Source organism: Amycolatopsis sp. lyj-90 (assembly GCF_046549035.1).
Classification (GTDB): Bacteria; Actinomycetota; Actinomycetes; order Mycobacteriales; family Pseudonocardiaceae; genus Amycolatopsis.
Map to the genome: position 1 here is coordinate 685064 of NZ_JAJPWP010000001.1, position 57541 is coordinate 742604.

Below are 57541 nucleotides of genomic sequence, written 5' to 3' on the forward strand. Positions count from 1 at the left end.
GTGCCGGACCTCGGCCTTCAGCGCGGGGACCGCACCGCCGTCCCGCCGTTGAACCGGCGTGACGAAACCGGCGCCGAACTTCTCGAACGCAGCGTCGAACGGCGGGTCCGCGCGACCTTGCGCCGTCTTCCCCCGGACGAGCGGGCTCCCGTCGCCGACCTCGTCGACGACGAACTGGCCCGGGTCGCGGCCGGTTTCGGGCTCGGCCTTCCCGCGCTGGCGGCCTGTTTCGCGCTCGGTGTCGTCCTCGCGCCCGCGCTCCGGCCGCTCGACGGCGCCGCGCCCGCGGGTGTCCCCGAATTCGCGCGGCAGCTCAACGCCCAGGTCGCGCGGGAGGGCTACGTGCTGCACGCCCGCCGCGCCCTGGCCGGGGCCACGCCGCTCACCCCGCGGCCCGACGCCGAACTCCTGCGCGATCTGCGTGAGTTCGCCAAGCAGTTCCTCAGCAGGCTGTGGGTCCGGCTGCACGGGTTCGACGTCCGCGGCGATCTGCCCGCCGACGCCGCCGACGTCCGCGACCTCGTCACCGGCGTGGTCCGGTCGACCTCGCTGGATCTGCGGACGAAGGTGCGCCGCGCGCTCGTGGCCCGCCTGCCGGATCTGGAGGCCGTGTCGTGACGCATCCGGTGCACAGCCCCGTCGTCGCGGCGGATGGCGCCCTGATCCGGTTCGCCCTCGCGGACCTGCTCGGCGGCCGGACGTCCTCGATGCGGATCGAACTCAGCGATGCCGGGGCCGCCGAACCGTGGCTGACCCGGCTCGTGGGCGCGGAAACCAGTCTCACCGTGATCGGCCAGGGTCAGGCGGATCTCCCCGCGAGCCCGGAACTGGGCAGGCTCGCCTTGCTGCTTTGGCTGCGCCGATGGTGGCCGGCCAGTCCTTCGCTCGGAGTCCCGTCGCTCGACCCGGCGTTGCTGGACCTAGAAACGGCGGTCGCGACGGCAGCGGTCGAGGACCTGGCAGAAGGTCTCCTCGACGCTTTCGAAGCTTCCCCCGCCGAGCTGTTCGACACGGCGAGCGCGGACGACGCCCTCCTTGCCGCCGCGCCGCCGGTCGCCGCCGACGTCCGGGGTCTGTGCACCCGCCTCTCGGTCTGGTTCGACGAGCAGGACGACGTCGTGCGCGCCGAAGCCGCGGCGGAAGTGCTGGTGCGTCTGGAAACGGCGGCACCGGGTCAGCGTGCGTACGCGCTGGCCGCGGGCACCGAATCGGGCGTTCCGGGAGAAGGCGTACTGGCGAGCGGACGCGCGAGCGTCGACTGGGCGCGGGTTCCACCCGGGGTCCTGGATGCCGCCGAAGGCACGGTGACCTGGCGGATCGTCACGGCCGCGGCGACCACCCGGCTCGAAGTCGACGTCGCGGGGGCGTTCGCCGACGCGGCGCTCACCGCTGTCGCGACCCATGACGGCGAGCCGTTCGCGGAGGCGCCCCTGGCACTCGGCGCCGGGCGGTTCACCGGGACGGCGGACCTGGACGACGCCGCGTCCCGTCTCGCGGCGGGCGTCCACAGTGGACGTATCGGGCTCGTCGTCGGCGTTGCCGCGGAAGGGGTCGCCGGGACCACGGCGGAGGACCGGGCGGCAGTGGTCGCGCTCGTGCGGGCTCGCCCGCCGGAAGACCGGACACTCGCCGAACGGGCGGCGGCCGCTTCCACCGAAGAGGAGTTCTGACGTGCTCGTCGGCATGCCGCCGCCCCAGACCCCGCCGGACCGCCCGCTCCCGCCCGAACTGAGTCCCGCGACTTCACACGGCTACAACTGTCGTTGTGTCGCAAGGCATTTCGAGCTCGACCCGGCTCCGTACGGCGAGGTGCCCGCGTGCTCGCTGTCCGAACGCCAGTACCGCAAGCTGCTCATGGAGGCCGCCAAGGTCCAGGACCAGGCCAAGCAGCTCGCCGCGCTGCGGAACGTCGCCGGCGCGCACCGGAAGTACGCCCGGATGCGGGAGATCGCGCAGAAGCTCGACCGGACCGACCTCGACCTCGCCGCGGTCAGCGATCTGGCCCATGTCTGCTACTCCGCGGGGGACCTGCGCAACGCGAGGCAATGCGCGGAGGCCGTGCTCCAGGTCTTCAAGGTGAGTGCCGCCGCCATCGTCCACTTCGGACAGTTCGCCGAGGCGCGGATGATCGAAGGCTCCCGGGAGGTCGCCGAGCGCGTGCTCATCTCCCTGGCCACGGAGGCGGGCGACGTCGCCGAGGCGCGTGAGCTGATCGCCGGGCAGCGCCGGCGGGCGGCGTTCCGCAAGGACGCGGGGCCGGACCAGTATCCGCCCGAGTTGCTCGATGTCCACGGTTCCGACGAGATGGAACTGCGGATCTTCGAGGTGCGCGTCCAGATCGCCGCCGGGGATCTGGCGGGTGCGCGGGTCGCGCTCGACGAGATCCTGGTGGCGCTGGACGCGATGGCGGAGGTCGAGGAGATCCGCGAGCGGACCATCCAGCAGCAGGCCATGGCCAGGGCCGAACGTGCCCGGATCCGCCATGCGGGTGGCGAGGACGCGGACGCGCGGGCCGATCTGCTGAGGCTGAGCGCTCAGCACGCGGGTGCCCCGGTGGCCGCGAAGGCCGACATCGGGCTGGCGGAGGCCCGTGCCCTGGCGGGCGATTTCCCCGGCGCGGTCGCCGCGATCGCCGCCGCCCGTGACGAACTCGCGGCGGCGGGCCTGACCGGCGACGTCGCGGAGGCGAGCCACGCGCTGGGCATGTTGCTGCTGTACACGGGCGACGTCGCGCAGGCGAGGGAACAGTTCGAGCACGCGAAGACGATCCGGACGGCCAACGGTGACGCCCAGGGCCTCCGCCTCGTCGACACGGCACTGGCCCGTTGCGCGGCGGCGGAAGGCGACTGGGCGACGGCGGAGGACTACGCGACCCGCGCCAGGGAATCGGCGCGTGAGTCGGGGGAGTGGGCCGACCACCTGCACACGGATTTCGTGGCGGCCACGATCGGGTGCGCCCGCGGGGAAGACCTGCGGGCGGTGCTGGATCTCGTGCTCCCGCTGGCGCTCGCGGCGGCGGAGTACCGGTTCGAGTTCGTCTCGCCGCAGGCGCGCACGGCCTGGGCGCGGGACATCGCGGCTCCGACGATGGGGCTGGCGCTGACGTTGCTGACCCGGCTGAAGGAGCCGAGGCTCGCGGCCGAGCTGATCGAGCGCACCTGCGCGGTCGGCGCGTACACGGGGGTCGAGGGGCCGTCGCTCGACCTGACCGGGACGCTGCCGACCCTCGAAGTCCTCCCGTCCACTGAGGACGATCGCCTTCCCCTGGCGGCACTGGGTTCCGTCACGTCCTCGCTCCCGCTCCGGCTCGCTCCGCCACCCGCCCTGCGCTGGTCGCCGTCCTCGCCCATGGAGCTGGATCGGTGGCACCGCCTCGCCGGCGAGCGGTATCGCCTGCCGGGGCTCGCCGTCGAAACCGTCGAGACCTGGCCCGCCGGGAGGCCCGGGCGTGAGACGTTCCTCCTGCGCTTCGCCGACGCCGGGCACACCTTCCTGACCTGGCGGACCACCGAAGACCTCGACACCGTCCACACCCATCCGATCGAGTTCGCCTTGGTCGGGACGGCTCGCGAGTTCCTGGACGCAGCCTCCCCGACGCCGCACGAGGGCGAGAGTGTGGCCGACGCCGTCCGGCGCTCGCTGGGCGAAGAAGCCTTCGGCAGCCTCGCCGGTGAGCAACGCCTGGCCCGTGTCCTCGCCCTCAATCTCCTGCCCGCCGACCTGGTCGGACGGCTCCGGCGTTCCGCGGCCGAAGGAAACCGCCCGCTCCTGCGGATCCAGCCGTCCCCGAGCCTCGCCGGTGTCCCGTGGGGCCTGCTGGCCCTGCCGGACCGGCGGGCCGACCACGTCCTCGACGTCGGTGAGATCGGAACCTGCTTCGACAGCGACGAACGCGTCCTCGACGTCGCCGACGTCTCGCTGCTCGCCCCGGCCGGGATCCCGCGTCGCCCGCCCGCCGCCGACGGCCCGCCGGTCTACCTGCTCGACCCGCGGATCCCCGGCCAGAGCGCCTTCGGCGAGCTGGGTTCCGTACTCGGCAAGCAGGACGCGACGTCGCCGCTGATCCGCCATCTGGACGCGCGGCTCGCCGACGGCCCGGTCCTTCCCGAGGCCGCACGCGGGCTCGACCTGGTCCGCCGCACCGACACCGACCGCCGTCTGCTCGCCGAACTCCTGTCACGGCCCTGCTCACGGCTGGTGTTCGTGGGCCACGTCAGCCGCGTGCGCGACGAGTACGGCGCGCAGACCGCGCTGCACCTGTCCTGTTCGGCCGACCTGCCCGGCTCGGCCGCGCCGATCGGACCGCACCGGCCGTACACCGCCGCCGATCTGGCACTGTCCGAAGTGGACACCATGCCCGCGCGGGTCGCGCTGATCGGCTGCGCCAGCGCGAGCGATTTCGGCCTGGCCGAACCGTTCGGCGTGCTGCTCGCCGCCGTCGCGGCCGGAGCGGGACTGGTCGCGGCCACGGTCTGGGCCTTGCCGACCTCGGCCGCCGTGCCCGGTTCGGACCCGATGTCCGAACTGGTCATCGCCGTCGACACCGCGCTCGCCGGTGAAGATCCGGTCACCGAGCTGAACGCCTGGCAGCGGTCCCGGCTCGCCCGCTGGCGCGAAGAGCCCGAACCCGCGAACTCTCCGGTCTTCTGGGCGCCCCTGACCTGCCTCGACGCGACTGACGACGGGAAAACCTGGGTTCGGTAGCGGTCCACCCGGCCGAAGCTGTGTTCATCGAGAACGACACAGCGAAAGGCGGGACCCGATGTTCAAGAAGATCCGCGACAAGATCAACGACGCGACGCAGCAGGGCATGGCGCGGGGTGAGCAGGACTTCCAGCGGCACGCGGAGCAGTTCCGGCAGGCCGCCGCCGCGCAGGGGCACGACATCACCCCGCAGCTGCCGACCCCGCAGCTGGCCGCGCAGGCGTTCCGGAACATGAACGCGGACCCGGACATGGCGGCGTTCCTGGCGCTGCCGATGGACGAGCAACTGCGCCAGCAGCAGGAACTCCAGGCCTACGGCACCGAACTGCGGCGGCTCTACGACACCTGCGAACCCGCCACCCTGGTGATCCGCGGGCTGGAGCCGACCGGCCGGAGGATCGCCGGGCAGGCGCAGTACACCGCGACGCTCGAGGTCACCCGCGCCGACGGCACCACGTATCAGACGGTGGCCCAGCTGATCACTCCGCTGGCGACGATCCAGCAGTACGCGCCCGGCACTCGTCACGAAGCCCGCGTCGACCCCGCCGACCCGGCGAAGGTCGCCGTGTTCGGCCCGATCGGTTAGGCGGCTGAGATGTTCGGATCCTTCGAGTTCGGCCTGCCGGGAGACCCCCGGCAGGCCCGCCGTCCCGGCCTGCGCCTGTGGCTGCTCGGCGTGCCCACGACGCTCGCCTGGGCGGTCGCGGGCTGGTCGGGCGCCCTCGGGCTGCTGGACGGCTTCCGGCTGATGTCGCTCAACCGCGTCGACGCGTGGGGGGCCGACGCGGGCCCGGCGGTTTCGCTCGTCCTGCTCTTCAGCATCTCGATCACGGTCGCCTCGTCGCTCGGGTTCGCGATGCTGTGGGGCGGCGGGATGTCACTGCGCGGGATGGGCCTCGGCTTCCGGGCGAGCAGCCTGGCCGCGTCCGTCGGGGTGGCGTTGGGCAGCGGCGCCGCGATTCCCTCGTGGACACCGCCCGAGTCGGTGGGGCAACGGCTGCCGTCCGGCGGCGGCGCGGCCGAACCGTGGACCGACGTCGACTGGGTCGTCTACTACGAGCCGTATCTCGTGCCGGCGGTGGCCGGGGTGACCGCGCTGGTGATGGTCATGGTGCTGGGGCGGGCGTTCGTCACCAAGGCGGAGGCGGACGACCGCGCGCAGGCGCTGGCCCAGTCCGGGGTCCAGGTGATGGGGCAGGTCATCGGCGTCGAGTTCACGAACGTCTGGGTGATGGGGAATCCGAGGTTCACCGTGCAGGTCCGGTTCCCGACCGACGCCGGGGAGCGGACGGTCATTTCGACGATGATCACGCCGCCGTTGCAAGCCCCGTCCCGCGGTTCGACGGTGAAGGTCACCTACGACCCGCGAAATCCGGACTCGGTCCAGGTGGACCCGGACCCGGCCGACCGGGCCGCGGGCGGGAACCTCGGTGCCTTCCTGCCCCCGATGTTTTGACCGCCCTCTACACTCCCGCGGATGGACGAACAGACGGCAGAGGTGTCCACCTCTCAAGCGGTCCGCAAAGCGATGATCCGGCTGGTCCCGTTCCTCGGGCTGCTCTATCTGCTCAACTATCTCGACCGGGTCAACGTCGGGTTCGCGGCGCTCACGATGAACGCCGACCTCGGCATCAGCTCGGCCGCCTACGGGCTCGGCGCCGGCCTGTTCTTCGTCGGGTACTTCTTCTTCGAGGTACCCAGCAACGTCATCCTGCACAAGGTCGGCGCCCGCATCTGGATCGCGCGGATCATGGTCACCTGGGGCATCGTCGCCTCGGCCACCGCGTTCATCCAGGGCGAGGTCAGCTTCTACATCGTCCGGGTGCTGCTCGGTATCGCCGAGGCCGGGTTCTTCCCCGGCATCATCCTGTACCTGACCTACTGGTTCCCGCGTAAGCAACGAGCCAAGATCGTCGCGCTGTTCTTCCTCGCGGTGCCGCTCTCGTCGGTCATCGGCAGCCCGGTTTCCGCCCTGCTCATCCAGAACGGCGAAGGCGTCCTCGGCTTCGACGCGGGCTGGCGCTTCATGTTCTTCGCCGAAGGAGTGCCTTCGATCCTGCTCGGCGTGGCCGTGTTCTTCCTGCTGCCGAACCGGCCGAAGGACGCGAAATGGCTGACTCCGGTGCAGCGCACGTCTTTGCAGTCGGCCATCGACGCGGAGGACACCCGCGAGGTCGGCAAGGAGGTGAGCACGCGATCGGCACTGACCGATCCGCGCGTGCTCGCGCTGAGCGCCGTCTACTTCGGAATCATCTTCGGCCTCTACGTGCTCGCGTTCTTCCTCCCACAGGTGATCAAGGGCTTCCAACAGCAGTTCCAGACCACGTACAGCGTCGTGGAGATCGGGCTCATCACGGCGATTCCCTACGCCGTGGCCGCCGTGGCGATGGTGCTGTGGGCGCGCCATTCCGACCGCACCGGTGAACGGGCGGGGCACGTCGCCATCGCCGCGTTCGTCGGCTCGGTCTCGATCGCCGTCGCGCTGTACCTGGGTTCGCCACTGCTGGTGATGATCGCGGTGACCCTCTGTGCGATCGGCGTGTTCACCGCGATCCCGGTGTTCTGGCAGCTGCCCAACGCCTTCCTCACCGGCGTCGGCGCCGCCGCCGGGATCGGCCTGATCAACTCGTTCGGCAACCTGTCGGGCTTCGTCGGTCCCTATCTCACCGGCTGGCTGCAGGGCCTGACCGGCAGCTTCCGTGCCGGGATGTGGGCCGTCGCGTTCTTCATGGCGATGGCGGGGTTCATCGCGTTGTCCTTCCGCCGCAAGGAGCAGAACGCGATCAAGTGAGGTGGTCGAAGTCGCCGCGGACCCACCGGATGTGGGTCTCGGCGCTTCGGCGCACGACAGCGCGCGCGTCACGGTCGATGGCGTCGCCGCCGAGGGTGTAGAGCCGGTCGTAGGAGAACTCGTCGAGCCGGTCGACGATCCGGCGCACCACGGCGGCGGACATCGGGATGTGCTTGGGGAAGTTCCGCTGGAACGAAACCCAGTCCGGCGCGAGCCCGCCGGTGATCGTGTCGCCGGCCAGGATGCTGCCGTCCGGCGTCCTGGCCACGGAGCTGCCCCGCATATGCCCGCCGAGCCGGACGAGTTCAAGGCCGGGCAAGGGTTCGAGCCGCTCGTCCCAGAACTCGAACGCCGGATCGGGCGCGGGCAGCCACTCGCGATTGCGTTCGTTGACCAGCACCGGGACTCCGCCCAGCGCGCGGCTCCAGCCGAGCTGGGCGCCGAACATGTGCGGGTGGCTGGTGGCGATCGCGGTGACGTCCCCGAGCCCGCGCACGAGGTCGAGCACTTCGGTGTCCAACCAGGACGGCGGGTCCCAGAGCAGAGCGCCCGCCGGGGTCACCGCGACGAACGACCAATGCCCGATGGCGAAATGCGGGTCCCGCTTGATGCTGTGCAGGCCGCGGCCGTGATCACGGTGCAAGGTCCTGTGCGGCGCGGAGACCAGTTCCTCGTGCGTCCACCAGCGTCCGGTGTGCGCGCCGAGGTCACCGGCTTCTTCGATGCCGACCTCTCCACGGTCGAGAACGCACCGGGGCGGCTCCGGGGTGGCGGGATGTTCGATACCGCACCTGTCGCAAATCCACATGACCGACAGCGTGCAATCTCCAGCGCGCTGGAGGTCAAGACGCGTCTTCCCCCGGCTCGGCGAGCCGGGGGAAGACGGGTGATCAGCTGACGGTCGTCTTGCCGAGGACGGCGTCCTGGTCGGGCGGGTCGAGCGCGAGCTGGACGTCGAACTCGCCGAGCGAGCTGTCGGTGACGATGTGCGAGGTCGCCGCGGGGTCCACGCTGCTGGTCGCCTCACCGGCGGGGGTCCCCGCCGGGATGGTGAAGTCGACCTGGCCCGACGCGGTGAACTTCAGCGGTCCTTCGGCGGGCACCTCGGTGTCCGGGATGGGCAGCTCGATGGGGATCGACACCTGCTGCTCGCCGAGCGCGATGTTGACCTTCGAGCTGATCGTGCCGGAGAGCTTCTTGGCCCCGACCAGCCGGAGCCCGTCGCCCGCGGCCTGCCCGGAATCGACGTCGAGGGTGAACGGCACCGAAATCGGCGTTCCGGCCTGGGCGGTCGCCGGGATTTCCGCCTTGACGACCACGGCCACCTGCTGGTCGCCGATGATGGGGAAGCCGCCCTTGTACGTGAGATTCTTTTCGACGGCGGCCGCGGTTCCCGCCGCGGTGAGCATTACGGTTCCGGCGACCGCGGCCGCGATCCCGGCCGCGCAGAACCGGCGAACACCCTTTCGTACGAGGGTTTCCGTCATGTCAGGTCCTTTCGTCGTTGAATGGGCTCGACGCCGAATCTAGGTGGAAAGTCACCAACGAGGAAAGGGAAAGATCGCGTACATTTTCTTTACGTGCCGATCTTGTCACGCGTATGCGGAATGGCCGGAACGTTAATTGTCACGCGAAAGCGCAAAGGGGAAATGGGGCGGCGATTCTTGTCACCCCGGTGACAGGTGCTCCGGTCGGGAGGTGACCGGCTATGGTCATGATCGTGACCGACCGACCCGAGCCATGGCACCTCCGGACCCGCAAGTTCCTGCGGGCGACGGACCAGCGTGGCGAACTGGTGCGCGGCGCGCGGTTCCTCCGCAAGCTCGTCCCGGGGGAAGACGCGCCCGGTGACCCGCTGGCGCCGTCGACCGGCCGTTCGTCGGACAGGCTCGCCCGGCTGCTCACCGAGGCGGGAGCCGATCGCCCCAGCGCCACCCGTGAGCTGGGGCTGGCCGCGGTGCAGGCCTGGCAGGCCGTCCGCCGGTCCGGGAACCAGCCGTTGGCCGCGAACGGCATCACGGTGCTGTTCACCGACCTCGTCGGCTTCTCGACCTGGGCGCTGCACGCCGGCGACGACCGCGTCCTCGAGCTGCTCCGCGCGGTCGCCGATGTCACCGAGTCGATCGTCACCGGGCACCGGGGGAGCGTCGTCAAGGGGCTCGGCGACGGTGTGATGGCCGTGTTCGCCGACCCGGGCGAAGCCGTGAACGCCGCCTACGAGACGTGTTCCGCCGTGAGCGTGATCAAGGCGGAGGGCTACCTGCCGCACCTGCGGGCGGGCCTGCATCGCGGCAACCCGCAGCGGGTCGGCAACGACTACCTCGGCGTCGACGTGAACATCGCCGCCCGGATCATGGCGGCCGCGGACGGCGACGAGGTGCTGGCCAGCGGAAGCGTCGTGGAAGAACTCGACGCGGACGCCGTCATCGTGCGCCCGCGCCGGAACTTCCGTGCCAAGGGGACCCCGAAGGATCTCCAGGTCTACCGCGTCGTACCTCGCTATTCGGCTACTTAGGCATGTCCGACGGCTGCGAATCCAGCCCCGCCCGGGGCTTCGACCAGCCGCCGCGCGTGAAGTCCGGCACCGCGACCGGTTTCCCGCCGCGGGCCAGCGAGACCACGCTCAGCGGTACGGGCGAGCACCAGGCCGCGGAGTCGTAGACGTCGATGTCGGGCACCAGCCCGGCGCGCATCTGCTGCACGATCCGCCACTGCAGCACGTAGTCCATGCCGCCGTGACCGCCGAGGTTCGGGTCGTCCTTGAGCCTCTTCCAGAGCCAGTGGTCGTGGCGGTCGCGGTACGGCCCGAAGTCCTTCCACGCGTGACCGCTGTGGTCGGGCTCCACGTAGATACGCGCGGGATAGTCCTCCACGATGCCGCGGCTGCCCGCGAGACTGTTGATGCGGCTGTACGGACGTGGCGAGCTGACGTCGTGCTCGGCGCGGATGATCCGCCCCTGCTCGGTCTCGATCAAGCAGCTGACCAGGTCGCCGTTGATGTAGGTCTCTTTCCACGACGGGTGACCCGGCGGCATGTGCCGCTTCCGGTAGTCGGCGAGCCCCTTCGGCTCGGTCGCCGTGGCGCGCAGGGTGGCGAACCGGTCGCCGCGGTTGACGTCCATGCAGGCGGCGATGGGAGCGAGACCGTGCATCGGGTAGAAACTCGCGGTGCTGCGGGTGTGCCACTTGCGGCGCCACGCGTCGGTGTAATACGTGTCGGAGAACAACAGCTCGCGCAGGTCGTGCAGGTAGCCGCCGTGCCCGTTGGTGACCTCGCCGAAGACACCCTCGTGCGCCATCTTGAGGATGGCCAGCTCGTTGCGGCCGTAGCTGCAGTTCTCGGCGAGGAACAGGTGCTTGCGGGTCTGCTCGCTGGTGTTGACGAGATCCCACAGCTGGTCGAGCTCGGTGGCGATGGGCAGTTCGATCCCGACGTGCTTGCCGGAGACCAGGGCGGCCTTGCCCTGCGGATAGTGGAACTCCCACGGCGTCGCGATGTAGACGAGGTCTATGTCGGTGCGGGAAAGCATCTTCTTGTAGGCGTCGGCGGAACCGCCGTACTCGGCCGGCCGCGGTCGCCCGTCGGCGGCGAGCTTGTCCGCCGCGGCCTTCGCCCGCTCGGCGCGGATGTCGCAGACCGCGGTGACCACCGCGCCCGGTACGGCGCTCCACCCGCCGATCATGGACATCCCGCGGTTCCCGAGCCCGATGAGCCCGATCCGGACGGTCTGGTGCCGCTCGAACGGCACCCCGATCATGCTGCGCTGACCAGGGCGGCGAGGTGAACTTTCCGCACCGGTGGTCTCTGCGGCGTCGGCGCTCACCGGGATCGCGGCGAGCGCTCCGGCGGCGAGCGCGCCACCGAACAGGGTCCGCCGGGAAACAGAGGGCAGGTCCGCCATGAAGAACACTCCTTCGTGTCGCCTTCGGTGCCCAGACTGTGTCCAATCGCCGCCAGATATGTCAAGAGATGCGTCAAAGTGAGCAGTAAACTGCACTAATGCGCAGTTTGACTGTGTGGAATCGGATGTTTCACGCAACCCGGGTGCGCGTACGCACCCGGGTCACGTGCGAGGTCAGCGGCGGATCAGCACCTGGTCGATCGACTTGCGCACGAGGTTCGGCACCACACAGTCGTCGGCCGGGTAACCGACCGGGATGACGGCGAACGCCTTCTCGTTCTGCGGCCGCTCCAGAAGCTCGCCGAGGAACCGCATCGGCGACGGCGTGTGCGTCAGCGCGGCCAGCCCAGACAGGTGCAACGCCGTGAGCAGCATCCCGACCGCGATGCCCACCGACTCGTCCACGTAGTAATGCTTGTGCTTGGTGCCGTCCTCGTCGAGGAAGTAGCGCTGCTGGAAGACCACGATGAGGTACGGGGCGTCGGTGAGGTGGGTCTTGACGGCATCGGTGCCCAGCGGCCGCAAGGCGGATAGCCACTCCTCGCCGAGCCTGCCCTCGTAGGAGACACGTTCCTCCTCTTCGGCGGCCTCGCGGATCCGCTGTTTGGTCGCGGGATCCTTGATGAGGGCGAAGGTCCACGGCTGCTGATGCGCGCCACTGGGCGCGGTGGAGGCCACTGCGATGGCGTCCACCAGCACCTGCTCGGGCACCGGGTCGGTGGAGAACATCCGCACGGTGCGGCGGGTGTCCATGCGGCGGCGCAGATCGGCGGCGGTGGCCAGCGATTCGTCCGCGGACATGCGGGCGGGGTGGTAGGGCACCGGCTCGAAGGGGTCGCCATAGGTCGGGGTCCACTGTGCTGCGGTCATGATCCCGATTGTGGTGGTGGACGGGGCTTTCCGGAAGCCTTGTCGTGCTCGGTACCGTTTCTTCGGGCGTGGGAACCAGTCGGCGGCGAGCTCGACGGGCTCGTCAGCCAGGTCAGAGCCACCTCAGCCGTTCTCGTCGTCGCCCATCTTCCTGTTCCAAAGACGGAACGTCACATCGATCCTCGCCGCGCGAACGTCGCAGGCGGAATGCCTTGGGGCCACTCATTTTGGTGCTATGTCCCTAAAGTTATGCGGCCATCTGTCTCCGTAGTGGCCGCCGATCGGGCCATACATCGCCCGGCCGGCGTAGACGGCATGGCCCGGATACCTGGACCAAACACCTAACGGTGGCCGAAACGGAAAGATAGGTACCTTCTACGCGACTTTCGGAGGTGTCCGATTTCCTTTGCCGCGTAACAGAATCGGCCGATCCTTCCCTCGGTACGCGGCAGTGCCCCTCGCCGCAGAAATGAGTCGGAACCATGCGACTGCGCTCATTCGCCCTGATCGCCGGCACCGCCTTCGCGGCAATGCTCGGCGTGACCGCCCCCGTGGCGTCCGCCGCGGAACCGTCCTCCGATGTCCAGCCGATGATCATCGGCGGCCAGAACGCGTCGAGCGGCCCCTGGGCAGCCAGACTCTTCGCCAACGGCCGGCAAACGTGTACCTCGACGATCATCGCACCGCAATACATCCTGACCGCGAAGCACTGCGTGGCCAGCGCCGGCACGTTCACCTTCCGGATCGGCAGCCTCGACCAGCAGAGCGGCGGCACCATGGCCACCGGCTCGACCGTGACCCGCCACGCCAGCGCGGACCTCGCGATCGTGAAGCTCACTGCGCCGGTGACGGCCACGTACTCGCCGCTGGGCACCACCGCCAACGTCTCCGTCGGCCAGACCGTGCAGGTCTACGGCTGGGGCGCGACCAGCCAGTGCGGCTCGGAGATCAACTGCCAGTCGCGCTACCTGAAGGTCGCCAACGTCCGGGTCACCTCGGTCGCCTGCCGTGACTACAACGGCGGCATCGCGGTGTGCGCGAGCCGCGGCGACGGCATCACCGCCGGTGGAGACTCGGGTGGCCCGATGTTCGCTTCCGGCCGCCAGGTCGGCGTCGCGTCGACCAGTGACCGCCAGACGACGACCGCGTACACGAACATCACGCGGTACCGGCCCTGGATCCAGCAGATCGCCGGCGTCTGATCCCTTGGTGTGAGCGGAGCCCTTCTCGGTTGTTGCCGGGGAGGGCTCCGTACTGTCGAAGCGGTGATCGGCGGAGGAGTAGGTGCCTGATCTTGCTGGACATCTTCAGGGCACAGCCTGCTCAACCATCTTTTCCACTGGCGTAGCCGGGTACGCGGGCATAGATCTTGGGCAGTTCCTTCTCGATATCGGGTACATCCAACTCCAGTGCAGCCAGTCGGGCGCCTATTTCTTCAGGCGACACCTCGAACCACAGAGCTTGCCGAAGGACATCTTTCATCGTTATGGGTGTGCCGAGCCCGACGCGGCTCAACAAGTCCATGTCCAGGCGGTCGAGGCGTATCGGCATCCGGCCGATCGACGGCACAGCGTATCCGAGCTCTAATACTCTTACCATGGTGCGGTGAAGCGGCGCGCCGGTGCGGTCGGCGGCTCGGGCCATGAAGGCGAGAGGAACCGTGCTCCCGGCTGGCCGCTTCCCCAGCCAGTACTTTTCCGTCGCCAGCAGAGAGTGGTCAAATTCAGTCAGATTCTTGCTCAGGTGAGTGACATCGGGGACTTCGAATCCCATGCGATGGAGACGTTCCGCTACCTCGGTTATGGGTACGGCTGACTCTCGTGCAGCTTCCAAGAGGAATTCGAAGTCGCGGCGATTCTCCCATTCCGGGATGGAAACCTGGGGATTTTTGAATTGCAGTAACCAGCGATCTGTTGGATCCCAATCCCGTCGCCAGACTTCTTCCTTGGGAAGTGAGAAGCCGTGGGTGGCGAGTCGCTCGGCGGCATCGATGATCGTGACTCCCGCCTCTTCCGAGATTTTGTGCAAGCGCGAAAGTGAAGCTCGCACGGGCCCTGAAGGCATGTCGCTGTCGAGCCACTGTCGAGAAAGAAGTGCGAGATCCTTCTCTTGAAGGTCGAGCATGGTATTTTCGTCGACCTCGACCGTCAGTCGCATGCCCTCGAACCTGCGGACTGTCTCGCTGGGGGGGATATTCCACAAAATAGCAGCTCGCACTACCTGGGACCGCGGGATGCTGTCGCCATCGTGAACGGCGCATTCTAGGAACACCCGTTTCAGGCCGACGCCGACAGTGTCAAGCCATTCCGGTGTTCGGTCGGCATCATCCACGGTGAAGCCCAGTTCGCGGAATCTGGCCACGACTGCCGGTACTTCCCATCTCAGTATTGCGGCCAGTAGATGTACTCGGGCCGGATCCGCTGGCCATTCTGCGGGCAGCCAGGGGTACCCGCCGGTGATATCCAGGCTGATCAGGTCGACATCCCATCGGGTAAGACGGGAAGGTAGTCGATCAATGGGAGCTGTGGAAAAACCGAAGAACCTGTACCTTTCGGCTATCTCACGCGGACTTCGTTTCGCGGAGTAGGCAGAGTTGATGATCTGCATCACCGATATGGCGGCAGCCGGAGGTAGCCACGGTGACAGGCCGTCGGAATCGGCGCTTGTCACGATGAGGTCGACTTGGTCGACCGCCTTCCGTAGTGAGCTCCAGTCGATTTCCGGCACTGCAAAGCCAAGTAGCGTAAGCTGGCTGGCGATGGTAGCTGTATTGTGGCCCAGAGTTCGAGCGATGCTGAGCACTATTCCTGGTGGTACTTCATCGGAATGTGGCCCGTATGTGTTGTCTTGAAAAGTCTCCAGGATGAGGTTTACTGAAGGCATCAGCGGTGGCAGGTTGTTGGCAACAGATAAAGAAAGCAAACTATGTGCGAAAATGACTGTTGTCGCTCGACTGGTGAGGGTCGACCTGTGGCCCCGATGTACATAGTGGTGGAAAAGGCGACGAATCAGTCCTACGTCGCACCGAAAACGACCGCCGTCGAGAAGCTCTGCGGATCCGATTCTGGCGCGCCAGGTGGTGCTGTGTCTTGAGATTTCAAGCGCAACTATGTCCGCCGTTCCTGGGCTTGTGCGAGTAACGTGCAGCAGCCACTCCAGGGACAGGAACATCGGATCGATCTTCCGTAGCGTGGCAACGGACTCTTTGAGTAGTCGCTCAGTCAATGGTGCGACATCATCCAAGGTCTTGCTTCGATCGACTGTAAGTCGAGGAGCGCCAATTCCGTAAAGATTGACGATGGCGCCCCGGAAAATCGCCTCCCCGGCGAATACGCCGGTGCGCTTTGCCGGTTGCACGTGAATGCCGTCGACGAGGAGACCGCCGCCGTTTTCACACCAGACCACCTGGCCACAATCGGTTCGTTCGCCGTGTACCAGTTCTCCGGAGGCATGCAGTCCTCTGGTGCCGCTGAAGGGGCGGGATTCCAGCCGGAACGGTGTCCAAGCCGCGGTCTGGTCTCCGTGTGTCGCCGTGGTCTCGAACTCCGCGATCCCGAGGAGGCGTTGCAGGATGTCGACGCATGACTCGGCCTCTGCGTCGTCCCGAAGATACAGGGTGACCGTTGTTCCGGGCCTCATGTCTTCATCCAGTGGTTCGATGCGGAACAGGTGGCCAGGTCCGGCGATCATCACTCGCAGTGCTTCACCGTGTTTGTGACCCTCGGGATCCATCCGGCGAGTACGAATCTCGATCTCGTCGGCGAGCATAAAGTAGCTCAGGACTCCGATTCCGAAACGACTGTTGGGGAAGAACTCAACGTCTTCTTCTTTCCACTTTTCTTGTTCCTCCAGGAATTCCGGGCGGTCGGCGAAGCGTGCGCCTGCCCGGGAGAAGACCTCTCGCAACTCGGACTCGCTCATTCCGATGCCGGTATCCGTGCAATGAAGCAGGTGACGTCCGTCGCGCGTCTCCTGCTTGAATTCGATGCGACCCGCCCAGTCGAACATGATCCCACGTGCCTTGCGCAGGAACTCGTGTCTCGCCTTGCGATAGCGGCAAGCGTCCAAGGCATTCTGATACAGCTCCCGGATCGCCAGGGACTTGTCGCCGTAAAGCTGTTCGCCCATCAGCAGTTCGCGAATACGCGTCTCGTCGAGACGAAAACGTGTCACGGGCGTGAAGAAGACCGGCCGCGTGTCCTCTGTAGCCGGCTTCACGAGGTCGGCTGAAGCATGCGGCGGCAACAATCGTAACGGCTCTAAGCGGATGCTCCCGGCCAGTTCCCGAACGGCGGACAACACCGCGTCGAGGCGGCCCACGTGGCTTCTCAGCGCTTCCAGAACCGCCTCATGCTGACAATGAGCGTTCAACCCGATCCCGACACCCTCGACCCGTACCCAGTCCGCTTGGGTGACTGTCGTCTGCAATTCCTCGAGCTTGACGGGGTGCGGAATACCGATGTGCTCCACCACGGTCATCGGCAAGGCGGTCAGCTCGATGGCCTGCTCCCAGGCGACGACGAGAAGCAAGCCGATCAAGACTTCGCGGACGATTTGAGGTTTGGGAGTAAGGCCGAGATGATCTGCCTCCTGCCGCAAGCCGTGTCTGCTGCGCAGATCACCGGGGGTCAGGTGAAACAGCTTTGTCAGGCGATCAAGGGTCGAGTAGAGCTCGCGCGAGGCGGGATTCGGCAAGGGCATCGCCCGTGAGAGCTGCCAGTCGAGTGCTCCTGTCGCCCACTGGTGGAACATCCACCATCCGATGGGCACCACGGAGTCGTGGCGCTCCGGCAGTTCGGTCCTGGAGACCAGTCGGCTTTGCTGAGCTCCTTCCAGAAACCGTTCGTACTGTCGTCGCTCCACTCCGCCCTCTGGCTCAGGACGCAAACTCGTCGGATTGACGTGCACGTGTGAGGCCGCTGCTTCGAGAATGCGCACCCGGTGCACCATGGGTGCCAACACCAGTAGGGCGGCCTCGGCACCGGTCGGACGGAGATCGACGAGCTCTATCAGGTCGACGACTCGTCGTTCGACCCGTTCGGTCAGGTCCGCGTCGAGCCACGGTGACCCGGCGAGCGCGGTTTCGGCTGCTTGTCGTCGTTCGCCCAGATGCGCCGCGATCTTCGCGACCTCGTCGTGGAACCGTTCCTTGTCCTCGGCCCGCGCCCACGCCGGATGCGCAGTCGCACTGGTCGGCCAGTGGTCTGGCGGCAGTAGTCGTTGGGGAGGCGGGGAGGACTCGAGCATCGCGTGCCGGCTGCGCCAGTACTCCAGTGAACTGTTCGGCAGTGGCGCTTTCGCGTGGTGAAGGCCTGCGTTGACGATCGCGACCACTTGGTCCAGGTCGGGCAGCGTTTTGGCCCCGTTGAGTATCTCCGACACTCGGCTCTTTCGCGGACCTCCGAACCTTTCCGGGGAAGTGACAGGCGCGCCGGACTGCTGGAAGAACTCCTTCAGCTCACGACAGAAGTCAGCGAGGTCTTCTGGTGTCATCCGGTGTTCCTTCCAAGTCCCTGACGTCCGGGCCGGACGTCCGCCGGACGGCTGTCAGCTGCGACGATGCCGTGCTCGGCGCCTATTTTTCCGGTGCGTTCCGGCATCGACCACATCGGCCCACCCGAACCGACAGCGTTCCTCTTGTCTTCGTCGTCACGACATGAGCAGGAGCTACAGATGGACTGGATCACTTTGATAACGACGCTGCTGGGCACTATCACGGCGGGACTCGAGCTGGGGAAGATCATCGTTCGCAGACGGCGCGACGACGAGTGAGCGTCGACAGTGGAGTCGCCTTGTCTACCCGGAGTCGTGAGTCTTAGCTCGTCGAGCCCGGTGGTTTGCGACGTTGACGCGGTTCCCGCACAAGCCCGGCATGCAGTACCTCCGTCGTCCGGGGCGCGTCGTGTCGATGAACGCGCCTTGGCAGGTGGGGGCGCCACACGCGCGGAACCGTTCAGCGCCGAGGGTTTGGACGACACCGAGGATCCCGACGCCGCAGATCAGGGACAGTGTGTCGGCGACCGTCGCACCCGGTTGCGGGGAAACAGCCCACCGAGAACGGCCAGACGAGGTGGCGAGGGTGACGGCACCGGCCGGCAAAGTGAGTGCGGAAGCTCCGGCGATGAGGCGCGCCCGGTCCGGCTGATCGATCAGTTCCCGCACCGTGGTGCGCAGCCGATGGACAGCGCGCAGCTCACCGGGTCGGCTGGGCGCGGGCAGAGAGTGAAGGTCAGTGAAAGCGGCGAGATCCGGCAGGTGTTCCTCGCCGTGCCAGACCTCAGGAGCGGTGTTGACCAGTTCGGTAGCGATGCCCGCCGCCCAGACGTAATCGTCTAACGCTACTTGCATCCCTTACCAGCCTCTCGTACGTTCACGGTTAACCACTACTTTAACCCTTACCGGGAGGTTGTCCGTGGAGATCGACGCCTTGGTGTTCGACATACTCGGCACGCTCGTCGACGAACCGGCCGGGATCCGCGCGGCCGTCCAGCAAGCCCAGCCGGATGCCGACGCGGACGAGCTGGTCGAGCGATGGCTTGGCCACCTCGAAACCGAGCAGCGCCGCATCGTCGCAGGGGACAGGCCGTACGCCGCGAGCGACGTCCTCGACCGCGAAGCCGCCGAAACGGATGCGCTCGCGACAGCAGGCCGCAGGATGCCGTCCTGGCCCGACACCGTCGAAGGGCTGACCAGGCTAGCGGATAGCTACCCCCTGATCGGGCTCTCCAACGCCAGCCGGACGACCTTGCTCCGGATGAACGCCCACGCGGGCCTCCGCTGGCATCAAGCGCTCTCCGCCGAAGAGGTGCGGAGCTACAAGCCGGACCCGGCCGTCTACGAACTGGCCGTCAAGGTGTCCGGCGCCCCACCGGAGCGGCTGCTGATGGTCGCCGCCCACGCGTGGGACCTGCGGGGTGCGCAGAGCGTCGGTCTGCGGACCGCCTACGTCGCCAGGCCCGTCGGGGACCCTCCGTCGGAGACCGATCGCTTCGACTTCTACGCCGACGACCTCCTCGATCTGGCCGCTCAGCTCGGCGAACGGCACGCGTGATCAGAACTGTCGGTGCCTCCCGCTAGGTTCATCCCAGTCCCCACCGAGGCACCCCCGCAAGGAGAAGATGCGTTGTCAGACTGGGAAAGAGCGAGCACGGCACGGGTGTTGGCGCCCGCTCGCCCGCGCAAGCTCGCGAAGGTCCCGTTCGTCGAACTGGCCGACGGACGGGTGCAGGGCGTGGTGTCCAGCGGATCGGACATCGGGCGGGTGTACGTCTCGTCGGTCGCGGCGAGTACGTACGAATTCGCCTGCAGTACCAACAACAACCGGCCTTGCGGCGGCGCGCGAGGGATGTTCTGCAACCACATCCTCGCCCTGCTCAACGAAGCCACCCTTCAGTACGGCGCCGAGCGCGTCGCGCGTTATTTGCGTGTGGAGCCTGACGAATTGACCGCGCAGGCCATCTCGCAGACCATGAGCGCGACCCGGCCGTCCCAGGGGGACAACACCGCCGCCGCGTCCGTGTTCAGCCAGTTCCTGCGGCACTTGGCGTACCTGGAATTCGAGCCCTCGACGGCGCCCGTGCCGGAGCTGCAGTGGTTCCCGCCGACCAGGGCGGTGGTGTGATGCGCACCGATCTGCTCACCGACCCCATCGCCGGTCTCGACGAGGCGTTGGCGACCGTCGATTCCTTCGATCAGGTACTCGTCGCCGGGCTGCTGCGCCCTCAGCGGATCACTGGATTGACCGAGCTGGCGGACGCTGTCGCCGGGTCACCGCTGGCGACGCGGGTCGCCGAGGCGGCCGAGAAGACCGCGGCCGGAGCTGCGGGGGAGGAACACTTCGTTTCCCTTGCCGCGGCGAGGATCGCGGTGTTCGGCTCGGTGCATGACGCCCTAGCTGCCCGGGTGGCCGAGGCGACCGGCCGAACGTCCGATGAGGACACGGCTCCGGGCGCCGCCGGTGCGGAGTCGCCGAATTTGCTGGCGGCGGCTCGTTCCTGGCTGTCCGACCTGGCCCGGGCCGGCTGGCAGGGGATCGACCACGATCTGGTTTCGGCTTCGGCTCCGGTGATCTCCGCGCTGCTCGCGGAACCGGGCCTTCGACGGCTGGCCGTCCTGCTCGACGGGTTCGCGGCCGAGCTCGCGGCGTCCTGTCCTGGTGCGGCGCTGGATCGCATCCCTGTCCGGCGCTGGGGTGACCTGTGGTCGCGCGGAATGCTGCTGACCGTGCCTGGCGTGGTGGCGACACCTGCGATCGGCACCGTCACCGGCCGTCTGCTCCCGCTCGGGGTGGACCTGCTGGAACACTCGACAGCCGCACAGGCCCAGGTCCATGCGGTGTTCGAACCGGAGGACGGCACCGCGCCGCGTCTCGTGCGCGCGAGTGTGACCGTGCCGAAGCCGGACACGATCATCGGAGCCGGGATCTGGCAGCTGCTGCGCCCGCATCTGTCCCTGCTCGCAGCGGTCAGCGAGGGGCGTTCGATGGACCTCGCGGAGATGCCGATGACCGCCGAGGGCGACCTTCTCTGGCGGGACGAGCACGCTCGTCCCGGTGAACTCGCGGACGCTTTCGCTACCGCGCGTGTCATCCTGCCGAAGGCCGGCACGGCGTCGGTCGTGCCGCTGGACCGGCATCCGGCGCGCATTTCAGTTCCCGTCTTCCTTGAGGGTTACGGCACCGAAGGCGACGAAGACGCGCTCACGTTCACGTTCGCCGGAAGTCACCTCGTCGTCGAGACCGACCGGATCCCCGCCGCCGGTCCCTTGACCCCGAAGGCGGTCGCGGGATCGAGCGCGTGCATCGGCCTGATCCGGTGGGACGACGGGGGCTTCCGGCTCCAGCCGCTCGCCGTGGAGACCACCGTGCGCAAGAAGACCACGGCTGTCCACGCCGGAGCGTGGGCCGGGGGCACCACGGACAAGGCCGGGGTGAAAGCCGAGAAGGCGGCCACCGACGCCGCGGCCGTGCTGCGCGAGCGTGCCGGAAGGCTGTTGCGGAAATGACCGACTCCGAGGACAACCGCCGCCAGGTCCTGTACTGGCGGCTGCTCGCCCGGCTCTTCGACAACGACGAGCAGGCCGCACTCGAATCGGCGAGTGTGGCCGTGGTCGAGGACATCGGCCTGCCGTCCGCATTGCTGGATCCGAACGTCGCCGTCGACTCGATCGTCCAGCGCCATCCGGAGCTGGCCGCCGAGTTCGACGGGCTGATGGTTCCCGAAGCCGAGGACGGCCGGGACAAGGCCGCGGAGGTGCGTCGCGCGGCACTGGTGTCGAAAGTGCTGCTCAACGTCTTTGCTCCGGCGCCCCACACGGTGACCGCCAGCCAGTTGTCCTGCTGGCAGGCGGACGCGGCCTGGTTCGAGCGCGCGCTGGGCTGCCGTCCGGGCGAGCTGCGTGGCGGACGCCCGGGCGGAGCCCCGACCGGGCTCGGCGGCACTGGCGGGGGCGGCGCTCCCGACCTGAGCACGCTGCTCCCGGCGATCGGACCGGAGCTCGGTGGCATCGAGGCGGATCTCGTCAAACGGATGCATCTGCGCGAGGTCCTCGCCGATCCGGCGCTCGCGGCGAAGCTGAGCCCGAGTATGTCGCTCATCGAACAGTTGTTGCGGGACAAGGACAATCTGTCCGGAGTGGCGCTGGCCAACGCCAAGTCGCTGATCCGCCGCTACGTCGACGAGATCGCCGAGGTCCTGCGAACCCAGGTCGAGAAGGCATCGACGGGCAAGGTGGACCGCTCGGTCCCGCCGAAGCGCGTGTTCCGCAACCTCGACCTCGATCGCACCATCTGGAAGAACCTCACCAACTGGAGCCCGGAAGAGGAACGGCTCTACGTCGATCGCCTCTACTACAAGCAGACCGCGAAGAAGACCACACCGCAGAGGCTCATCGCGGTCGTCGACCAGTCCGGCTCCATGGTCGACTCGATGGTCAACTGCGCCGTGCTGGCCTCGATCTTCGCCGGACTGCCCAAAGTGGACGTTCACCTGATCGCCTACGACACCCAGGCGCTCGACCTGACGCCGTGGGTGCACGATCCTTTCGAAACCCTGCTGCGGACCAACCTCGGCGGCGGAAACGACGGCATGGTCGCGATGGGTCTCACTCAGCCGAAGATCGCCGAGCCCGCCAACACCGTGGTGGTGTGGATCTCCGACTTCTACGAGACCCGCGTCGAGCAGCTTTTCGAGAGCATGGCCGCGATCCACCGGTCCGGGGCGAAGTTCATCCCAGTCGGCTCGGTCACCAGCGCCGGACGAGGCAGCGTGAACCCGTGGTTCCGCGAACGCTTCAAGGACCTCGGCACCCCGGTGATCTCCGGCCACATCACCAAGCTCGTCCACGAACTCAAGACCTTCCTCACCTCCTGAACTTCCCGAAAGGCACGACATGTCCGACGTCTTGCGCGCCCCCGCCGAACTCAAGTACGCCGAAGAGCTGGATTGGCTGGAGTCGGTCGACGACAGCCCCAAACCGTTCGCCTGGCGCCTGTCCCCGAAGATGGTGCGCCTGTTCGTCCTGGGCGCCGAGCGCGCCGACGGCCTCGACCGCGAGATCTCGCAGAAGTGGTTCGGCGACCGGAGCATCGTCGAGCGCGCCATCGTCACGCTCGCCTCCGACCGGGGGCTACTGCTGATCGGTGACCCCGGGACCGGCAAGAGTTGGCTCGCCGAACTGCTGGCCGCGGCGATCTCCCGGAACTCCACGCTCGTCGTGCAGGGGACCGCGGGCACCACCGAAGACCACATCAAGTACTCGTGGAACGTCTCCATGGTCATCGCTAAAGGCCAGTCCCGCGATTCGATGATCCCGTCGCCGATCATGACCGCCATGGAGGCGGGCTCGATCGGCCGGTTCGAGGAGCTGACCCGGTCCACCAGCGACGTGCAGGACGCGCTGATCTCGATCCTGTCGGAGAAGTACATCTCCGTGCCGGAACTGGACAGCGATGGCATCGTCTTCGCCAAGCCGGGCTTCTCGGTGATCGCCACGGCCAACAGCCGCGACCGCGGCGTCAACGACCTGTCGTCGGCGCTCAAGCGCCGGTTCAACTTCGTCCGCATCCCGGTGGTGACGAACAAGAAGAGCGAGGCGGAGATCGTCCGTTTCCGCACCGAGGAACTCCTGCGGCGCCACCAGATCGAGCTGGACGTGCCACCGACGCTGCTGGACGTCCTTCTGCGCAGCTTCGGCGACCTGCGTGCCGCGGCGGCGTCGGCGGGCAGCGACGACGAGAAGCTGGAGTCCGCGTTGTCGACCGCGGAGCAGATCGGCGTGCTCGAAGATGCGGTACTGCACAGCAACTTCTTCGGAGAACGCGCGCTGACGGCCCGCGCGCTGGCGTCTTCGCTCGTCGGCTCACTCGCTCGTCGTGAGCCGGAGGATCTGGCGATCCTCAACAAGTACCTGCACGGCGTCGTCGAGCCGCGCAGCAAGGACGAGGGCGGGGACTGGCCGGAGTTCCTCGACGGCGGCCGCGACGCGATCGCCACCCTCTCGTGAGCGGCGCCTTCGAGGCGCTGCGCGGCCAGTTGCAGGAGGCCGCGGCCGCCTTCGCCGACGGGCCCGGCGCGTTGGAGGGCATCCTGCTCGGGCTCGTCGACGACGTCGACCGCGCGGTGCGGGAGCCTCTGGAGATCTTCCCGGTCTGCCACCATTCCCCGGCTTCGGCCGTGTCGATGGCGCGGCGGTTGCGGGAGAAGCAGCCGAAGGTGGTCTACCTCGAACTGTGCGAAGACATGGCGCCGCTGCTGACCGAGCTGCGCAACTGCCGTCTTCCGGTGGCCGTGCAGGCTTTCGCGACGGACGTGAAGGGCTTCCCGGCCGAGTGGGCGCCGCTGTCGGTGGTCGCGCCGATCACCGAGGCGTCGGCGGAGTACCAGGCGATCGCGTACGCCCTCGACACCCCGGGCGTCGAACTCGTCCTCGTCGACCGGTCGGCCGACCACGTCTTCCAGTGGGACGAGCGTGAGCCGTCCCCTGATCCGGACGCGCCGCCCGCCGAGGAAGAGGCCGCGCTGCACGGTGACGCGGTCGGCGTCGAGATCGGTGATCTGCGGCCGCGGTTCGCCGAACTCGAGGAACACCTGCTGCGGCACGGGCGGGTCCGGCACTGGTCGGAGTGGTGGCACCAGTACGTCGAACTGCCGCTCGGCGACAGCGACCACGACACCTATCGCCAGGTCATGTTCCTGATCGGCAGCCTGTTCCGCCGTCTCGCTCCCGGGGACACCCGCCGCGTGCGGGTGGACGAGGATCGTGAGCGCTACATGTGGACCCGGATGCGTGAGCACCTCGCGGCTTCGGGCGCCGATCCCGCGGACTGCCTCTACGTCTGCGGCGCGTCCCACGCGGCCAGCCGGGTCGCGGAGTTCGGCGTCGAGGGCACGGACGGGTTCGTGATCAGCCCGCGCAGCGCGAGCACCTGGCAGTACGGGCTGATCCCGTCGAGCCACACGTCGATCGAGGCGCAGTTCGGCCTCGCCGGGGGATCGGTCTCGATCGCCGCGAACGAGTGGGCGAAGAACCTGAAGCGCACCAAGGTCAAGCAGTTCCAGTTGGAGGGGCAGGTGGGCGGTCCGAAGCGGAAGAAGGCCGCGGAACTGCCCTCGCCCACGCCGGATCCGGTGGCGTCGGACCAGCTTTCCGGGTTCCTGCAACGGCCTCCGGTGCTGGACAAGCTGGACGAGGCCGAACTGCTGGGATGGTCGGTCGAGGTCGTGCGGGCGGCGCGCCGCAACGGCTACCTGTCCTCGACGGCTGACGCCATCGCGGTGTTCGAGACCTCGATCCTGCTGGCAGGGCTGCGCGACCGGGCGAAGCCCACGCCGTACGACTTCCAGGACGCGGCGGTCACGTGCATCGAGAAGGACGTCGTACCGGGCAGACGCGACGTGCGCCGCATCGTCGAGATCATGATGGGCGGCGACCGGATCGGCCAGGTCGGCTACGACGCGCTGCCGCCGCTGGCTCGCGACGTGCACGACAGGCTCGAACCCCTGGATCTCAAGCTGCAGCAACGAGGTGTGCAGCGGGCACTGCTCGACATCGCCTCGCGGCCGGAGCTGGAACCCTGCTCCGATCTGTTGTGGATGCTGCGCTACCTGATGCCGCGCGGCGCGGCGCGGCCGATCATGGGGGAGCGGCGGCTCGGCGAACGCCCGATCCAGGAGTCGTGGGATCTGGCGCTGGGCACCCACCAGCGAGCCCTCATCGAGCTGGGCTACGAGGGCGTCAGCATCGAACAGGTGCTGGAACAACGTCTTCGGCGCGCGGCCTACCACCCCCAGGCCACCGCGGCGAAGGTGCTCGGAACCGTCGAGGACGCGACGCTCTACCTGCGCAGCGCCCGGCTGGCGGGAGAGCTGGGCACGCGGGCGCTGGAGGTGCTGGCCACCGAGCGCACCGTCGACGGCGCGCCGGAGGTCCTGCGCCGGGTGCGGCGGCTGCTGGCGCACTACCGGACCAGCGAGCCGGTACTGCCCCGGTGGATCGAGGACTTCGTCAAGACGGGGTACGCGCACTACTGCACGCTGCTCCCGGCGGCCTTCACCGACGAGGAGGCCGGCGTCGAGCAGGTCGCCGCGATGCTGGGCTTCCTGTTCAGCATGGAGGCGCTCGCCTTGTCGCTGGGCTGCGACCGCACCCAGCTGGAGCTGGCGATCGCCGGATCGCATCCGCAGGAGCCGTCGAAGGTGGCGCTGCTGTGGGCGGCGCAGGTGCAGCTCGGGCATCTCTCGCGCGCGGAACTGCGTGAGCGGTGCGCCGGGCTGCTGGCCAATCCGATGGTGCTCCCGGCTTATCCGCGCTACCTCAGCGGGTTCGTCCACGCGCTGGAACCGGCTCCGGGGCTGGCCGACTTCGTCGTCGAGGCGGTGTCGAACGCCTTCGCCGAGCTCCCGGACAGGTTGCTGCTGCCGTGGCTGCCGACCCTGATCACGACGTTGCGGTCACGCGGTGCGGAGCTCGTGCCGCTCCTCGTGCGTGAAGCCGGACGGCTGTTCCCCGGCAGGCTCGCGGCGCTCGACGAATGGGTTCCGCCCTGGAAGAACCAGCCGGAGCCGGTCGCGGTGGCGAGGAACGCCGGAGGAAGCGGCCTCGCGTTGCTGGCCGCGCATCCGGCGACCTGCGACGCCGTGGCGGGCCTGCTGGGCTGCGACGAGCCATGGGGGAGCGCCGGGCCCACGGGCTTGACGCTGCTCGGTCAGTACCCGGACACCGCCGCGGTGCTGGAGGAGGTGCTCACCGGGGCATGACCCCGCAGGGTGGTCGGCCGGGCGGCCGGCCGGCCACCCGATCCCTCAGTCCGCGACCCAGCTGCCGTGGAAGCCCAGCGGTACCGGCCTCGGCAGGTGGATGCGCGCCAACGGCTTCGCGGTGAAGTCCTGCGCTGAGAGGATCACCAGGTCCGAGGCGTTGCGGTCGGGGTTGTTCACGTAGGCCAGGGCGTAACCGTCGTCTTCGGACTTGCCGCGCGACGACGGGACGAACACCGCCTCGCTCGCGTCGGCGCCCCGGCCGAAGCGGTGCACCTCGGACCGCCCGCTGAACAAGTCGTGCTTGATCAGCGCGTTGCCGAAGGTGTCGGCCGGCTTGTCGAGGTAGACGTCGAACAACTCGCCGGGGGAGGCCGAGTAGCCGTACCGGTGCCGTCGTGACACCAGGCTTTCGTTGACTCGCGGGAACTCCTGCGGCCGGTCGTCGAGGACGCGGCGCCGCACCCGTCCTTGTACCAGGTCGATCGTCCAGCGCTCCAGCACCGGCGGGCCCGACGCCGACGGACCACCGAAGCCCTGTTTGCCCGCCACCTCGAACGGCGCCGGCATCGTCGTCAGGTCGACCACCACCGTGGAGCCCTGCTCGTAGGCGTTGAGCGTATGCGAGTAGAACACCGGATCCACGCCGAACCAGCGGACCGGGCCGCCGTCGCGTTTCATCACCCCGACCCTGGCCGGATGATGCGCGTTCCACTTGTAGGGCACGATCTTTCCGGGCTGCGGATCGAAGGTGACCGGTACGTCGAAGACGACCACATAGTTCCTCGTGAGCCCGAAGTCGTGCATCATCGGACTGTCGGTGACCGGGATCCGGGTGGTCCGTACCACGCGGCCGGTCCGGTCGACCATCAGATGCCGCACGTGGTCCCAGGTCGGGTGGTAGGTCACCGCGTGCAGTTCGTCGGCGAGGGCGTCGAACTTGGTGTGCGCGGTGTAGGACCCTTCCAGTGAGCCGCTGAAATCGAACGGTCCCAACGTGTTCAGCTCGCTGTCGAGTTCGTACGGCGGGGCGCCGGACTCCTGCAGGGTGAGGATGCGGCCGTGGTGGCTGATCACGTGCGTGTTCGGCGCGAAGTCCTGCTCGGGCACGGGCCACGGGTACCGCTCGCCGAGTTTCGCCGCGACACCGGAAGAACGCACCCAGCGGTTGCGGTACCACTCGGCCTTCCCGTCGCGCAGCCGGACGCCGTGCACCATCCCCTCGCCCAGCATCCAGTGGTGAGCGCGCGGGTCTTCGAGCCCGAGGACGTTCGGGCCGGTGCGCAGGTACCGCCCGCAGAGGTCCTTCGGGATGCGCCCGGTGACCGGAAGGCCGAACGCGGTCACTTCCTCCTTGACCGGCGCGAAGGCCCCCTCGACGAACGGGTAGCGAGCCTTCGCCGGACTTTGCGCGGCGAAGGCGGATCCGCTGTTCCCGTAGGTCGCGGCCACCCCGCCGATCGCCAGTGCCGCCGCTCCCCGGAGCACGTTCCGCCTGTTCGGTTCGTTCATGGTCGATCCCCCACCATCGGAAGTAAACTGTGTATGCCATGAACAGTGTATGCCTTTACCGGTTTTGGGTGCAACAATGCCCCGATGGACGACGACAAGATCGAGTTGCTGCCGCCGGGCACCGCGCCGGCGTGGGGGTACACCCCGGCGCCCCGGCGCGGGCCGAAACCGGGCTACAGCCTCGAGCAGATCGTCGACGCGGCCATCGCGCAGGCCGACGCGGAGGGCTTCGCGGCCCTGTCCATGCCGTCGATCGCCAAGCGCCTCGGCATCACCGCGAACGCGCTCTACCGGTACCTGAGCTCCAAGGAAGAACTGCTCGTCCTCGTCGCGGAATCGGCGTGGGGGCCGCCGCCGGAGTCGTCGGACGACGACTGGCGGGGCTCGGTCACCGCCTGGGCTCGGGCGCTCCTCGAACGCTGCCGTCGTCACCCGTGGCTGATCGACCTCCCGGTGCGCAACGCGCCGACCACGCCGAACCTGCTGGGCTGGCTGGAGAACTTCCTGGAAGCGATGGCGGACACGGGCTTGAGCACCCGCGACGTGATGGGCTGCGTGGTGCTCGTCGACGGCTGGGTGCGCAGCACCGCGGCACTGGTCCGTGACGTCAACGCGAGCGCGCCCGACCGGACCCTGGCGCTGACCGAGTTCCTCGCGCCGCGCCTGCGGGAGCGGGGCTACCCGCGCGTCGCCGCGGTGATCTCCGGTGAGGCATATGGCGAGGACGGCATCGACGATGGCGACGTCGAATTCGGCCTCGGCCGCATCCTGGACGGCATCGAGGCGCTGATCGTCAGCCGGTGAACAACCGGTCGAGCCGGTAGTCGACGAGTTCCGCGGCCTGTGCCGTGTCGTAGGCGCCGACCAGGATGCCGGTGACGAGCCCGGCGGACATCGTCGCGAGGGTGGAAGCTTCCAGGCGGGGGTCGGCGTCGGCCGGGATGTCCCCCTTCGCCTGCGCCTTCCCGAGTAGGTCCGCGAGTGCGCGGATCAAGTGGGGCAGCAGCGGTTCCTGGTCGGGATCCTGACTTCCGCGGGTGACGTCGACGGCGAAGTAGGCGATCTGCACGGCGGCCAGCATGCGGCCGCGCTCGCCTTCGGGGAGGACCCCGGTGAGGTAGGCGCGCACGATGGCGCGTTCGCCGCCGGTCTCCATGGCCTTGCCGATCGTCTTCCCGGCGATCTCGCCGGTCAGTTCGACGATCCGCTGCCAAGCGAACCGCAGCATCTCCTCCTTGGTCGGGAAGTAGTACTGGACCAGGTTCATCGAGATGCCCGCCTCCGCGGCGACCGCACGCAGTGTGACCGCCTGCAGGCCTTGGGCGGCGGCGATCCGGAAGAGCGCCTCCGCGATCTCGCGCCTGCGCTCTTGGTGGTCGACACGTTTCGGCACGCGATCACTCTGCCATGTCGTCGAGAGGTGGCCGAAGTGGCCACGGAATGTTATCGTGCAAGTGCACCATAAAAACTTCGAGGAGGCACGATGCTGGGGGAGTTCACCGACAAGAAGGCGGAAGAGCGCTTCTTCGCCACCTACGACGCGATCCTGCGGAAGTGGCCGGTTCCCGCCGAGGAACTGGACGTCGAGACGAGATTCGGCCCGACCCGCGTTCGGTCTTGCGGTCCCGAAGACGGCCCGCCGGTCGTCCTGCTTCCCGGCGGGATGGGAACGTCGTTGTCCTGGTATCCGCATGTCGCGGAACTCGCCGTGCGGCACCGGATCCACGCCGTCGACACGATCGGCGAGCCGGGGCGGTCGATCCAGACCGCGCCCATCGAGTCCACAGAGGACTGCGCTGACTGGCTCGCCGAGGTCGTCGACGGGGTGCTCGCGGGAACCGACCACGACAAGGTCTATCTCGCCGGAGTGTCGCGAGGTGGCTGGCTCGCTTTGAATCTCGCGTCCCGGACGACCGACCGGATCGCCGGCGTCGTCACCTTCGAAGCCTCGGGATTCGGCGTGATCGGCCGGAGCTTCATCTGGTGGAGCTTGCGTGAGATCTTCCGCTGGTTCCTGCCGAAATGGCTGCTCCGGCTGGTGGCGTCCGGGGATCCGGACGTGCGGCACACCATGCGACCCCTGCTTTTCGCTGCTCTGAAGTACAAGCAGCACCTCCCCGAGATGCACCTGTTCGGCGACGACGAGCTGTACGCCATCGACGTACCCACCCGGATCGTCGTCGCCGAACGCAGTGTCATCCACGATGCCCGCGCGGTGGCGGCCCGGCTCGAATCCTTGGGCCCGCACCTCCGCGTCGAGGTCGTGCCCAAGACCACCCACGGACTGTCCCTCGAGAAACCCGGACTGGTCACCGCCCGGATCCTCGAGGCCGCACCGGTCAGTTCCGGGGCGTGACGTCCGGCCATGAAGGGGAGCGCCCCAGCAATGCGACGATCGTGTCCAAATCGGACGGTCCCGAGCCGTCGACGGCCGGGCCGAAGGCGGCGCCCGGTGCCTTCCGGTTCTGCCCGTTCGGAATCGACTCGGCGAACTTCAGACCGGCGTCGAGCACCTCCTGCTGGAACTCGATCGGCAGGCCGAGGGTCTTGGCCACGTCCCAGGAGTGCACCAGGTAGTCCACGAAATGGAAGCCCAGTGCCTGCTCCGCGGTGAAGGTGATTTCGGTGGAGAACTCGGGGAGCGCGAACTTGCGGGCGTCGAGGTCGTGGGGCACGAAGGCGTTCAGGACCCGCTTGACCGAGTCGCGGTAGGTGGCGATGGGGTCTTCGCCCAGCGGGACCAGGCGCCAGTAGTCGAGGTGGCTCTCGCCGTCGGCCGAGGCGGCGAAGCCGTAGTGCTGGGTCGCCATGTGTGCGAGGAGGCCGTGCAGGGTCCAGGCGGTGCAGGGGGTCGGTTTTTCCAGGTCGCTGGGGGTGATCTGGGAGACGAGGTCGAGGCTCGCCCGGACCACGATGGCGTCGAGGATGCGGAGTTCATCGATAGGCATATGCGCATCATCTACATGTGCGTACGAGTTCGTCAACCGGTTTCGCGAGTCCGGTCGGTATGGTCTGCGCATGGCGGAGCAGAGGAGGCCGGATCTCGCGGCGATGCTCGGCGGGCTGATGCGACGGCTGATGACCGCCGAGACGCCGGTGCTGGCCGAGCACGGGTTGACGATGTGGGGCTACGTGGTGCTCAGCGCCCTCGACGACGGGCCCGTCCGCACGCAGGCCGCGCTCGCCAAGGCGATCGGCGCGGACAAGACCCGGATCATCGGCACCCTCGACACCCTCCAGGAAAGCGGCCTGATCACCCGTGAGCCCGACCCGAAGGATCGCCGGGTCCGGCTGCTGGGGATCACCGAAGACGGCCGCGCCGCGCGAAGGTCGGCCCAGTCGCGGATCCAGGAGCAGGAGGAGCGGCTCCTCGACCAGCTCCCCGCCGCCGACCGCAAGGCGTTCCTCCGCGCCGCGCTCGCGCTTTCCGAAGCGCGATGGCCGTGACCCGGGGGCCTACGCCAGGACCTCGGTGACCATCCCCGCCGGGTAACCGGACGGCGTCCGGTGCCACCATGCGCTGAAAGCCTGGGCAAGCCGCCGCGGCACCTCGATCTGCGCACCGCCGTCGTGGAAGTCGATCGTCACCAGCACGGCTTCGATTTCCGTGTCACCCCAGGGGATTCGCCGGATCAGCTTGGCGTAGTCGGCGCTGGCGGACACGAACGTGACCACCTTGGTCGCTCCGATCCGGCGCGCTTCCCCGATGACGGCGTCTTCGAGTACACCGGACGGCCAGTCGCTGAGCTTCAGCTTCCGGTCGTAGTAGGAGATCGGCTCGTCGGCGCGCAGGATTCCGTAGCCACCGCTGAGGATCAGCGTCCGTCCGTGTTCGACGGCCTCGCCCAGCGCGCCGCCGACGTTCCGGTAGAAGTGTCCGTTGTAGCGGAGCCACGCGGGCCGCAGTCCGCCACTGTCGACCTTGGACCTCGCCAGGACCTCGGCCCGCGCGCGAAGCATCTCCTCCGGCCAGACAGTGCCGGTTTCGGGCGCAGTACCGCCCCGGGTCTTGCCCTTCGAGCAGCCGAGGATCGTCAGCGCCTCGCGTGGATCAATCGTGTCCAGGACGGTTTTCACCGGGGAGACCGTATCAGCGGAACCAGGTCGAACCGCCGCCGTTCGGCGATGGGAGCATGCCGTGACTGGGCGGCCACAACGCCGCCGTCGGCACCTGTTTCAGCTGCGCGCGCAGGGAATGCACCGGCAGCGGCCGTTTCCGCGTGAGCATGGTCGTCGTCCGCGGGTGCAGATCCACGAACGGGTACGTGGCGTGGAGCGCGCCGAGCCGCCGTTCGAGGCGCAGGCTGCGTTCGGTCAGGTCGGCCGACCCCAGCGCGGGCTGGACGAGCAGGAACTCGCCGGTGCCCAGCCGGACGGCCTGGTCGAGCGGGCGCAGGCCCTCGCGGATCAGATCCGCGATGTTCTGCTCGGTGTGCATCCTGACCCGGTCGCCATGGCGCCGCCCGACCTCGGTGAGGTCGTCGACGGTGATGAGGATCAGGCCGAGCGGGACGGTGTCGGTCGACGCGCCCAGCCAGCCGGCTATCCCGGCCATGGTCGCGAGGCCGGTGTCGGGATCGGTCGCGAGGGCCGGTTCCTCCGGTTTCGGCGACGGCCGTCGCTCCAGCCGGGCGGCGAGGTGACGCAGAGCCGCTTCCGCGCGGTTCTCCACCGGCGCCGCCGCCGGGGTCGTCACGCTGTTCAGGACCTCGTCGATCTTGATCCGCGCGGTGGGCGGCAGCCGATCGCCGAGCGCGTCACGCAGCCGGACGACTTCGGCGTAGGCCTCGTCGCGGCGGAAACCCCAGCGGCCTTGAAAACGGCGGGCCGCCTCGACGGACGTCGCCGAGGGGTCGACGTCGTCGAGGTCCTGGGCGACGACCGAGCCGCCGAAGGTCGGGGTGAGCACCGCGACCGACCATTCGCGGGCGAGGTTCTCGTCGGCACGCAGCAGTACCGGCGTCACGCCGTGCGGCAGGTCGGGGCGGCCGGAATCGACCATGCCGACGACGGTCACGGCCGCGCGCCGGGCGATCCTGGCGTAGACCTCGCGTTCCCGCTCGAAGTACGGCAGGCGCTGGAAGAGCGCGAGGACGACCATGTTCTCGTCGGTGCCTTCGGCGAGCGCGGCCCGTTCGACGGCGTGGGAAGCGATCACCAGCGCGCGTTTCGACAGCACGCCCGCGCGCGCTTCTCCGTCGGTCATCGAATGCATCGCTTCCGTGTGGGGACGAGCACATCAGGCTAGAAGAGCGGGCGGCGTCCGCCTAGCTACACGATGGTGTGACCCTCGCTGACCGGACGCTGATCGGCCCCGGGCATGCTGGAGGGAACCAGACCGCGGAAGGGGGACCATGTCGCCACTCGTCGTGCACGGCCTGTGGTCCCGTGGCCGCGGAATCGTGCTGTGGGGTGAACACGGAGACCGCCCGGCGACCACGTCGATGCGGCCGTCGAGCGCCGCGCGGCCGCATCCGTTCGCCGCGTCGGTCGCGGATCTGACCGAGCTGCACCCCGGGAAACCGGCGTCGGCCGTCCTGCTGCTGCCGTCACGGCGTGGCGGCCCGGTCGCCTCACCCGAACTGGGCACCCGCGGCCGTCCACAGCAAGAACTGTCGCTGGAACCGTGGTCGGTCCCGGCGCTCCTGATCGACCCGTCCGAGCTGGGAGACCTGGCGGACACCGTCAGCTACGGCACCTCGGTCCGCCACCTGCGCGCCGTCGTCCGGCTGGCCGACGACCTGGTGCGCCGCGGCCGCGTGCTGCCCACGCTCGTGCGGAACGAGATCGTGGCGCGAGCCCGGTGGCGGCCGGTGGCCCGGGGCGGCGACGCCGTCACACTCCGGGCACTGATCGCGGCCACCCCGCCGGTCGGCCGGGCCGAACACACCCGGCCCGGCCCGGCGGCGCTGGTCACCGACGCGCTCCACACCCTGGTCGACGCCGCCGTCCGCGATCGTCTGGCAGCCGCGGGCCACGCCTCGGAGAGCGACGGACGCGAAGGGCCGTTCGGGTCGTGGCTGCACGCGCTGAAGAGCGCCGACGACCGGATCGGCCAGGCGCCGGGACGGATGGGGATCGTCGCCGAGGGCATCGCGGCCTGGGACGCCGTCGGCGACACCGACCTCACCGAGGGCACCGTGTGCCTCCGGCTCGACGAGGTCCCCACGCTGCATGGTCCGGCGGACGATCCGGACGACCAGACCGGTGACGGAACCAAGTGGCAGTTGCACTTCCTCCTGCGCTCCGCCGCCGATCCCAGCCTCCTGCTCCCGGCCGAGGACGTCTGGTCCGGCAGCGCGGGTGCGAAGTTCACCGACCCCGAAGGGCTTTTCGCCGCCGAACTGGAACGAGCGGCGGGAGTGCTGCCGCTGCTCGATCCGGCGATCCGGGTGGAGAAGCCGGGCATCTACGACCTCACCGTCGCCGAAACCGTGGAGTTCCTCGACGGCGGCGCGGAACAGCTGGTCGCGGCCGGTTTCGACGTCCAGCTCCCGGCGAGCTGGGGCGGCAGGCGGAAGCTCGCGCTCAAGCTGTCCGTCCGCGGGGCGCCCGTCGACCAGGCCGCCGTGCACCGGCTCGGCCGCCACCAGCTCGCCTCCTACCGCTGGGCGCTCGCCGTCGGGGAAGACGCGCTGACCGACGAGGAACTGGCCGGGCTCGCCGCCGCGAAGTCGTCACTGGTGCGGCTGCGCGGCCGCTGGGTGAGCGTGGACCCCGACCTGCTGCGCGCCGGTCTCGAATACTTGCGCCGCGACCCGGATCGCGAGAAACCGCCGCTGCCCACCCCGGCGGACCTGCTGGCACTGCTCCGCGGAGGCTTCGAAGCGCCGCTGCCGGTCACCGAGGTCACGACCGACGGCTGGATCGACGACTTCCTCGCCGGGCGGGTCCAGCGCACCATCGAGCCGGCCGAGCCGCCGCCGACATTCCTGGCGACCCTACGGCCGTACCAGAGCCGGGGTGTCGCCTGGCTTGCGTTCATGACGTCGATCGGGCTCGGTGCCTGCCTCGCCGACGACATGGGGCTCGGCAAGACGGTCCAGCTTCTCGCGCTCGAAGCGATCGAACGGGCACAGGACGACAACACCGGGCCGACGCTGCTCGTCTGCCCGATGTCGTTGCTCGGGACGTGGCAACGCGAAGCGGCCAGATTCGCGCCGGACCTGCGCGTCCACCTTCACCACGGCGCCGATCGTGAGCACGAGGCGCGGCTGGCGGCGCGGATCGAGGGCGCGGACCTCGTCGTCACCACCTACTCGACCGCCGCCCGCGACGCCGACGAACTCGCGGGCACCCGGTGGCACCGGCTCGTCCTCGACGAGGCGCAGGCGGTGAAGAACCAGAACACCGGACCGGCCCAGGCCTTGCGCCGGATCCCCGCCGGCCACCGGGTCGCGCTGACCGGGACGCCGGTGGAGAACCGGCTCGCCGATCTGTGGTCGCTCTCGGATCTGCTCAACCCCGGCGTCCTCGGTGGCAGGCAGGAGTTCCGCGAGCGGTTCGAAGTGGCGATCGAACGCCGGGGCGATCTCGCCGCGGCCACCGAGCTGCGCCGCCTGACCCGGCCGTTCCTGTTGCGGCGCCTCAAAACCGACCCCACCGTGCTCGCCGACCTGCCCGAGAAGATCGAGATCCTCCAGGAGTACCGCCTCACCCGCGAACAGGTGACGCTGTATCGCGCGACCGTGGACGAGATGATGACCAAGATCGCCGACAGTGCCGGGGTCAAACGCCGCGGCAACATCCTCGCGGCGATCACGAAACTCAAGCAGATCTGCAACCACCCCGCGCACCTGCTGCACGACGGTTCGCCGATCGGAAGCCGGTCCGGCAAGGTCAACCGGCTCGAAGAACTCCTCGCGGAGATCCTGGAGTCGGGCGACCGCGTGCTCTGCTTCACGCAGTTCGCCGAGTTCGGTCACCTGCTGGTGCCGCATCTTTCGCACCGGCTGAACGCGAAGATCGCCTTCCTGCACGGTGGGTTGTCGCAGCGCCGCCGTGATTCGATCGTCGAGCACTTCCAGTCGGGCGAAGGCCCGCCGATCCTGCTCGCGTCGCTGAAGACCGGGGGAGCGGGGCTGACGCTCACCGCGGCCACCCACGTCCTGCATCTCGACCGGTGGTGGAATCCGGCGGTCGAGGAGCAGGCCACCGACCGGGCCTTCCGCATCGGCCAGCGGCGGAGTGTCCAGGTCCGGAAGTTCGTCTGCCCCGGCACCATCGAGGAACGGATCGACGCCGTCATCACGAAGAAGGAAGCGCTGGCGGGTCTCGTCGTCACCGACGGGGAGGACTGGCTCACGGAGCTGTCCACCGCTTCGCTGCGCGAGGTCTTCGCGCTGGGACGGGAGGCGGCCGATGACTGAAGGATTCCGCCGGGCGTTCGAAGAACTCGGCGTCCACAAAGGACTCGTGCCGCCTTGCCGGGTCGACACGCTGACGATCGGCCCCGGCGCCGCCGTCGCCCAGGTCCGGGTGACGCGGCAACGGTTCTACGAGGTCCGCGTCGGCCTGCCGACGTTCGGCAAGCAGGTGTGGACGGCGGTCATCGCCGCCGTGGTCGCGGACGAGGCCACGACCACGGCCCTGCTCGACGGGCGGGTCCCGGACGACATCGACCGCTTCTTCGCCGCGGAGCAGGTACCGCTGTTCCCCGAAGCGCCGTGGGAACTGTCGCTGGACTGCACGTGCCCGGGCACCCGCGTCCCGTGCGACCACCTCGTCGCCGGACTGATCGCGCTCGCGGACGAAACGGACCCGTTCACGATCTTCGCGCTCCGCGGACGGGACCGCACGGCGCTGCTCGAAGAGATCGGACGGCAGGCGGGTGCCCGGGTCACGGCGCCGTCGGCGGAAACCGAGACGGCCGCCCTCGACGAGGTGATGGACGACTTCTTCGGCTGGGGCCCGGCCGGGGACGTCACGAACACGCGACGACCCCCGGCCGGGGATCCGTTGGGACTGCTCGACGAGGTCCCGCCGCTCAAGGCCACGGTGGACGGCACCTCGGTCACCGCCCTGCTGCGACCGCTCTACCGGGTGCTCACCGGTCAGGAGTGAAGGAACTTCGGCTCGCGCTTCTCGGTGAACGCGGCCATGCCCTCCTTCTGGTCCTGGGTGGCGAAGGTCCCGTGGAACAGGCGCCGTTCGAACCGGAGCCCGTCGGCGAGACCGGTCTCGAAGGCCTGGTTGACGGCCTCCTTGACCATCATGGCCGCGGGGCGGGACATGCTCGCGACCTTCGCCGCGACCGCGAGGGCCTCGTCGAGCAGGTTCTCCGCCGGGACGACACGGGAGACGAGTCCCGACCGCTCCGCTTCGGCCGCGTCGATCATGCGGCCGGTGAGGCACAGGTCCATCGCCTTGGCCTTGCCGATCGCGCGGGTGAGCCGCTGCGAGCCGCCCATGCCGGGGATGACGCCGAGGGTGATCTCCGGCTGGCCGAACTTGGCGTTGTCCGCCGCGATCAGGACGTCGCACATCATGGCGAGTTCGCAACCGCCGCCGAGCGCGTAGCCGGAGACCGCGGCGATCAGCGGGATGCGCACGCGGGACAGCGCGTCCCAGCCGGCGAACCAGTCGGCCGCGTAGACGTCGCTGAACGACTGCGGCTGCATCTCCTTGATGTCCGCGCCCGCCGCGAAAGCCTTGGCGGAACCGGTGAGGACGATGGCGCCGACGTCGGGATCCTGGCCGAGTTCGCCCGCCGCCCCGGTGATCTCCCGCATCGCTTGCAGGTTCAGCGCGTTGAGGGCCTTGGGACGGTTGAGGGTGATCAGGGCGACGCGGTCGCCCGCCCGCTCGACGGTGATGGTCTCGTACTCGCTCATGCGGTGGTTTCCTTGGTGAGGAGGCCGTCTCGGACGGCGGTGATGATGGCGGAGAAGTCCCGGCCGGGACCGTCGCGTTCGACGAACGCCGCGTAGAGTTCCGCGGCCCTCGTGCCGAGCAGGGTCGCGACGTCGTTGTCCCGTGCCGCGGATTCGGCCAGCCGCAGGTCCTTCAGCATCAGGCCGCTGGCGAATCCGCCGGTGTAGTCACGGTTGGCGGGGCTGGCCGGGACCGGGCCGGGCACCGGGCAGTTGGTGGTCAGCGCCCAGCACTGGCCGGACGCGGTCGAGGCGACGTCGAACAGGGCCTGGTGGGTGAGGCCGAGTTCTTCGCCGAGTGCGAACGCCTCGGAGACGGCGATCATCGAGACGCCGAGGATCATGTTGTTGCAGATCTTCGCCGCCTGACCGGCGCCCGACGCTCCACAGTGGATCGCCCTGGCGCCCATGACGCCGAGCAGGGGCCCGGCCGCGGCGAACGCCTCCGGATCGCCGCCGACCATGAACGTCAGCGTTCCGGCCTCCGCGCCGACCACGCCGCCCGAAACCGGCGCGTCGACCGCCCGGTGACCGGCCGCGGTGACCAGTTCGGCCGCCTGACGGGCGTCGGCGACGTCGATGGTGGAGCAGTCGACGAACAGCGTGCCGGGCCGCGCGGACGGCAGGATCTCCCGATAGCAGTCGAGGACGTGCTTGCCGCTCGGCAGCATCGTGATGACGACGTCGGCCCGCGCGACGGCCGCGCTCGCGGTGTCGAACCTGGCCACGCCCTCGGAGCGGGCGGCGGGAGCCGGGTCGTAGCCGTGGACGGTCTCACCGGACTCGACCAGGTTGGCGGCCATCGGGCCGCCCATGTTGCCGAGACCGAGGAAGGCGATCGTCATCGGGCCACCCCGTTCCACTCCGCGTCGCCGAGATCGGCGAAGTAGGCATCGACGAGCTTGTCCTCCACCTCGGGCAAGGTGGCAGGCGACCACTTCGGCGAGCGGTCCTTGTCGATGATCTGGGCCCGGATGCCCTCGACGAACTCGGCCGAGGAGAGCGCGTGGGTCGAGATCCGGAACTCCTGCGCCAGCACGGCCTCCAGATCGGGCAGCGCCACGGCGCTGCGGAGCGCGCGCAGGGTCACCTTCAACGCGGTGGGGGACTTCGCCTCGATCTCCTTGGCGGCGGTGGCCGCCGCGTCACCTCCGGAGTGGAGCCGGGTGAGGATCTCCTCGACGGTGTCGGCCGCGTAGCACTGGTCGATCCAGTCCGCGTCCTTGGCCAGCACACTCGGCGGCGCTGCCTCGGCGAACAGTTCCAGCGCGTTGTCCGGAGTGCGCGACGCGAGCGCGTCGAGAAGGTCCGGAACCCGTTCGCTCGGCACGAAGTGGTCGGCGAGTCCACAGTGGATCGCGTCGGGGCCGGAGATCGACCCGGCGGTGAGCGCGACATGCGTGCCGAGTTCACCGGGGGCGCGGGACAGCAGGTACGTGCCGCCGACGTCCGGGACGAAGCCGATGCCGGTTTCGGGCATGCCGATCCGGGAGCGTTCGGTGACGATCCGGTGGCTGCCGTGCGCGGAGACCCCGACCCCGCCGCCCATGACGAGACCGTCCATGAGCGCCAGGTACGGCTTCGGGTACCGCGAGATGAGGGCGTTGAGCCGGTACTCGTCGGCCCAGAAGCGCAGGGACGCGGTGCCACCGGTGCGGGCGTCGTCGTAGATCGCGCGGATGTCGCCGCCCGCGCAGAGCCCGCGGTCGCCGGCGCCGTCGATCAGCACCGCGCGGACCGCCGGATCGGAACGCCACGCTTCGAGGCGCTCAAGCATGGCGAGGACCATGTCGTGGTTCAGCGAGTTCAGCGCACGCGGCCGGTTCAGCGTGATCCGGCCGATTCCACTGTGGACGAGGAACTGGACGTCGTTCACGAAGCCTCCTGCAGCATCCGGCGCGAGATGATCACGCGCATGATTTCGTTGGTCCCTTCGAGGATCTGGTGCACCCGCAGGTCGCGGACGATCTTCTCCAGCCCGTATTCGGCGAGGTAGCCGTAGCCTCCGTGCAGTTGCAGCGCCTGGTTGGCCACCTCGAACCCGGTGTCGGTGCAGAACCGCTTGGCCATCGCCGAAAGCTGGGTCGCGGTGTCCTCGCCCTGGTCGAGCGCGTCCGCCGCCCGCCACAACAAGGTCCTCGCGGCTTCGAGATCGGTGCGCATGTCGGCCAGCCGGAACTGCAACGCCTGCTTCTCGGACAGCTTCTCGCCGAACGCCGAGCGCTCCGACAGATGCCGGACGGCCATGCCGAGCGCGGCCTCGGCGCCACCGAGGGAACAGGCCGAGATGTTGAGCCTGCCACCGTCCAAAGCGGACATGGCGACCCGGAACCCGTTGCCCTCGCCGCCGAGCAGCGCGGACGCCGGGACACGGGCGTCCTCGAAGATGACCTGCCTGGTGGGCTGGGCGTTCCAGCCCATCTTGATCTCGTTGGGTCCGAAGGAGACCCCGGGCGTGTCCCGGTCGACGATGAACGCCGAGATGCCCCGGGCGCCGGGACCGCCGGTGCGGGCGAGCACGACGTGGACGTCCGAAGTGCCCGCGCCGGAGATGAACTGCTTGACGCCGTCGAGCACGTAGTGGTCGCCGTCGCGGCGGGCACGGGTGGAGAGCGCCGCCGCGTCGGAACCCGCGTCCGGCTCGGTGAGGCAGTAGCTGCCGAACGCGTCCATCGTGGACATTCGCGGGAGGTACCGGTGCCGCTGGGCGTCGTCGCCGAACTTGTCGATCATGGTCGCGACCATGTTGTGGATCGAGATGTAGGCGGCCAGCGACGGGCAGCCGCCGGCGAGCGCCTCGAACACGAGGACGCCGTCGAGCCGGCCGAGCGCGGAGCCGCCGAGGTCTTCGGGCAGGTAGATGCCGCCCATGCCCAGCTGGGCGGCCTTACGGAGGACGTCGACCGGGAAATGCTTGGCCTGGTCCCATTCGATCGCGTGCGGGGCGAGGTGTTCCGCCGCGAACTCCGCGGCGGTCTCACGCAGGGCCCGCTGTTCGTCGGTCAGTCTCATCGTGGCCTCAGCTCATCGTCGGGATGACGAAGCTGGCGCCTTCCTTGGTGCCCGAAGGCCAGCGCGAGGTGACCGTCTTGGTCTTGGTGTAGAACCGGATCGAGTCCGGTCCGTGCTGGTTGAGGTCGCCGAAACCGGAGCGCTTCCAGCCGCCGAAGGTGTGGTAGGCGATCGGGACCGGGATGGGCACGTTGACCCCGACCATCCCGGTGTTCACCCGCGAGGTGAAGTCGCGGGCCGTGTCGCCGTCGCGGGTGAAGATCGCGACGCCGTTGCCGTACTCGTGCTCGCTGGGCAGCCGCAGCGCTTCCTCGTAGTCGGCCGCGCGCACGATCGACAGCACCGGGCCGAAGATCTCCTCGCGGTAGATCCGCATGTCGCTGGTGACGTGGTCGAACAGGCAGCCGCCGAGGAAGAAGCCGTTCTCGTGACCGTCCACAGTGGTCTCGCGGCCGTCGACCAGCAGTTTCGCGCCCTCGGCGAGGCCGACGTCGATGTAGTCGCGGACCCGCTGGACGGCTTCGGCGGTGACCAGCGGCCCGAAGTCGGCCGTTTCGTCCAGGGAGGCACCGATCTTCAGCGTCTTGACGCGTTCGGTCAGCCGGGCGGCCAGCGCGTCGGCGGTGGCTTCGCCGACCGGGACGGCGACGGAGATCGCCATGCAGCGTTCACCCGCGGAGCCGTACCCGGCGCCGATCAGCGCGTCGACGACCTGGTCGAGGTCGGCGTCCGGCATCACGATCATGTGGTTCTTGGCGCCGCCGAAGCACTGTGCGCGCTTCCCGTGCGCGGCCGCGGTTGTGTAGATGTACTCGGCGATCGAGGACGAGCCGACGAAGCCGACGGCCTCGACACGGGGGTCGGTGAGCAGCGCGTCGACGGCTTCCTTGTCGCCGTTGACCACGTTGAACACGCCCGGCGGCAGGCCTGCTTCGAGGAAGAGTTCGGCCAGCCGCAGCGGGACCGACGGGTCGCGTTCGGACGGCTTGAGCACGAAGGAGTTGCCGCAGGCGATCGCCGGGGCGGCCTTCCACAACGGGATCATCGCGGGGAAGTTGAACGGCGTGATGCCGGCGACCACGCCGAGCGGCTGCCGCATCGAGTAGACGTCGATGCCGGTGCCCGCGCTGTCGCTGTACTCGCCCTTGAGCAGGTGCGGGATACCGATGGCGAACTCGACCACTTCGAGGCCACGCTGGATGTCGCCGCGCGCGTCGGGAACGGTCTTGCCGTGTTCGGACGAGAGCAGGCGGGCGAGGGAGTCCTCTTCCGCGCGGACGAGGTCGACGAACTTCAACAGCACGCGGGCCCGCTTCTGCGGGTTCCAGCGGGCCCATTCAAGCTGGGCCTGCGCCGCGTCGGCGACGACGGCGGCGACCTCGGTGGCCGAGGCGAGCGGGACGCGGGCCTGGACGGCGCCGGTGCTGGGGTCGAAGACGTCGGCGAACCGGCCGGACGTACCCGATACCGGCTTGCCGCCGACGAAGTGGCTGAGTTCGGTGCTCATGGATGCCCTTTCCGAAAGTACGCAGGACGAAGCCGCCCGAAGACCACGATCGGTGGCCGGGCAGGGGAGTACGGACGACTTACCGCCGGGGTGGTGGCGGGTCGGCGACTTTCGCGCAGGCAGGAAGAATCCGCATGCGTTCAGCTCCATCCTCGTGGACGAACACGACACGTCTGCGGCCGGTATCCTGGCTCCCGGATCCGCGGCGGCTCCGGCCTTCCCGGCTCGCGCCAGTGGCCTTCTCTGCGGGAGCGCCGCTCCCCGGTCACAGTGGCGGGACCGCACCGGATTTTCACCGGCTTCCCTGCACCGCAGACCTGTGGACACCATAAAGTAGGAAGTCCGACTATGTCGAGGACAAGGGTGTGGCGTACGCCTCAGGTACGCGATGGGTCTCGTGAGTGGTGGCGTCCGGAATCCCCCGCCCGGCTGCCGGCCGTGGGGGTGTGGGGGTGGCACGGTCTTGATCAACGGAGGATCGGGGCGTCTTTCGCCGCGTCCAACGCCGAGCGGCCTTGTCGCGAAAGCCACTTTCGCGAGGTCTGATGTCCCGAAAGTGGCTTTCGCGACACCCCGGCGAGCCTGGTGTGGCCTTCACGGTGACCGGGATCAGTGGCTTCGGTCGTGAGTGGCGATTCGGGTTCTAAGCCGAATCGCCACTCACGACCACCTCGCCCCACACGGTCTGAACCTTCAGCTCCAGCCAGGAACGGGGTCACCCGGGGACAACGGTGTTGTGAAAGCCACTTTCCCAACCTTCACCGTTGTTGCGAAAGTGGCTTTCACAACGCCCACCCTGCGAGCGAAAGACGGCACGAGCACGCCGGGTTCGCCCTTCTCCTCGATAAACCGCCACTCACGAGAGTGGCGGGTAGGGCAGCAGGCTGGACGAATGCTCGTCGACCCGCATCGGTTTCCCGATCGCGGGGAAGGCGCGCTGCGGGCACGCGGGCCGTTCGCAGACCTTGCACCCCATCCCGATCGGGGTGACGGCCGCGCCGGTGCCGAGCGCCAGCCCGTCGGAGTACACGAGCCGTCGCGCGTGCCGGAGTTCGCAGCCGAGCCCGATCGCGAACGTCTTGCCGGGATCGCCGTGCCCGCCCGCCGCGCGGGAAACGGTGCGGGCCAGCCAGAAGTACTTCTTGCCGTCCGGGAGTTCGGCGACCTGGGTGAGGATCCGGCCCGGCGAACTGAACGCCTCGTAGACGATCCACAGTGGACATGAGCCGCCGACACGGGAGAAGTGAAACCCGGTGGCGGACTGACGTTTCGAGATGTTGCCCGCACGGTCGACCCGCACGAAGGAGAACGGCACGCCGCGGGTGCCCGGTCGCTGCAAAGTGGACAGTCGATGGCAGATCGTCTCGAAGCCGACGCCGAAGTGGTCGGAAAGGCGCGTGATGTCGTAGCGGTAGCGTTCCGCCGCGCCGAGGAAAACGCGATACGGCAGGACGAGCGCGCCCGCGTAGTAGTTGGCCAGGCCGATCCGCGCGAGTCGCCGGGCGGTGTCGCCGCTGAACTTCCCGTCGTCGACGAGCCGGTCGATCACGTCGCCTGCCTCCAGCAGCGCCAGCTCGGACGCGAGCCGGAACGCGGCCTGACCGGGGCGCAGCGCGGGGGAGAGACGCAGCGTCTTCTCGCGCGTGTCGAAGTGGTGCTGATCGGCGCCTAGGGATTCGGAGACCACCTTGACGCCGTGACGGTCCAACAGTCCGGCGGCCAGTCCACTGCGGACTTCGCCGGGGTGGAGGCGCAACTCGGCGGCCAGCTTCTCCGCGGGAGCGTCCAGTTCCGTGACGTGGTTGCGGCGCAGGTAGAACCAGTCCCGGATCTCCTCGTGCGGCTGTTGCGCGGTCGACCGGTCGAGTCCCTGCTCGGTCACCAGCGTGGCGATGTTCTCCACGGCTTCGCGGTAGCGGCGGTGCAGCGCGACGAGCGTCCGCGCCACCTCGGGCAGCGTGGTGGTCAGCGCGTCGACCTCGCCCGCGGAGATCGCGCCGCTGACGGTGTTGTCGCCGAACACCTCGCGGACGTCGGCGACCAGCCGGGCGGTGTCGCGGGCGGCGAAGAACTCCGTGTCCACGCCGAAGGTCTCGGTGAGCTTCAGCAGGACCGGCATGGTCAGGGGCCTGCCGTTGTGTTCGAGCTGGTTGACGTAACTCGGCGAGATCTCCAGCAGCCTGGCCAGTTCGGACTGCGTCATGGACCGGCCTTCGCGCAGCTGGCGCAGCCGGGCACCCGCGTACATCTTCTCCACAAAGCGACTGTAACAACTTTTACAAGCGGTTCGCGAACGTTCACAACTCTTCACAGCGCTGTGGGCTAGCGACGGTCGCGAGGTCGGTGCCACGCTCGTGGCAGAGCACCACAAGGTTCACAAAGGGAGTGCGGATGAGCGCGGAGATCGCCCGAGCAGGCGTCGTCGGGGCCGGTCAGATGGGGGCCGGAATCGCCGAGGTGTGCGCCCGGTCCGGCCTGGACGTCGTGGTGTGCGAACACGACACACCGTCCGCCGACGCGGGCCGCGCGCGGATCTTGGCCTCGCTCGATCGGGCGGTCCGGGCGGGCAAGCTCGGCCGCCCGGAGGCCGAACGCGCCGCCTGGCGGCTGCGGTTCACCACCGACGTCGGCGAACTGGCCGACCGTCAGCTGGTGATCGAAGCCGTCGCCGAGGACGAGCAGGTCAAGCTGGAGCTGTTCGCGACACTCGACAAGGTCGTGACCGACCCCGCCGCGATCCTCGCGTCGAACACCTCCTCCCTCCCGATCATGCGGCTGGCGATGGCCACCGGCCGGGCCGAACAGGTCGTCGGCCTGCACTTCTTCAATCCGGTCCCGGTGCTGCCGCTGGTCGAGGTGGTCGGCTCGCTGCTGACCAGCGCGTCCACAGTGGACCGCGCCGAACGGTTCGCCCGCGACGTCCTCGGCAAGCAGACCGTGCGGGCACGCGACCGGGCCGGGTTCGTGGTCAACGCACTGCTCGTGCCGTACCTTCTGTCGGCCATCCGGATGGTGGAGTCGGGCTTCGCCGCCGCGTCCGATGTGGACCGAGGGATGGAACTCGGTACCGCGCATCCGATGGGACCCCTGCGCCTGACCGACCTGATCGGCCTCGACACCGTGGCCGCGATCGCGGACTCGCTCTACGCCGAGTTCAAGGAAGCGCTCTACGCGCCACCGCCCCTGCTGCTGCGCATGGTCGACGCCGGGCTGCTCGGCAAGAAGACCGGCCGCGGATTCCACGTCTACGAAGGAAAGTGATGATCGACCACACCGTCCGCACCTACCGATCCGCCGAATCGCTGCCCCGCGAGGAGCAGCTCGCGTGGAAGCTCGCCTCGGTCGCCACCGACGACGTCCCGGTCACCCCCGAGGTCGCGGCCATGGTGATCAACCGGGTGATCGACAACGCCGCCGTGGCTGCCGCGTCGCTCGCGAGGCGCCCCGTCCGCTCGGCCCGCGACCAGGCCTTGGCGCATCCGGGAAAGCCGGGTGCGGCGGTGTTCGGCGTCGCAAGCCGGTACTCCCCGGAATGGGCCGCCTGGGCCAACGGCGTCGCCGTGCGCGAACTCGACTACCACGACACCTTCCTCGCCGCGGACTACTCGCACCCCGGCGACAACATCCCGCCGATCCTCGCCGTCGCCCAGCACACCGGGCGCACCGGCGCGGACCTGCTCCGCGGGATCGCCGCCGGATACGAACTCCAGGTGAACCTCGTGCGCGGGATCTGCCTGCACGAGCACAAGATCGACCACATCGCCCACCTCGGCCCGTCGGTCGCGGGCGGCCTCGGCGCGCTGCTGGGCCTGGAGACCGAGACCGTGTACCAGGCCATCGGGCAGGCGTTGCACACCACGACGACGACCCGCCAGTCCCGCAAGGGCGAGATCTCCTCGTGGAAGGCTTACGCGCCCGCGTTCGCCGGGAAAGCCGCGATCGAGGCCGTCGACCGGGTGATGCGCGGCGAAGGCGCGCCGAGCCCGATTTACGAGGGCGAGGACGGGTTCGTCGCGTGGCTGCTGAGCGGTCCGGACGCCGAGTACACGGTACCTTTGCCGGCGCCGGGCGAGGCGAAACAGTCCATCCTGGACACTTACACCAAGGAGCACTCGGCGGAGTACCAGAGCCAGGCGCTGATCGACCTCGCGCGACGGCTCGGCCCGAGGATCGGCGAGCTCGGCAAGGTCGAGCGGATCCTCATCCACACCAGCCACCACACGCATTACGTGATCGGCTCCGGCGCGGGCGATCCGCAGAAGTACGACCCCCACGCCAGCCGTGAGACGCTGGACCACTCGATCCCGTACATCTTCGCGGTCGCCCTGCAGGACGGTGCCTGGCACCACGAGCGGTCCTACGACCGGGCTCGCGCGACACGGCCGGACACGGTCGAACTCTGGCAGAAGGTCGCCACCGTCGAGGATCCCGAATGGACTCGCCGCTATCACGCGCCCGAACCGGCGTTCGGCGGCCGGGTCGAGATCACGCTCGCCGACGGCACGGTGCTGACCGACGAGATCGCCGTCGCCGACGCTCACCCGGCCGGGGCACGGCCGTTCGCCCGGGAGCAGTACGTGGCCAAGTTCCGTACGCTGACCGACGGGGTGATCGCCGCCGCCGATCAGGACCGGTTCCTCGACACGGTCACCCGGCTCGGGGAACTGGACGCGGCCGAGGTCGCCGGGATCGTGCTCCCGGCCGGGCTCGACGCCGCGCCGACGAGCAAGGGGATCTTCTGATGCTGCACGCCACTCCCTCCGCCGCGCAGAAGCGGGCCGCCTTCCGCACCGGGCTGAATTCCGGGACGCTGCAACGCCTTCCCGGCGCGTTCAACCCGTTGTCGGCCAAGCTGATCGAGCGGCGCGGCTTCGAGGGTGTCTACATCTCCGGCGCGGTCCTTTCGGCGGAGCTCGGCCTGCCGGACATCGGGCTGACCACGCTCACCGAGGTCTCCGGGCGGTCGCAGCAGATCGCCCGGGTCACCGCGCTGCCCGCGCTGGTCGACGCCGACACCGGCTTCGGCGAACCGATGAACGCCGCCCGCACGGTGCAGGTCCTGGAGGACGCCGGCGTCGCCGGGATGCACCTCGAGGACCAGGTGAACCCCAAGCGATGCGGTCACCTCGACGGCAAAGACGTCGTCGAACGGGACGTCGCGGTCCGGCGGATCACCGCCGCCGTCGCCGCCCGCCGCGATCCGGACTTCGTCATCGCCGCCCGTACCGACGCCGCGGCCGTGCACGGCATCGACGACGCCATCGACCGCGCCAAGGCCTACGCCGACGCCGGAGCCGACCTGATCTTCCCCGAGGCGATGCGGGACGCGGGCGACTTCGAGCGGCTGCGCGCCGCCGTCGACGTCCCGATCCTGGCGAACATGACCGAGTTCGGAAAGAGCGAACTGCTGGACGTGAAAATGCTGGAAACGCTCGGCGTGAACGTCGTGATCTACCCGGTCACCCTGTTGCGCCTGGCCATGCACGCCGCGGAAGCCGGGCTCGACGCCATCAGCGCGCAGGGCACCCAAGCGGATCTGCTCGACCGGATGCAGCACCGGCGCGATCTCTACGACCTGCTCGATTACGAGTCCTACAGCACTTTCGACGAGAACGTCTTCACTTTCCGCGTCTGAGAGGACGACCATGTCCGCACCCAGTATCCACAAAGGACTCGCCGGAGTCGTCGTCGACACCACCGAGGTGTCGATGGTCAACCCCGACACCAACTCCCTGACCTACCGCGGTTATCCCGTCCAGGACCTGGCCGGGAAATGCCGTTTCGAGGAGGTCGCGTACCTGCTTTGGCACGGCGAGCTGCCGACACCGGAGCAACTGGCCGCCCAGAACGAGGCCGAGCGGGCACACCGGACCCTGCCGGGGGATCTCGTGCTGACCCTGCTCTCGCTGCCCGAAACCGCGCATCCGATGGACACCCTGCGCACCGCGGTGAGCATCCTGGGCGCACACGACCCGCACGAGGACGACAACGGCCTGGAAGCCAACCGTGCCAAGGCACTCCGGCTGTTCGCCGCGCTGCCCGCGGTCGTCGCGCTCACCCAGCGGCGCAGGCACGGCCTGCTCCCGCTCGCGCCGCGCGACGACCTCGGCTACGCGGAGAACTTCCTGTACCTGACGCTCGGCGAGGTTCCCGAACCCGTGATCGTCCGGGCCTTCGAGACTTCGCTGATCCTCTACGCCGAGCACAGCTTCAACGCCTCGACGTTCACCTCACGTGTCGTCACGTCCACGCTGTCGGATCTCTACAGCGCCGTCACCGCGGCCATCGGCGCGCTCAAGGGCCCGCTGCACGGCGGCGCCAACGAAGCCGTCATGACGACGTTCGAGGAGATCGGCACCGCCGCCAACGCGGAAGCCTGGCTCACCGCGGCGTTGGCGGACAAGCGCAAGATCATGGGCTTCGGGCACCGCGTCTACAAGAAGGGCGACTCCCGCGTGCCCACCATGCGCCGTGCCCTGCAGGAGATCGCGGAACTCCGCGACGGACACCACCTGCTCGATCTCTACGAAGCCCTGGCCCGTGCGATGTCCGACGCGAAGGGCCTGCACCCCAACCTGGACTACCCCGCGGGCCCGGCGTACCACCTGATCGGCTTCGACACCCCCGTGTTCACCCCGATCTTCGTCGCCGCCCGGATCACCGGCTGGACCGCGCACATCGCCGAGCAACTGGCCGACAACAGCCTGATCCGGCCGTCGAGCGCGTACACCGGGCCGACCGAACGGCTGCTCGGCAAAATGCGGTGAACGCCAGCGGAAATCGTGCGCGGTCTGGTAGTTGTCGGATATGAGCGATCAGCCGACGGCGGCGGAACTGGCGAACGAGATCCTCGACGCTCTGGCCGCCGAGATCCCCTTGATGGCGACCTTCGACGACATCCCCGGCCACGATCACGAGTTGCGGGACGTCTCCGAGGCGGGCGACGCCCGGCTGCGGGAGATCGCCGTCCGGGTCGGCGAACAGGCCGCGAGGTCCACCGACCCGGACCGGGTCACCCTCGGCGTGGTCACCCACCACGCGGAAGGGATCCTGGCCAGGCTGGACTCCCGGAAGATCGAGTTCATCCTCGCCGAACCCATGGCGGCGGAGGGCGCGGGGTTGCTGTCCTGGCTTCCGCAGCTGGCGCCGTCGGGGGAGCAGGCCGAGGAGGACTACCTGGCCAGGATGGCCGCGATCCCCGGGTTCCTCGCGGGCCTCGGTGACCGGTATCGCGCCGGGATCGCGGCGGGACGGACACCGGTGGAACGCGCCGTCGGCAACGCCATCGCCCACGTCGATCGGTTCCTGGCCATCGAGCCCAACGGCCTGCTGCTCCCGCCGCTGACCGGTGACCGCGAAGCGAGGCGAGCCCGGCTGTTCACCGACGAGGTCCGGCCCGCACTTGTCGCCTATCGCGACATGCTCGCCCGCGACGTCGCCGGGCGCGGACGTCCCGACGAACAACCGGGCCTTTGCTGGCTGGACGGTGGCAAGGAGAGCTACGCGCGGCTGGCCCGCACGCACACCACCACCGGGGTCTCGCCGGAGGAGCTGCACGAGACCGGCCTCGAAATCGGCCGGGCGCTGGACGAGGAGTACCGACGGCTCGGCGCCGCCGTGTTCGGCGAGGAAGACCCCGACGAAGTCCGGCGCCGGTTGCGCACCGATCCGTCGCTGTGCTGGCGGAGCGGGGACGAGATGGTCACGACGGCGGTGGAAGCGATCGCGCGCGCCACGGCCGCCGCTCCCGGCTGGTTCCGCCGCACGCCGTCCGCCGAATGCGTCGTGCGCGCCGTACCGGAATCGGACGGGCCCTCCGCCACGCAGGCGTACTACATGGCACCGTCGGGCGACGGCACCCGTCCGGGTATCTACTACACCAACACCTATCGGGTGGAGGAGCGGTTCCGGTTCATCGCCGAGTCCGTCGCCTTCCACGAAGGCGTTCCGGGACATCACTTCCAGGCCGGCATAGCCCACGAACTCGACGGGGTGGCGCCGCTGCGCAAACTCGTCCCGCTCTCGGCCTTCGACGAGGGCTGGGCGCTCTACACCGAACGGCTCGCCGACGAAATGGGCCTGTACTCCGACGACTTGATGCGGCTGGGCATGGTCGCCGAGGACTCCCTGCGCGCGGCGCGGCTTGTCGTCGACACCGGGCTGCACGCCCTGGGCTGGACCAGGCAACAAGGAATGGACTATCTCGCCGCACACTGCGTGCTCGGCGATCTCGAGGCGCAGTCCGAGATCGACCGGTACATCGAATGGCCCGGCCAGGCGCTGTCGTACATGACGGGCAGGCTGGAGATCCAGCGGTTGCGCGCCTTCGCCGAGGAGCGGCTGGGCGGGGCCTTCGACATCCGCGACTTCCACGACGTCGTGCTGAGGCAAGGGCAGGTTCCGTTGCCCGTGCTCGGCGACATCGTGCGGGAGTGGGTCGAGTCAGAGCTTCGGTAGTGCCGAGCACGCGGCGCCGGGAGTGGTTCCCGGCGCCGCGTGTCCTCAGTCGCGCTTCGCGAGTGTCGCGACCTCGGTGTCGGACAACGGCCGGTCGTAGAGCCGGACGTCGTCCACCGCGCCGCGCAGGAAGTCGACCTGCTGGCCGCCGTACTGGCCCCGGCCGATCACCGTGTGGCCGGTGCTCTGCGGAGCGGAGCAGGCGTTCTGCGAGGCGACCTTCTTGCCGTCGACGTACAGCGACAAGGTGCCCGCCTTGGCGTCGCGGACCCCGGTCAGGTGGTACCACTTGCCGACTTCCGGCTTCTCCGGCGACAGGGCACGGAGACCGACGAAGCTCATCGCCCACCGCTGGTCCTGCCCGGAGTACTGCAGGAAGAACGCGCTGTCGCGGCCGGTGTCCTGGCTGACGACGGTCTGGAACGCGCCACCGGCCTCGTCCAGCTTCGCCCACGCCGAGACCGAGTAGCTGCCCGCCGTGTCGACGAGGTTCGCCCCGGTATCGGCCTGCCCGTTGCCCGTGAAGGCCAGCGCGCCGCCCTCGACACCGCCTGCCCATTGCCCGTTGGTCACCGTGGCGTGCGCGGTGCCGACCGAGTCCGCGGCGCGGGATCCGGTGCCCTCGTTGAACTTGTAGGCGTGCACGCCGGTGAGTCCCGGCGTACCGGGGCCCGGGTCCGGTGCGCCGGAACCGCTGCCGTCGGCGTTGCGGATGATCGCCTGGTTGACCGCGCGTACCTGCGCGAAGTCCATCTTCTTCACCTGCCTGTCGTAGGTGAAGAAGCCGTTGACCTCGTGCTCGACGTCGGTGATCTGCGTGTAGATCGAACCGCTGATGGCGCAGCTCTGCGCCGAGGCGAGCACGTCGCGCTGGTTCTGGACGTAGCGGCTGTTCAGGGTCGCCTGGTCCTTCACCATCTCGTAGGCGTGGCCTTCACCGAACCACATGTGGTCCTTGACCTCGAGGCCGTAGCCGCCATGCTCGCCGTCGATCGAGATCCGCTTGCCGTCGGGCATCGGCTTCGCGGGACCGGGGTAGGCGTGCCAGTCGATGACGTCGCCCTTGCCGGAGTCACCGAGGGAGTCGCAGCAGTTGACCCCGCTGTGCGCGTTGACCAGCCGGGTCGGGTCCTGTGCCTTGACGTCGTCGGCGATCTTCCCGGTGGTCTCTCGCGACCACTCGCCCCAGCCCTCGTTGAAAGGCACGTAGCCGACGATCGAGGTCCAGTTCTTCTTCTGCTCCACCAGTTCCTTCAGTTCCACCTGGAACTGCCGCTGGGCGTCGGCGGGCGGGCGGCCGCCGGTGCGCATCGACGGCATGTCCTGCCAGACGAGCAATCCGAGCTTGTCGGCGTGGTGGTACCAGCGGTCCGGTTCGGTCTTGATGTGCTTGCGGACCGTGTTGAAACCGAGGACCTTGTGCTGCTCGAGGTCGAAGCGCAGCGCCTTGTCGGTCGGCGCGGTGTAGATGCCGTCCGGCCAGTAGCCCTGGTCCAAAGTGGACTGCAGGAAGAGGATCTTGCCGTTGAGGGTGAACCGGAGTTTGCCGTCGGCGCCCTTCGCGGTGCCGAACTCGCGCATGCCGAAGTAGGACGACACCTTGTCGACGGTGCGGCGGCCGTCCTTCAGTTCGACGTCGAGGTCGTAGAGGAAGGGGGAGTCCGGCGACCAGAGCTTGGCCTTGGGGACCGGCAGGGAGATGGTCCCGGTGGCGGATGCCTTGCTGCGGCTGACCACCTTGTGGCCGTCGCGGACCACGGCTTCGACGGTCAGCCCGGAAGCGCCGCCGGTGTCGACGGTGAGCTTGAGCGTGGAGGACTTGAGGTCGGGAACCATGCCGAGCGTGCCGACGTGCTTGGCCGCGACCGGTTCCATCCACACGGTCTGCCAGATGCCCGAGGCGCCTTCGTAGAAGATCCCGCGGTCGGGGACGAGGCGCTGCTTGCCGACAGGCTGCCAGGTGGCGTCGGCGCGGTCCTCGACGCCGACGATGATCTCCTGCTCTCCCTTGGGCTTCAGCGCCGAGGTCACGTCCGCGGAGAACGCTCCGTAGCCACCCTGGTGAGCGGCCACCTCCTTGCCGTTGACGTAGACCTTCGCCTTGTAGTCGACGGCGCCGAAGTTGATGCGCAGGGTGTTGTCCTTGCCCACGCCCCAGTTCTTGGGCACGGTGAACGTGCGGCGGTACCACATGTGGTCCTCGTGCCGCTGGATACCGGAAAGCGCCGACTCGGTGGGGTAGGGGACCAGGATCTTCTCGGCGAGCCGCTCGCCGAACGGCGGGACCTCACCGGGCGCGGCGCCGGCGAACTCCCAGAGCCCGTTGAGGTTCTGCCAGTCCTGGCGCACCAGCTGCGGCCGGGGGTACTCCGGCAACGCGTTGGACGGCGACACCTGGTTCGTCCACGGGGTGGTCAGGCGTGGCTTGCCCATCTTCCAGCCGCTCTCCGCGGCCATCGCGGCCCCCGGTGTCATCGACAGGGCGGTCAGGGCGGCCACCGCGACGGTCAGGGTCTTCCGGAAGCGTCCGGTACTTCGGCCTCTGGGGCGATGAGGTGACAACGTTGGCAACATCTGCTCGACACCCTTCTCCGGGAGCGGCCGCCTCGGCGGAGGAAGCGCCTCCCACTGGACTTGTGCAGGCGTGAAACCACGACCTCGTGGCCGAGGGGAACCGGTGTGAGCCGGGCCACGACTGGCCGTCAGGACTTTTTTACATCGTTGATACAACGTTGTAAAGCGTCGAAGGGCTCGAATCGGTCCTGGGCGGCGGAGCTGTCCTGTGTCTCAGGGGAGGACGAGTGTTCCAACTGCTGTAAGTCGCGTTTCGGCTTAGGGGCACGGGCGTCTTGGTCACCCGAAGTACGTGATGGCCCCCTTCATTGCGTCTAGCGCAATGAAGGGGGCCATCACGTACTTCGGCAAGGTGTGAGGGCCGAGTTTCTTCGGCTGAGCCGAGGAAAGGGGGTCTTCACGCGCAGCCGCTGTGACCACTGGTGCGGGTGAGGCGACAGTGGCGATTACGAGGGTAGTGAAGGCCTCCATCACTACGTTCAGGGTAGGCAAGGGGGCTTTCACGGCCCCGGACCCGTGAACGACCGCAGCCAGAGGTTGGTAGATGGCCAAGACACCCTTGGCCCTCACCCCGAATCGCCACTCGCGATCACCTGGACCGGGTTCGATATGGGCTGCGCGACGCGCCACGCGTTGACACGATAACTGACCGATAAGTAACTTACTGGGGAGTCAGATCGAACGGAGGCGCCGATGCCGGCCGGAGAACGGTCCTGGTGGGGCTGGGGGAACACCGCCGAAGCCTTGACCCGGGAAGAGTCCGACGCACTGGTCGCCCGCACGTCGGGTGTCCTGCCCGGGCACGATTTCACCGAGCACGCCCCGCCGGAACCTTCGGAACTCGGCGTCCCGGCCTCGCGGATCCGCCCGCCCGCGGCGCTCGCCGCGTTGTGCAGCGACGTTCCCGTCGACAGGTTGTCCCACGCCCGGGGCAAGGCCTTCCGTGACGTCGTGCGGAACCTGCTCGGCCGGCTCGACCACGTCCCGGATCTGGTCGCCCGGCCGCGTACGGAACAGGACGTCGTCGACCTCCTCGACTGGTGCACGGCCTCCGGCATCCCGCTGATTCCTTACGGTGGCGGCAGTTCCGTGGTCGGCGGGGTCGAACCGCGCTTCGACGGTCCGGCCATCTCGATGGATCTGGCCGGTCTCGACACCGTGCTCGAAGTGGACACGGTCAGCCGCGCGGCCCGGATCCAGGCCGGGATCTTCGGGCCCGCTCTGGAAGACCGCCTTCGCCCGCTGGGCCTGACCCTGCGGCACTTCCCGCAGTCGTTCGCCCATTCCACGCTCGGCGGCTGGCTCGCCACCCGCGCGGGCGGGCATTTCGCCACGCTCGCCACGCATATCGACGATCTCACCGAGTCGCTGCGCGTCGTCACCCCGGCCGGGATCAGCGAATCGCGACGCCTGCCGGGTTCGGGTGCCGGTCCCTCGCCGGACCGGATGTTCCTCGGTTCCGAGGGCACGCTCGGGGTGATCACCGAGGCCTGGATGCGCCTGCAGGACCGCCCCGTCTGGCAGGTCACCGCGTCGGTCGCCTTCGAACGGCAGGAGGACGCGGTCGCCGCCACCCGGGCGATCGCGCAGTCCGGGCTGTATCCGTCGAATTGCCGCCTCCTCGACCCGGCCGAGGCCTTCATCAACGCGGGCGCGAGCGTCGGCGGGGGTTTGCTCTTGGTCGCGTTCGAGTCCGCCGATCATCCGGTCGACACCTGGCTGGATCGCGCGCTGGAGCTGGCCACCGGGCACGGGGGCATCGTGAAAACCAGGCGCGGCAAGGATTCCTCTCGCCAGGACAGTGCCTCGACGTGGCGCTCGTCGTTCTTGCGGATGCCCTACCAGCGTGACGCGCTGGCCCGCAGGTCGCTGATCGTGGAGACCTTCGAGACCGCGTGTACGTGGGACGGCTTCGAGGAATTCCACGCCGCGATCACCTCGGCGGCCCGCGCCGCGATCGACGAGGTCTGCGGCGGTGCCGGTGTCGTCACGTGCCGCTTCACCCACGTCTACCCCGACGGCCCCGCGCCCTACTACGGGATCTACGCCGCCGGGCGCTGGGGGAGCACGGTCGCGCAGTGGGACGAGATCAAGGCCGCCGTCTCCGAGGCGATCGCGGGCCACGGCGGCACGATCACCCATCACCACGCCGTCGGCCGCGACCACCGGCCCTGGTACGACCGGCAGCGTCCCGATCCGTTCGCGGCCGCGCTCACCGCGGCCAAATCCGCGCTCGATCCGGCCGGAATCCTCAATCCCGGGGTGCTGATCCGCTGACCGGCGGACGGACGAACGAGGTCAGCAGCGTGGTGAACCGCAAGGCGGCCAAGGACAACGTCCGACCCGCCATGGTCTGCACCTGGGCTTCGCGTTTGCGGAACACGGCGTTGTCGAGAAGGACGTAGGCCACTCCTTCGGTGGCCGCGTCCTGCTCGATGTCGCCGAGTCCGCCGACGAGCGCGATCCCGCCGCCGCAACGGACGAACTCGTACTTCGAGCTCAGTTCGTCGCACACCAGCACCGGACGCGCCGCGAGGTTCTCGATCCGGGTGGCGATGTCGAACAGGTCGCGCAGGCTTTGGCCCTGCGACGGCAAGGCGAGGGGATGCTCGCACAGTTCGGCGAGCCCGAGGGAGTCGCGGCCGGTCAGCGGATGGCCGAGCGGGACGATCGCGTACACCGGGACGACGACGGCGCTTTCGACCCGCACGCCGTGCTGCGGTCCGGTTGTGAAGGTGACGGCGACGTCGGCCGCGCCGTCGAGCACGCGCCGGGTGGCTTCTTCCCGGCTGACGACGTCGATGTGGAAGGTGACGTCGTGCTCGCGGCGGAAGGCGGCGATCGCCTGGGGCACGACCCTGCGGGCGAACCCCTCCGAGCAGGCGACGGTGAGCGAACGGGCGTGAAACCCCCGCCCGGTGCGAAGTTCGCCGACGAGGACAGCCGATTCGGCTTCGCTGCGGCGGACGTGGTCGAGCAGCCGGTTCCCGGCGTCGGTCGGCTCCATGCCCCGCGGATGCCGGACGAACAGCGGTACCCCGATCCCGGCTTCGAGTTTCGCGATCTGACGGCTGATCGCCGACGGCGCGACCGTCAGTTCGGCCGCCGCTTCGGACACCGAGCCGGTGCGGGCGACTTCGAGGAAGTACGTCAGCGCGATCGGCAGCAGGCGCATGGGACTTCCTTTGCCTCGATCAGAACGCAGGGCACCGTAAACGGCAATGGTCAGTGTAGGGCGAACCGGCCTACGCTCTCCTCGACACTCGGCGAACGAATCGGGAGAGAACGTGCCCACCCCTGCGGAACTGGTTTCGAAGGCCCAAGAACACGTGGACTCGGGCGCCTTCTTCGCCGAACTCGCCAAACTGGTCCGGTACCCGACCGTGAGCGACCATCCGGACGGTCGCGTTGCCATCAAGGCATACCTGGACGAGGTACTGACCCCGGCCTTGACGGGGCTCGGCTGCTCGGTGCGGCGGTATCCCAACCCCGACCCCGCCGGTGGTCCCTTCCTGATCGGCACCCGGATCGAGTCGCCGGAGCTTCCGACCGTCCTGTGCTACGGCCACGCCGACGTCGTCACCGGCCACGATGGGCGGTGGAGCGAGGGCCGCGACCCGTGGACGCTGACCGCCGACGGTGAGCGCTGGTACGGCCGCGGCTCGGCGGACAACAAGGGGCAGCACCTGATCAACCTGACCGCGCTCAGGCTGCTCCTCGCCGAAACGGGCTCGCTCGGGTTCAACCTCAAGTTCCTGTTCGAGACCGGAGAGGAGATCGGTTCACCCGGTCTCGGTGAGTTCGTCGCGGCGCAGTCGCAGGCACTCGGCGCCGACGTCCTCATCGCCTCGGACGGCCCGCGGCTGGACGCGGCGACGCCGACGGTGTTCCTCGGCGCGCGCGGCGCCGTCCGGATCTCGCTCGACGTCGACCTGCGCCCCGACGCCTATCACTCGGGGAACTGGGGTGGCGTGCTGCGCAACCCCGCCACCACCCTCACCGGGGCGATCGCCTGCCTCGTCGACGGGCACGGCCGCATCCGGGTGCCCGGTCTCCTGCCGCCCGAACTCCCCGGCAGCGTCCGC

At 68.9% G+C, this 57541-nt stretch carries 45 protein-coding genes and 1 riboswitch (2 of these 46 cut by a window edge); of the genes, 26 read left to right on the top strand and 19 right to left on the bottom strand.

What is annotated here, in order from left to right; translation table 11 throughout:
- The 6 genes in view from ACLJPX_RS02740 to ACLJPX_RS02765 are tightly spaced (at most 58 nt apart) and all read left to right on the top strand, a layout consistent with a single transcriptional unit that may run on beyond the window.
- Positions 1 to 618, top strand: partial view of a hypothetical protein gene (locus ACLJPX_RS02740; RefSeq protein ID WP_410598562.1) — the 3' end only. It extends 696 nt beyond the left edge of the window; 618 of the gene's 1314 nt are visible here — the last part of the coding sequence; the start codon falls outside the window, past its left edge; it ends in the stop codon at positions 616 to 618.
- Positions 615 to 1670, top strand: a complete 1056-nt coding sequence (locus ACLJPX_RS02745) for a hypothetical protein (RefSeq protein ID WP_410598563.1) — start codon at positions 615 to 617, stop codon at positions 1668 to 1670. Before ACLJPX_RS02740 ends, ACLJPX_RS02745 begins: the two co-directional genes overlap by 4 nt.
- Position 1671: 1 nt before the next feature.
- The gene (locus tag ACLJPX_RS02750) at positions 1672 to 4704 is read left to right on the top strand and encodes a tetratricopeptide repeat protein (RefSeq protein ID WP_410598564.1); all 3033 of its coding nucleotides are present in this window, start codon (positions 1672 to 1674) and stop codon (positions 4702 to 4704) included.
- 58 nt (positions 4705 to 4762) lie between these two features.
- Entirely contained in the window at positions 4763 to 5290 is a 528-nt protein-coding gene (locus tag ACLJPX_RS02755; protein ID WP_101608358.1) for a hypothetical protein, read from the top strand.
- Positions 5291 to 5299: 9 nt separating this feature from the next.
- A complete protein-coding gene (locus ACLJPX_RS02760; protein WP_410598565.1) occupies positions 5300 to 6160 on the top strand; it encodes a DUF3592 domain-containing protein in 861 nt (286 codons plus the stop codon).
- Between the two features lie 21 nt (positions 6161 to 6181).
- Positions 6182 to 7495 carry an MFS transporter gene (locus tag ACLJPX_RS02765; RefSeq protein WP_410598566.1) on the top strand — a complete coding sequence of 438 codons (1314 nt, stop codon included), beginning with the start codon at positions 6182 to 6184 and terminating at the stop codon, positions 7493 to 7495.
- Here ACLJPX_RS02765 and ACLJPX_RS02770 read toward each other — a convergent pair.
- Both ACLJPX_RS02770 and ACLJPX_RS02775 read right to left on the bottom strand, forming a co-directional pair.
- The gene (locus tag ACLJPX_RS02770) at positions 7488 to 8303 is read right to left on the bottom strand and encodes a hydrolase (protein WP_410598567.1); all 816 of its coding nucleotides are present in this window, start codon (positions 8301 to 8303) and stop codon (positions 7488 to 7490) included. The two genes, ACLJPX_RS02765 and ACLJPX_RS02770, sit on opposite strands and share 8 nt — an antisense overlap.
- Positions 8304 to 8385: 82 nt before the next feature.
- Positions 8386 to 8982, bottom strand: coding sequence for a DUF6801 domain-containing protein (locus tag ACLJPX_RS02775; protein ID WP_410598568.1), 597 nt, complete (start codon positions 8980 to 8982; stop codon positions 8386 to 8388).
- A gap of 227 nt (positions 8983 to 9209) precedes the next feature.
- Between ACLJPX_RS02775 and ACLJPX_RS02780 the strand changes: the two genes are divergently transcribed.
- Complete coding sequence (locus ACLJPX_RS02780) at positions 9210 to 10010, top strand: adenylate/guanylate cyclase domain-containing protein (protein ID WP_101613232.1); 801 nt, start codon at positions 9210 to 9212, stop codon at positions 10008 to 10010.
- Here the strand turns inward: ACLJPX_RS02780 and ACLJPX_RS02785 are convergent.
- Both ACLJPX_RS02785 and ACLJPX_RS02790 read right to left on the bottom strand, forming a co-directional pair.
- Complete coding sequence (locus ACLJPX_RS02785) at positions 10003 to 11397, bottom strand: Gfo/Idh/MocA family protein (protein ID WP_410598569.1); 1395 nt, start codon at positions 11395 to 11397, stop codon at positions 10003 to 10005. The two genes, ACLJPX_RS02780 and ACLJPX_RS02785, sit on opposite strands and share 8 nt — an antisense overlap.
- A 174-nt stretch (positions 11398 to 11571) precedes the next feature.
- Positions 11572 to 12267, bottom strand: coding sequence for a nitroreductase family protein (locus tag ACLJPX_RS02790; protein ID WP_410598570.1), 696 nt, complete (start codon positions 12265 to 12267; stop codon positions 11572 to 11574).
- Positions 12268 to 12749: 482 nt separating this feature from the next.
- Between ACLJPX_RS02790 and ACLJPX_RS02795 the strand changes: the two genes are divergently transcribed.
- A complete protein-coding gene (locus ACLJPX_RS02795; protein ID WP_101608353.1) occupies positions 12750 to 13469 on the top strand; it encodes a S1 family peptidase in 720 nt (239 codons plus the stop codon).
- Positions 13470 to 13590: 121 nt separating this feature from the next.
- Here ACLJPX_RS02795 and ACLJPX_RS02800 read toward each other — a convergent pair whose 3' ends face one another.
- Positions 13591 to 17760, bottom strand: coding sequence for a hypothetical protein (locus ACLJPX_RS02800; RefSeq protein ID WP_410598571.1), 4170 nt, complete (start codon positions 17758 to 17760; stop codon positions 13591 to 13593).
- Between the two features lie 303 nt (positions 17761 to 18063).
- Complete coding sequence (locus tag ACLJPX_RS02805) at positions 18064 to 18615, bottom strand: CGNR zinc finger domain-containing protein (protein ID WP_410598572.1); 552 nt, start codon at positions 18613 to 18615, stop codon at positions 18064 to 18066.
- Positions 18616 to 18679: 64 nt separating this feature from the next.
- Between ACLJPX_RS02805 and ACLJPX_RS02810 the strand changes: the two genes are divergently transcribed.
- From ACLJPX_RS02810 to ACLJPX_RS02835, 6 genes are all read left to right on the top strand, one after another.
- The gene (locus ACLJPX_RS02810) at positions 18680 to 19318 is read left to right on the top strand and encodes a haloacid dehalogenase type II (protein WP_410598573.1); all 639 of its coding nucleotides are present in this window, start codon (positions 18680 to 18682) and stop codon (positions 19316 to 19318) included.
- A 72-nt stretch (positions 19319 to 19390) separates the two neighbouring features.
- The gene (locus ACLJPX_RS02815; RefSeq protein ID WP_168214332.1) at positions 19391 to 19888 is read left to right on the top strand and encodes a hypothetical protein; all 498 of its coding nucleotides are present in this window, start codon (positions 19391 to 19393) and stop codon (positions 19886 to 19888) included.
- Positions 19888 to 21270: a hypothetical protein gene (locus ACLJPX_RS02820; protein ID WP_410598574.1), complete on the top strand. Its 1383-nt coding sequence runs from the start codon at positions 19888 to 19890 to the stop codon at positions 21268 to 21270. Before ACLJPX_RS02815 ends, ACLJPX_RS02820 begins: the two co-directional genes overlap by 1 nt.
- Positions 21267 to 22637, top strand: a complete 1371-nt coding sequence (locus tag ACLJPX_RS02825) for a VWA domain-containing protein (protein WP_410598575.1) — start codon at positions 21267 to 21269, stop codon at positions 22635 to 22637. The genes ACLJPX_RS02820 and ACLJPX_RS02825 overlap by 4 nt, the downstream gene beginning before the upstream one ends.
- 19 nt (positions 22638 to 22656) lie before the next feature.
- On the top strand, positions 22657 to 23769 hold the full coding sequence (locus tag ACLJPX_RS02830; protein ID WP_101608346.1) for an ATP-binding protein: 1113 nt from the start codon (positions 22657 to 22659) through the stop codon (positions 23767 to 23769).
- Positions 23766 to 26522, top strand: coding sequence for a DUF5682 family protein (locus ACLJPX_RS02835; protein ID WP_410598576.1), 2757 nt, complete (start codon positions 23766 to 23768; stop codon positions 26520 to 26522). Before ACLJPX_RS02830 ends, ACLJPX_RS02835 begins: the two co-directional genes overlap by 4 nt.
- Before the next feature lie 45 nt (positions 26523 to 26567).
- On the opposite strand, the gene ACLJPX_RS02840 is transcribed toward ACLJPX_RS02835, so the two are convergent.
- Positions 26568 to 28034: a carotenoid oxygenase family protein gene (locus ACLJPX_RS02840; RefSeq protein ID WP_410598577.1), complete on the bottom strand. Its 1467-nt coding sequence runs from the start codon at positions 28032 to 28034 to the stop codon at positions 26568 to 26570.
- A gap of 84 nt (positions 28035 to 28118) precedes the next feature.
- Here ACLJPX_RS02840 and ACLJPX_RS02845 point away from each other — a divergent pair, with 84 nt between their 5' ends.
- Complete coding sequence (locus ACLJPX_RS02845; protein ID WP_410598578.1) at positions 28119 to 28838, top strand: TetR/AcrR family transcriptional regulator; 720 nt, start codon at positions 28119 to 28121, stop codon at positions 28836 to 28838.
- On the opposite strand, the gene ACLJPX_RS02850 is transcribed toward ACLJPX_RS02845, so the two are convergent.
- On the bottom strand, positions 28828 to 29427 hold the full coding sequence (locus ACLJPX_RS02850; protein ID WP_101608342.1) for a TetR/AcrR family transcriptional regulator: 600 nt from the start codon (positions 29425 to 29427) through the stop codon (positions 28828 to 28830). The genes ACLJPX_RS02845 and ACLJPX_RS02850 overlap by 11 nt on opposite strands.
- A 90-nt stretch (positions 29428 to 29517) precedes the next feature.
- Between ACLJPX_RS02850 and ACLJPX_RS02855 the strand changes: the two genes are divergently transcribed.
- Entirely contained in the window at positions 29518 to 30390 is an 873-nt protein-coding gene (locus ACLJPX_RS02855; protein ID WP_410598579.1) for an alpha/beta fold hydrolase, read from the top strand.
- Here the strand turns inward: ACLJPX_RS02855 and ACLJPX_RS02860 are convergent.
- The gene (locus ACLJPX_RS02860; protein ID WP_101608340.1) at positions 30374 to 30982 is read right to left on the bottom strand and encodes a TIGR03086 family metal-binding protein; all 609 of its coding nucleotides are present in this window, start codon (positions 30980 to 30982) and stop codon (positions 30374 to 30376) included. The two genes, ACLJPX_RS02855 and ACLJPX_RS02860, sit on opposite strands and share 17 nt — an antisense overlap.
- 70 nt (positions 30983 to 31052) lie before the next feature.
- Between ACLJPX_RS02860 and ACLJPX_RS02865 the strand changes: the two genes are divergently transcribed.
- Positions 31053 to 31481 carry a MarR family winged helix-turn-helix transcriptional regulator gene (locus tag ACLJPX_RS02865; RefSeq protein WP_410598580.1) on the top strand — a complete coding sequence of 143 codons (429 nt, stop codon included), beginning with the start codon at positions 31053 to 31055 and terminating at the stop codon, positions 31479 to 31481.
- A 9-nt stretch (positions 31482 to 31490) separates the two neighbouring features.
- On the opposite strand, the gene ACLJPX_RS02870 is transcribed toward ACLJPX_RS02865, so the two are convergent.
- Both ACLJPX_RS02870 and ACLJPX_RS02875 read right to left on the bottom strand, forming a co-directional pair.
- Positions 31491 to 32111: a hypothetical protein gene (locus ACLJPX_RS02870; protein WP_410598581.1), complete on the bottom strand. Its 621-nt coding sequence runs from the start codon at positions 32109 to 32111 to the stop codon at positions 31491 to 31493.
- 13 nt (positions 32112 to 32124) lie between these two features.
- Complete coding sequence (locus tag ACLJPX_RS02875) at positions 32125 to 33240, bottom strand: DICT sensory domain-containing protein (RefSeq protein WP_410598582.1); 1116 nt, start codon at positions 33238 to 33240, stop codon at positions 32125 to 32127.
- 148 nt (positions 33241 to 33388) lie between these two features.
- Between ACLJPX_RS02875 and ACLJPX_RS02880 the strand changes: the two genes are divergently transcribed.
- Positions 33389 to 36403: a DEAD/DEAH box helicase gene (locus tag ACLJPX_RS02880; protein ID WP_410598583.1), complete on the top strand. Its 3015-nt coding sequence runs from the start codon at positions 33389 to 33391 to the stop codon at positions 36401 to 36403.
- The gene (locus ACLJPX_RS02885) at positions 36396 to 37097 is read left to right on the top strand and encodes a hypothetical protein (RefSeq protein ID WP_410598584.1); all 702 of its coding nucleotides are present in this window, start codon (positions 36396 to 36398) and stop codon (positions 37095 to 37097) included. Before ACLJPX_RS02880 ends, ACLJPX_RS02885 begins: the two co-directional genes overlap by 8 nt.
- Here the strand turns inward: ACLJPX_RS02885 and ACLJPX_RS02890 are convergent.
- The 6 genes from ACLJPX_RS02890 to ACLJPX_RS02915 all read right to left on the bottom strand — a co-directional run bounded on the left by ACLJPX_RS02890 (position 37088) and on the right by ACLJPX_RS02915 (position 44682).
- A complete protein-coding gene (locus ACLJPX_RS02890; RefSeq protein WP_410598585.1) occupies positions 37088 to 37867 on the bottom strand; it encodes an enoyl-CoA hydratase in 780 nt (259 codons plus the stop codon). The two genes, ACLJPX_RS02885 and ACLJPX_RS02890, sit on opposite strands and share 10 nt — an antisense overlap.
- The gene (gene mmsB, locus ACLJPX_RS02895; protein WP_410598586.1) at positions 37864 to 38751 is read right to left on the bottom strand and encodes a 3-hydroxyisobutyrate dehydrogenase; all 888 of its coding nucleotides are present in this window, start codon (positions 38749 to 38751) and stop codon (positions 37864 to 37866) included. Before mmsB ends, ACLJPX_RS02890 begins: the two co-directional genes overlap by 4 nt.
- A complete protein-coding gene (locus ACLJPX_RS02900) occupies positions 38748 to 39782 on the bottom strand; it encodes an enoyl-CoA hydratase/isomerase family protein (protein WP_410598587.1) in 1035 nt (344 codons plus the stop codon). The genes mmsB and ACLJPX_RS02900 overlap by 4 nt, the downstream gene beginning before the upstream one ends.
- Complete coding sequence (locus ACLJPX_RS02905) at positions 39779 to 40918, bottom strand: acyl-CoA dehydrogenase family protein (protein WP_410598588.1); 1140 nt, start codon at positions 40916 to 40918, stop codon at positions 39779 to 39781. The genes ACLJPX_RS02900 and ACLJPX_RS02905 overlap by 4 nt, the downstream gene beginning before the upstream one ends.
- 7 nt (positions 40919 to 40925) lie before the next feature.
- A complete protein-coding gene (locus ACLJPX_RS02910; RefSeq protein WP_410598589.1) occupies positions 40926 to 42425 on the bottom strand; it encodes a CoA-acylating methylmalonate-semialdehyde dehydrogenase in 1500 nt (499 codons plus the stop codon).
- Between the two features lie 159 nt (positions 42426 to 42584).
- A riboswitch (cobalamin riboswitch) is annotated at positions 42585 to 42771 on the bottom strand.
- A 510-nt stretch (positions 42772 to 43281) separates the two neighbouring features.
- Positions 43282 to 44682 (bottom strand): short-chain fatty acyl-CoA regulator family protein, encoded by a 1401-nt coding sequence (locus ACLJPX_RS02915; protein ID WP_101608330.1) that lies wholly within the window; start codon positions 44680 to 44682, stop codon positions 43282 to 43284.
- 134 nt (positions 44683 to 44816) lie between these two features.
- On the opposite strand from ACLJPX_RS02915, the gene ACLJPX_RS02920 reads away from it, so the two are divergent.
- The 5 genes from ACLJPX_RS02920 to ACLJPX_RS02940 are packed head-to-tail and all read left to right on the top strand — an operon-like array spanning position 44817 to position 50882.
- The gene (locus tag ACLJPX_RS02920) at positions 44817 to 45686 is read left to right on the top strand and encodes a 3-hydroxybutyryl-CoA dehydrogenase (protein WP_410598590.1); all 870 of its coding nucleotides are present in this window, start codon (positions 44817 to 44819) and stop codon (positions 45684 to 45686) included.
- Positions 45686 to 47167: an MmgE/PrpD family protein gene (locus ACLJPX_RS02925; RefSeq protein ID WP_410598591.1), complete on the top strand. Its 1482-nt coding sequence runs from the start codon at positions 45686 to 45688 to the stop codon at positions 47165 to 47167. Before ACLJPX_RS02920 ends, ACLJPX_RS02925 begins: the two co-directional genes overlap by 1 nt.
- Positions 47167 to 48060: a methylisocitrate lyase gene (prpB, locus tag ACLJPX_RS02930; RefSeq protein WP_410598592.1), complete on the top strand. Its 894-nt coding sequence runs from the start codon at positions 47167 to 47169 to the stop codon at positions 48058 to 48060. Before ACLJPX_RS02925 ends, prpB begins: the two co-directional genes overlap by 1 nt.
- 10 nt (positions 48061 to 48070) lie before the next feature.
- Entirely contained in the window at positions 48071 to 49192 is a 1122-nt protein-coding gene (locus tag ACLJPX_RS02935) for a bifunctional 2-methylcitrate synthase/citrate synthase (RefSeq protein WP_410598593.1), read from the top strand.
- A 40-nt stretch (positions 49193 to 49232) separates the two neighbouring features.
- Positions 49233 to 50882 carry a DUF885 domain-containing protein gene (locus ACLJPX_RS02940; protein WP_410598594.1) on the top strand — a complete coding sequence of 550 codons (1650 nt, stop codon included), beginning with the start codon at positions 49233 to 49235 and terminating at the stop codon, positions 50880 to 50882.
- A 45-nt stretch (positions 50883 to 50927) separates the two neighbouring features.
- On the opposite strand, the gene ACLJPX_RS02945 is transcribed toward ACLJPX_RS02940, so the two are convergent.
- Positions 50928 to 53381, bottom strand: a complete 2454-nt coding sequence (locus ACLJPX_RS02945; RefSeq protein ID WP_410598595.1) for a LamG-like jellyroll fold domain-containing protein — start codon at positions 53379 to 53381, stop codon at positions 50928 to 50930.
- Between the two features lie 768 nt (positions 53382 to 54149).
- Here ACLJPX_RS02945 and ACLJPX_RS02950 point away from each other — a divergent pair.
- Complete coding sequence (locus ACLJPX_RS02950; protein ID WP_410598596.1) at positions 54150 to 55733, top strand: FAD-binding oxidoreductase; 1584 nt, start codon at positions 54150 to 54152, stop codon at positions 55731 to 55733.
- On the opposite strand, the gene ACLJPX_RS02955 is transcribed toward ACLJPX_RS02950, so the two are convergent.
- Positions 55708 to 56631 carry a LysR family transcriptional regulator gene (locus ACLJPX_RS02955; RefSeq protein ID WP_410598597.1) on the bottom strand — a complete coding sequence of 308 codons (924 nt, stop codon included), beginning with the start codon at positions 56629 to 56631 and terminating at the stop codon, positions 55708 to 55710. The two genes, ACLJPX_RS02950 and ACLJPX_RS02955, sit on opposite strands and share 26 nt — an antisense overlap.
- Before the next feature lie 112 nt (positions 56632 to 56743).
- Here ACLJPX_RS02955 and ACLJPX_RS02960 point away from each other — a divergent pair, with 112 nt between their 5' ends.
- Positions 56744 to 57541, top strand: partial view of a M20 family metallopeptidase gene (locus ACLJPX_RS02960; RefSeq protein ID WP_410598598.1) — the 5' portion only. 636 nt of this gene lie beyond the right edge of the window; only the first 798 of its 1434 coding nucleotides appear in the window; its start codon is at positions 56744 to 56746; the stop codon falls past the right edge of the window.

What these genes read in the sequence shown, in the direction of transcription:
- ACLJPX_RS02755 (WP_101608358.1), top strand. Translation starts at nt 4,763, where the DNA reads ATGTTCAAGAAGATCCGCGACAAGATCAACGACGCGACGCAGCAGGGC.
- ACLJPX_RS02760 (WP_410598565.1), top strand. Translation starts at nt 5,300, where the DNA reads ATGTTCGGATCCTTCGAGTTCGGCCTGCCGGGAGACCCCCGGCAGGCC.
- ACLJPX_RS02765 (WP_410598566.1), top strand. Translation starts at nt 6,182, where the DNA reads ATGGACGAACAGACGGCAGAGGTGTCCACCTCTCAAGCGGTCCGCAAA.
- ACLJPX_RS02770 (WP_410598567.1), bottom strand. Translation starts at nt 8,303, where the DNA reads ATGTGGATTTGCGACAGGTGCGGTATCGAACATCCCGCCACCCCGGAG.
- ACLJPX_RS02775 (WP_410598568.1), bottom strand. Translation starts at nt 8,982, where the DNA reads ATGACGGAAACCCTCGTACGAAAGGGTGTTCGCCGGTTCTGCGCGGCC.
- ACLJPX_RS02780 (WP_101613232.1), top strand. Translation starts at nt 9,210, where the DNA reads ATGATCGTGACCGACCGACCCGAGCCATGGCACCTCCGGACCCGCAAG.
- ACLJPX_RS02785 (WP_410598569.1), bottom strand. Translation starts at nt 11,397, where the DNA reads ATGGCGGACCTGCCCTCTGTTTCCCGGCGGACCCTGTTCGGTGGCGCG.
- ACLJPX_RS02790 (WP_410598570.1), bottom strand. Translation starts at nt 12,267, where the DNA reads ATGACCGCAGCACAGTGGACCCCGACCTATGGCGACCCCTTCGAGCCG.
- ACLJPX_RS02795 (WP_101608353.1), top strand. Translation starts at nt 12,750, where the DNA reads ATGCGACTGCGCTCATTCGCCCTGATCGCCGGCACCGCCTTCGCGGCA.
- ACLJPX_RS02800 (WP_410598571.1), bottom strand. Translation starts at nt 17,760, where the DNA reads ATGACACCAGAAGACCTCGCTGACTTCTGTCGTGAGCTGAAGGAGTTC.
- ACLJPX_RS02805 (WP_410598572.1), bottom strand. Translation starts at nt 18,615, where the DNA reads ATGCAAGTAGCGTTAGACGATTACGTCTGGGCGGCGGGCATCGCTACC.
- ACLJPX_RS02820 (WP_410598574.1), top strand. Translation starts at nt 19,888, where the DNA reads ATGCGCACCGATCTGCTCACCGACCCCATCGCCGGTCTCGACGAGGCG.
- ACLJPX_RS02825 (WP_410598575.1), top strand. Translation starts at nt 21,267, where the DNA reads ATGACCGACTCCGAGGACAACCGCCGCCAGGTCCTGTACTGGCGGCTG.
- ACLJPX_RS02830 (WP_101608346.1), top strand. Translation starts at nt 22,657, where the DNA reads ATGTCCGACGTCTTGCGCGCCCCCGCCGAACTCAAGTACGCCGAAGAG.
- ACLJPX_RS02840 (WP_410598577.1), bottom strand. Translation starts at nt 28,034, where the DNA reads ATGAACGAACCGAACAGGCGGAACGTGCTCCGGGGAGCGGCGGCACTG.
- ACLJPX_RS02845 (WP_410598578.1), top strand. Translation starts at nt 28,119, where the DNA reads ATGGACGACGACAAGATCGAGTTGCTGCCGCCGGGCACCGCGCCGGCG.
- ACLJPX_RS02855 (WP_410598579.1), top strand. Translation starts at nt 29,518, where the DNA reads ATGCTGGGGGAGTTCACCGACAAGAAGGCGGAAGAGCGCTTCTTCGCC.
- ACLJPX_RS02860 (WP_101608340.1), bottom strand. Translation starts at nt 30,982, where the DNA reads ATGCCTATCGATGAACTCCGCATCCTCGACGCCATCGTGGTCCGGGCG.
- ACLJPX_RS02865 (WP_410598580.1), top strand. Translation starts at nt 31,053, where the DNA reads ATGGCGGAGCAGAGGAGGCCGGATCTCGCGGCGATGCTCGGCGGGCTG.
- ACLJPX_RS02875 (WP_410598582.1), bottom strand. Translation starts at nt 33,240, where the DNA reads ATGACCGACGGAGAAGCGCGCGCGGGCGTGCTGTCGAAACGCGCGCTG.
- ACLJPX_RS02880 (WP_410598583.1), top strand. Translation starts at nt 33,389, where the DNA reads ATGTCGCCACTCGTCGTGCACGGCCTGTGGTCCCGTGGCCGCGGAATC.
- ACLJPX_RS02885 (WP_410598584.1), top strand. Translation starts at nt 36,396, where the DNA reads ATGACTGAAGGATTCCGCCGGGCGTTCGAAGAACTCGGCGTCCACAAA.
- ACLJPX_RS02890 (WP_410598585.1), bottom strand. Translation starts at nt 37,867, where the DNA reads ATGAGCGAGTACGAGACCATCACCGTCGAGCGGGCGGGCGACCGCGTC.
- mmsB (WP_410598586.1), bottom strand. Translation starts at nt 38,751, where the DNA reads ATGACGATCGCCTTCCTCGGTCTCGGCAACATGGGCGGCCCGATGGCC.
- ACLJPX_RS02905 (WP_410598588.1), bottom strand. Translation starts at nt 40,918, where the DNA reads ATGAGACTGACCGACGAACAGCGGGCCCTGCGTGAGACCGCCGCGGAG.
- ACLJPX_RS02910 (WP_410598589.1), bottom strand. Translation starts at nt 42,425, where the DNA reads ATGAGCACCGAACTCAGCCACTTCGTCGGCGGCAAGCCGGTATCGGGT.
- ACLJPX_RS02920 (WP_410598590.1), top strand. Translation starts at nt 44,817, where the DNA reads ATGAGCGCGGAGATCGCCCGAGCAGGCGTCGTCGGGGCCGGTCAGATG.
- ACLJPX_RS02925 (WP_410598591.1), top strand. Translation starts at nt 45,686, where the DNA reads ATGATCGACCACACCGTCCGCACCTACCGATCCGCCGAATCGCTGCCC.
- prpB (WP_410598592.1), top strand. Translation starts at nt 47,167, where the DNA reads ATGCTGCACGCCACTCCCTCCGCCGCGCAGAAGCGGGCCGCCTTCCGC.
- ACLJPX_RS02935 (WP_410598593.1), top strand. Translation starts at nt 48,071, where the DNA reads ATGTCCGCACCCAGTATCCACAAAGGACTCGCCGGAGTCGTCGTCGAC.
- ACLJPX_RS02940 (WP_410598594.1), top strand. Translation starts at nt 49,233, where the DNA reads ATGAGCGATCAGCCGACGGCGGCGGAACTGGCGAACGAGATCCTCGAC.
- ACLJPX_RS02950 (WP_410598596.1), top strand. Translation starts at nt 54,150, where the DNA reads ATGCCGGCCGGAGAACGGTCCTGGTGGGGCTGGGGGAACACCGCCGAA.
- ACLJPX_RS02955 (WP_410598597.1), bottom strand. Translation starts at nt 56,631, where the DNA reads ATGCGCCTGCTGCCGATCGCGCTGACGTACTTCCTCGAAGTCGCCCGC.